This is a genomic window from Flavobacterium sp. I3-2, assembly GCF_013389595.1.
Classification (GTDB): domain Bacteria; phylum Bacteroidota; class Bacteroidia; order Flavobacteriales; family Flavobacteriaceae; genus Flavobacterium.
The window spans coordinates 461,371-519,041 of the sequence record NZ_CP058306.1 but is presented as its reverse complement, the minus strand read 5'-3'; the positions used below and the strand labels follow the sequence as shown (position 1 = coordinate 519,041).

General features: G+C 34.7%; 43 protein-coding genes, 8 tRNA genes and 9 rRNA genes (2 of these 60 only partly in view). 42 read left to right on the top strand and 18 right to left on the bottom strand.

Features of this window, described 5'->3' with window-relative positions:
* The 4 genes from HW119_RS02530 to HW119_RS02515 form a co-directional block, all read right to left on the bottom strand.
* Positions 1–546: the 5' end (the start) of a DUF5686 family protein gene (locus HW119_RS02530; RefSeq protein ID WP_177761105.1), read on the bottom strand. It extends 1,944 nt beyond the left edge of the window; only the first 546 of its 2,490 coding nucleotides appear in the window; the start codon lies at positions 544–546; its stop codon lies off the left edge, out of view.
* A 51-nt stretch (positions 547–597) separates the two neighbouring features.
* Positions 598–1,575 carry a pyruvate dehydrogenase complex E1 component subunit beta gene (locus tag HW119_RS02525; protein WP_177761104.1) on the bottom strand — a complete coding sequence of 326 codons (978 nt, stop codon included), beginning with the start codon at positions 1,573–1,575 and terminating at the stop codon, positions 598–600.
* A gap of 111 nt (positions 1,576–1,686) precedes the next feature.
* Entirely contained in the window at positions 1,687–2,472 is a 786-nt protein-coding gene (locus HW119_RS02520) for a hypothetical protein (RefSeq protein ID WP_177761103.1), read from the bottom strand.
* Positions 2,473–2,483: 11 nt separating this feature from the next.
* Positions 2,484–3,086, bottom strand: coding sequence for a hypothetical protein (locus tag HW119_RS02515; protein ID WP_177761102.1), 603 nt, complete (start codon positions 3,084–3,086; stop codon positions 2,484–2,486).
* 236 nt (positions 3,087–3,322) lie between these two features.
* Between HW119_RS02515 and HW119_RS02510 the strand changes: the two genes are divergently transcribed.
* From HW119_RS02510 to HW119_RS02470, 9 genes are all read left to right on the top strand, one after another.
* Positions 3,323–4,069, top strand: a complete 747-nt coding sequence (locus HW119_RS02510) for an electron transfer flavoprotein subunit beta/FixA family protein (RefSeq protein WP_177761101.1) — start codon at positions 3,323–3,325, stop codon at positions 4,067–4,069.
* A gap of 40 nt (positions 4,070–4,109) precedes the next feature.
* Positions 4,110–5,078: an electron transfer flavoprotein subunit alpha/FixB family protein gene (locus HW119_RS02505; RefSeq protein WP_177761100.1), complete on the top strand. Its 969-nt coding sequence runs from the start codon at positions 4,110–4,112 to the stop codon at positions 5,076–5,078.
* A gap of 88 nt (positions 5,079–5,166) precedes the next feature.
* Positions 5,167–5,805 carry a bifunctional nuclease family protein gene (locus HW119_RS02500; protein WP_177761099.1) on the top strand — a complete coding sequence of 213 codons (639 nt, stop codon included), beginning with the start codon at positions 5,167–5,169 and terminating at the stop codon, positions 5,803–5,805.
* An 11-nt stretch (positions 5,806–5,816) separates the two neighbouring features.
* A complete protein-coding gene (locus HW119_RS02495; RefSeq protein WP_177761098.1) occupies positions 5,817–6,641 on the top strand; it encodes a thymidylate synthase in 825 nt (274 codons plus the stop codon).
* A 1-nt stretch (position 6,642) separates the two neighbouring features.
* Positions 6,643–7,143 (top strand): dihydrofolate reductase, encoded by a 501-nt coding sequence (locus tag HW119_RS02490; RefSeq protein ID WP_177761097.1) that lies wholly within the window; start codon positions 6,643–6,645, stop codon positions 7,141–7,143.
* Positions 7,136–7,921, top strand: a complete 786-nt coding sequence (locus tag HW119_RS02485; RefSeq protein ID WP_177761096.1) for a hypothetical protein — start codon at positions 7,136–7,138, stop codon at positions 7,919–7,921. Before HW119_RS02490 ends, HW119_RS02485 begins: the two co-directional genes overlap by 8 nt.
* Positions 7,922–8,536, top strand: a complete 615-nt coding sequence (locus HW119_RS02480) for a deoxynucleoside kinase (protein ID WP_177761095.1) — start codon at positions 7,922–7,924, stop codon at positions 8,534–8,536. It begins immediately after the preceding gene.
* A gap of 4 nt (positions 8,537–8,540) precedes the next feature.
* Positions 8,541–9,671, top strand: coding sequence for an acyloxyacyl hydrolase (locus HW119_RS02475; protein ID WP_177761094.1), 1,131 nt, complete (start codon positions 8,541–8,543; stop codon positions 9,669–9,671).
* A 4-nt stretch (positions 9,672–9,675) separates the two neighbouring features.
* Positions 9,676–10,407: a GIN domain-containing protein gene (locus HW119_RS02470; protein ID WP_177761093.1), complete on the top strand. Its 732-nt coding sequence runs from the start codon at positions 9,676–9,678 to the stop codon at positions 10,405–10,407.
* 53 nt (positions 10,408–10,460) lie between these two features.
* Here the strand turns inward: HW119_RS02470 and gldA are convergent, their stop codons facing one another.
* Positions 10,461–11,363, bottom strand: coding sequence for a gliding motility-associated ABC transporter ATP-binding subunit GldA (gene gldA, locus HW119_RS02465; RefSeq protein WP_177766505.1), 903 nt, complete (start codon positions 11,361–11,363; stop codon positions 10,461–10,463).
* Between the two features lie 164 nt (positions 11,364–11,527).
* On the opposite strand from gldA, the gene HW119_RS02460 reads away from it, so the two are divergent.
* From HW119_RS02460 to queA, 11 genes are all read left to right on the top strand, one after another.
* The gene (locus tag HW119_RS02460; protein WP_177761092.1) at positions 11,528–12,613 is read left to right on the top strand and encodes a bifunctional 3-deoxy-7-phosphoheptulonate synthase/chorismate mutase type II; all 1,086 of its coding nucleotides are present in this window, start codon (positions 11,528–11,530) and stop codon (positions 12,611–12,613) included.
* A gap of 62 nt (positions 12,614–12,675) precedes the next feature.
* The gene (rsgA, locus tag HW119_RS02455; protein ID WP_177761091.1) at positions 12,676–13,641 is read left to right on the top strand and encodes a ribosome small subunit-dependent GTPase A; all 966 of its coding nucleotides are present in this window, start codon (positions 12,676–12,678) and stop codon (positions 13,639–13,641) included.
* Positions 13,641–14,093 (top strand): D-aminoacyl-tRNA deacylase, encoded by a 453-nt coding sequence (dtd, locus tag HW119_RS02450; RefSeq protein WP_177761090.1) that lies wholly within the window; start codon positions 13,641–13,643, stop codon positions 14,091–14,093. The genes rsgA and dtd overlap by 1 nt, the downstream gene beginning before the upstream one ends.
* 31 nt (positions 14,094–14,124) lie before the next feature.
* Positions 14,125–16,035: a DUF3857 domain-containing protein gene (locus tag HW119_RS02445; RefSeq protein WP_177761089.1), complete on the top strand. Its 1,911-nt coding sequence runs from the start codon at positions 14,125–14,127 to the stop codon at positions 16,033–16,035.
* Between the two features lie 2 nt (positions 16,036–16,037).
* Complete coding sequence (locus HW119_RS02440) at positions 16,038–17,942, top strand: DUF3857 domain-containing protein (RefSeq protein WP_177761088.1); 1,905 nt, start codon at positions 16,038–16,040, stop codon at positions 17,940–17,942.
* Positions 17,943–18,047: 105 nt separating this feature from the next.
* Entirely contained in the window at positions 18,048–18,245 is a 198-nt protein-coding gene (locus tag HW119_RS02435; protein ID WP_177761087.1) for a hypothetical protein, read from the top strand.
* Positions 18,246–18,421: 176 nt separating this feature from the next.
* On the top strand, positions 18,422–18,616 hold the full coding sequence (locus HW119_RS02430) for a hypothetical protein (protein ID WP_177761086.1): 195 nt from the start codon (positions 18,422–18,424) through the stop codon (positions 18,614–18,616).
* Position 18,617: 1 nt separating this feature from the next.
* The gene (locus HW119_RS02425) at positions 18,618–18,944 is read left to right on the top strand and encodes a nucleotide pyrophosphohydrolase (RefSeq protein WP_177761085.1); all 327 of its coding nucleotides are present in this window, start codon (positions 18,618–18,620) and stop codon (positions 18,942–18,944) included.
* A 5-nt stretch (positions 18,945–18,949) separates the two neighbouring features.
* Positions 18,950–20,176 carry a 3-phosphoshikimate 1-carboxyvinyltransferase gene (locus HW119_RS02420; RefSeq protein WP_177761084.1) on the top strand — a complete coding sequence of 409 codons (1,227 nt, stop codon included), beginning with the start codon at positions 18,950–18,952 and terminating at the stop codon, positions 20,174–20,176.
* A gap of 60 nt (positions 20,177–20,236) precedes the next feature.
* Entirely contained in the window at positions 20,237–20,953 is a 717-nt protein-coding gene (locus HW119_RS02415) for a carbonic anhydrase family protein (RefSeq protein ID WP_177761083.1), read from the top strand.
* Positions 20,954–21,108: 155 nt separating this feature from the next.
* Positions 21,109–22,158 (top strand): tRNA preQ1(34) S-adenosylmethionine ribosyltransferase-isomerase QueA, encoded by a 1,050-nt coding sequence (gene queA, locus HW119_RS02410; RefSeq protein ID WP_177761082.1) that lies wholly within the window; start codon positions 21,109–21,111, stop codon positions 22,156–22,158.
* A 57-nt stretch (positions 22,159–22,215) separates the two neighbouring features.
* Here queA and HW119_RS02405 read toward each other — a convergent pair whose 3' ends face one another.
* A complete protein-coding gene (locus HW119_RS02405) occupies positions 22,216–22,947 on the bottom strand; it encodes an SIMPL domain-containing protein (protein WP_177761081.1) in 732 nt (243 codons plus the stop codon).
* Between the two features lie 956 nt (positions 22,948–23,903).
* On the opposite strand from HW119_RS02405, the gene HW119_RS02400 reads away from it, so the two are divergent.
* From HW119_RS02400 to rrf (HW119_RS02320), 17 genes are all read left to right on the top strand, one after another.
* Positions 23,904–25,419: ribosomal RNA gene (locus HW119_RS02400) — 16S ribosomal RNA — on the top strand.
* 59 nt (positions 25,420–25,478) lie between these two features.
* A tRNA-Ile gene (locus HW119_RS02395) sits at positions 25,479–25,552 on the top strand.
* 121 nt (positions 25,553–25,673) lie between these two features.
* Positions 25,674–25,750: transfer RNA gene (locus tag HW119_RS02390), tRNA-Ala, on the top strand.
* 227 nt (positions 25,751–25,977) lie between these two features.
* Positions 25,978–28,861 (top strand): 23S ribosomal RNA (locus HW119_RS02385).
* Positions 28,862–29,002: 141 nt separating this feature from the next.
* Positions 29,003–29,114, top strand: a 5S ribosomal RNA gene (gene rrf / locus HW119_RS02380).
* Positions 29,115–29,151: 37 nt separating this feature from the next.
* Positions 29,152–29,226 (top strand) — tRNA-Val (locus tag HW119_RS02375).
* 210 nt (positions 29,227–29,436) lie between these two features.
* Positions 29,437–30,952 (top strand): 16S ribosomal RNA (locus tag HW119_RS02370).
* 59 nt (positions 30,953–31,011) lie between these two features.
* A tRNA-Ile gene (locus tag HW119_RS02365) sits at positions 31,012–31,085 on the top strand.
* A 121-nt stretch (positions 31,086–31,206) separates the two neighbouring features.
* Positions 31,207–31,283: transfer RNA gene (locus HW119_RS02360), tRNA-Ala, on the top strand.
* 227 nt (positions 31,284–31,510) lie between these two features.
* Positions 31,511–34,394 (top strand): 23S ribosomal RNA (locus tag HW119_RS02355).
* Between the two features lie 141 nt (positions 34,395–34,535).
* Positions 34,536–34,647: ribosomal RNA gene (gene rrf / locus HW119_RS02350) — 5S ribosomal RNA — on the top strand.
* A 37-nt stretch (positions 34,648–34,684) separates the two neighbouring features.
* A tRNA-Val gene (locus HW119_RS02345) sits at positions 34,685–34,759 on the top strand.
* Positions 34,760–34,969: 210 nt separating this feature from the next.
* A 16S ribosomal RNA gene (locus tag HW119_RS02340) occupies positions 34,970–36,485 on the top strand.
* A 59-nt stretch (positions 36,486–36,544) separates the two neighbouring features.
* Positions 36,545–36,618, top strand: a tRNA-Ile gene (locus tag HW119_RS02335).
* A 121-nt stretch (positions 36,619–36,739) separates the two neighbouring features.
* Positions 36,740–36,816, top strand: a tRNA-Ala gene (locus HW119_RS02330).
* A 227-nt stretch (positions 36,817–37,043) separates the two neighbouring features.
* Positions 37,044–39,927, top strand: a 23S ribosomal RNA gene (locus HW119_RS02325).
* 141 nt (positions 39,928–40,068) lie between these two features.
* Positions 40,069–40,180, top strand: a 5S ribosomal RNA gene (gene rrf, locus HW119_RS02320).
* Together the 16S, 23S and 5S rRNA genes with 8 tRNA genes alongside form the textbook arrangement of a ribosomal RNA operon.
* A gap of 223 nt (positions 40,181–40,403) precedes the next feature.
* On the opposite strand, the gene HW119_RS02315 is transcribed toward rrf (HW119_RS02320), so the two are convergent.
* The 4 genes from HW119_RS02315 to HW119_RS02305 all read right to left on the bottom strand — a co-directional run bounded on the left by HW119_RS02315 (position 40,404) and on the right by HW119_RS02305 (position 43,984).
* The gene (locus tag HW119_RS02315; RefSeq protein WP_177761080.1) at positions 40,404–40,892 is read right to left on the bottom strand and encodes a hypothetical protein; all 489 of its coding nucleotides are present in this window, start codon (positions 40,890–40,892) and stop codon (positions 40,404–40,406) included.
* Positions 40,893–40,896: 4 nt separating this feature from the next.
* Positions 40,897–41,301, bottom strand: a complete 405-nt coding sequence (locus HW119_RS02310) for a hypothetical protein (protein ID WP_177761079.1) — start codon at positions 41,299–41,301, stop codon at positions 40,897–40,899.
* A gap of 284 nt (positions 41,302–41,585) precedes the next feature.
* Positions 41,586–41,717 carry a hypothetical protein gene (locus HW119_RS16840; RefSeq protein ID WP_410503984.1) on the bottom strand — a complete coding sequence of 44 codons (132 nt, stop codon included), beginning with the start codon at positions 41,715–41,717 and terminating at the stop codon, positions 41,586–41,588.
* A 371-nt stretch (positions 41,718–42,088) separates the two neighbouring features.
* Complete coding sequence (locus HW119_RS02305; RefSeq protein ID WP_177761078.1) at positions 42,089–43,984, bottom strand: acetate--CoA ligase; 1,896 nt, start codon at positions 43,982–43,984, stop codon at positions 42,089–42,091.
* 215 nt (positions 43,985–44,199) lie between these two features.
* On the opposite strand from HW119_RS02305, the gene HW119_RS02300 reads away from it, so the two are divergent.
* Complete coding sequence (locus HW119_RS02300; protein WP_177761077.1) at positions 44,200–45,093, top strand: hypothetical protein; 894 nt, start codon at positions 44,200–44,202, stop codon at positions 45,091–45,093.
* A gap of 40 nt (positions 45,094–45,133) precedes the next feature.
* Here HW119_RS02300 and HW119_RS02295 read toward each other — a convergent pair whose 3' ends face one another.
* The 4 genes from HW119_RS02295 to HW119_RS02280 form a co-directional block, all read right to left on the bottom strand.
* Positions 45,134–45,979, bottom strand: a complete 846-nt coding sequence (locus tag HW119_RS02295) for a tetratricopeptide repeat protein (RefSeq protein ID WP_177761076.1) — start codon at positions 45,977–45,979, stop codon at positions 45,134–45,136.
* Between the two features lie 52 nt (positions 45,980–46,031).
* Positions 46,032–47,018: a hypothetical protein gene (locus tag HW119_RS02290; RefSeq protein ID WP_177761075.1), complete on the bottom strand. Its 987-nt coding sequence runs from the start codon at positions 47,016–47,018 to the stop codon at positions 46,032–46,034.
* Positions 47,019–47,251: 233 nt separating this feature from the next.
* Positions 47,252–48,655 (bottom strand): dihydrolipoyl dehydrogenase, encoded by a 1,404-nt coding sequence (gene lpdA / locus HW119_RS02285; RefSeq protein WP_177761074.1) that lies wholly within the window; start codon positions 48,653–48,655, stop codon positions 47,252–47,254.
* 125 nt (positions 48,656–48,780) lie between these two features.
* Positions 48,781–49,242 (bottom strand): Lrp/AsnC family transcriptional regulator, encoded by a 462-nt coding sequence (locus HW119_RS02280; protein ID WP_177761073.1) that lies wholly within the window; start codon positions 49,240–49,242, stop codon positions 48,781–48,783.
* Positions 49,243–49,413: 171 nt separating this feature from the next.
* Here HW119_RS02280 and HW119_RS02275 point away from each other — a divergent pair, with 171 nt between their 5' ends.
* The 4 genes from HW119_RS02275 to HW119_RS02260 all read left to right on the top strand — a co-directional run bounded on the left by HW119_RS02275 (position 49,414) and on the right by HW119_RS02260 (position 52,228).
* Entirely contained in the window at positions 49,414–50,610 is a 1,197-nt protein-coding gene (locus HW119_RS02275; RefSeq protein WP_177761072.1) for an aminotransferase class I/II-fold pyridoxal phosphate-dependent enzyme, read from the top strand.
* A 214-nt stretch (positions 50,611–50,824) separates the two neighbouring features.
* Positions 50,825–51,232: a hypothetical protein gene (locus HW119_RS02270; protein WP_177761071.1), complete on the top strand. Its 408-nt coding sequence runs from the start codon at positions 50,825–50,827 to the stop codon at positions 51,230–51,232.
* On the top strand, positions 51,198–51,821 hold the full coding sequence (locus HW119_RS02265; RefSeq protein WP_177761070.1) for a hypothetical protein: 624 nt from the start codon (positions 51,198–51,200) through the stop codon (positions 51,819–51,821). Before HW119_RS02270 ends, HW119_RS02265 begins: the two co-directional genes overlap by 35 nt.
* Before the next feature lie 122 nt (positions 51,822–51,943).
* Positions 51,944–52,228, top strand: a complete 285-nt coding sequence (locus HW119_RS02260; protein ID WP_177761069.1) for a hypothetical protein — start codon at positions 51,944–51,946, stop codon at positions 52,226–52,228.
* 48 nt (positions 52,229–52,276) lie between these two features.
* Here the strand turns inward: HW119_RS02260 and HW119_RS02255 are convergent, their stop codons facing one another.
* The 4 genes from HW119_RS02255 to gldJ all read right to left on the bottom strand — a co-directional run.
* Entirely contained in the window at positions 52,277–53,323 is a 1,047-nt protein-coding gene (locus tag HW119_RS02255; RefSeq protein WP_177761068.1) for a fatty acid desaturase, read from the bottom strand.
* Between the two features lie 155 nt (positions 53,324–53,478).
* Positions 53,479–55,224, bottom strand: coding sequence for a mechanosensitive ion channel family protein (locus HW119_RS16705; RefSeq protein WP_177761067.1), 1,746 nt, complete (start codon positions 55,222–55,224; stop codon positions 53,479–53,481).
* 38 nt (positions 55,225–55,262) lie between these two features.
* Positions 55,263–56,540, bottom strand: coding sequence for a UDP-N-acetylmuramoyl-tripeptide--D-alanyl-D-alanine ligase (locus tag HW119_RS02245; protein ID WP_177761066.1), 1,278 nt, complete (start codon positions 56,538–56,540; stop codon positions 55,263–55,265).
* Positions 56,541–56,598: 58 nt separating this feature from the next.
* Positions 56,599–57,671: the 3' portion of a gliding motility lipoprotein GldJ gene (gene gldJ, locus HW119_RS02240; RefSeq protein ID WP_255497953.1), read on the bottom strand. 493 nt of this gene lie beyond the right edge of the window; the window shows 1,073 of its 1,566 coding nt (coding positions 494–1,566); the start codon falls outside the window, past its right edge — the gene reads right to left on this strand; the stop codon is at positions 56,599–56,601.

Genomic DNA, 57,671 nt, shown 5'->3' with positions numbered 1-57,671 from the left:
AATTGATGATGTATCCACATGATTAAAAATAAATTCCATACCATTGAAAATGCGTTTTTTCATAAAAGCACTATCAATAGAATTCATGTCAAATTCTACTTTTTCGTATTTGGAATATTGATATTGGTCAAATTTATAAAGCCCGTTTTTGCGTTTGTTTGCCCAAATTTTACGTAAAATATCTAATGCAGGATTATCTTTTTTGGATGTTTTTCCTACATAAATCTTCATTTCTTCAAGCGTATTATCTTCTTCAAGTTGGATGTTTAAATTCAGATTTGTAGCTGATTTTAAAGGAATGAACTTGTCTGCAAAACCAATATAAGAAATTACTAATGTGTCAAATTTAGAATCTGATTCTAAATAAAACTTACCTAATTCATTTGTTATTATTCCTTCGGATGAATTTTTGAAATACACACTTACGTATGCAAGTGGTTGATTGTTATTGTCTTTTACGATTCCTCCAACTTTCGTTTGTGCATAAAACGATAGCGGAATTAAAAAGAATAATATTAGTAAAAGTGCGTGTTTAAGTGGTTTCATAAAAAAATACTCCAACGTTTAGTTGGAGTATCAAATATATTAGTTTTTTTTCTATTTGTAAGCAACTTTTTTAACTGCTTTTATTACATCTTGTGAATTTGGTAACCATTCTTTTAATAATACTGGAGAGAATGGAGCAGGAGTATCTGCTGTTGTAATTCTTTGTATTGGAGCATCTAAGAAATCAAAAGCTCTTTCTTGTACGGTGTAAGTGATTTCAGATGAAACTGATGCAAATGGCCAAGCTTCTTCTAAGATTACTAAACGATTTGTTTTCTTAACAGAATTGATAATACAATCAAAATCCAATGGACGAACCGTTCTTAAATCAATTACTTCACACGAAATACCTTCTTTTTGTAATTCTTCAGTAGCGATTAAAGCTTCTTTGATGATTTTTCCAAATGATACAATCGTAACATCTGTTCCAGCACGTTTGATGTCTGCAACTCCTAATGGAATTGTGTATTCACCTTCAGGAATTTCTCCTTTGTCACCATACATTTGTTCAGACTCCATAAAGATTACAGGATCGTTATCACGAATTGCCGATTTTAATAAACCTTTTGCATCATAAGGTGTAGAAGGAACTACCACTTTTAAACCAGGTGTATTTGCATACCAGTTTTCAAAAGCTTGAGAGTGAGTTGCCGCTAATTGCCCTGCAGATGCAGTTGGTCCACGGAAAACCATTGGCATGTTAAATTGTCCGCCAGACATTTGACGCATTTTAGCTGCGTTATTTATAATTTGATCGATTCCAACAAGTGAAAAGTTGAATGTCATGAATTCTACAATCGGACGTAAACCGTTCATTGCAGAACCAACCGCAATACCAGCAAAACCTAATTCTGCAATTGGTGTATCGATTACACGTTTTGGTCCAAATTCATCTAACATTCCTTTTGAAGCTTTATAAGCACCGTTATATTCAGCAACTTCTTCTCCCATTAAGTAAATGGTTTCATCGCGACGCATTTCTTCGCTCATCGCTTCGCAAATAGCTTCTCTAAATTGTATAGTTCTCATATTGTATTATCGTAATTAATAGGAACACAAAAATATAAAAATATAATTTGTTTGGCTTGTTTTTGAGAATAAATTATAATTATGGTTTTGGTTGATTTTTAAATATTGATTTTATTTAATTCCTTCGTAAATAAAATTATTACCGTTCCATTTATAAATCAAATTTTTAGAAGTAACAATTCCTTTTTCATTAATTAACGGAATCTTTAAAGTGTTGTTTTTTAATGTAATTAATTCAACGGGACGTTCTGGTCTATCAACAACACTAAAAAAATCAAATTCGCAATGTATAGAAGATAATTCTTGTTTTTTAGTTTTGAAAACCTTTGTTAGATCTAAATTGTTGTTTTTGATTTTATAAGCAAAAATGCTTTGAGTAACTAAACTTGTAGATAAAATTGAATTATTAATGGTTAGATAAATCGTTTCATTTTTATTTGTTTTAACTGAATAAATTTTAGAAATGAAAGATTGCGCATCATCTTCAGCAACAATTAAATTGCTTATTGTTTTTTTATCTCCTTTATATTGTATGATTTGGTCAAAGAAGCGCATGGTTCCACCGGAGTTATTGTTCCAGCTGTAAATTCTGAATTTTTTATCTGTTGAAGTTGCAATGTAAATTCCTGTTGCTTCTTTCAGTTTGGTAAAATCATAATTCAAACTTTCGGGATTTTCGTTTATGATTTTGTAAAAATTTTCTCTAACAGTTGAAGCATATTCAGGATTTTCGTCTAGCTTTTTAAAATCAGAAATTAATTGTTGTTCTAAAGTAGATAAATTATTTGTTTGTTGAATAATTTCTGATGGAAACAAATCAAAAGGTAACGAAGCATTACTTTGATTACTAGCTAATAAAACAAAACTTAATAGTTGAATTTTTTTACTTATTGTCATTTTTTGAAATTTTAATATCCTAATTGTTTTAATTCTTTTTTGATGTCTTCTGCATTTTTGTATTTCGAAATATAATCAGAATCATCGAGAAAACCTTCAAAATTATTTTTAGAGAAAATATCTAATTTAGGATTATTTAAAGATTTCATTTTTTTTGGAATTTTATTTGAATTAAAATTATCGTAAAAATATACGGTATAGTCTGTGCCATCATATAAATATTGTAATCGATGCGTATTTGAGGTTAATATAATCAATTCCTTTTCAGAATCTTCATCTGCATTTGCAAAAAAGACACTTAAAATTTCGGTATCCACATTGTCATCTTCAAATTCATCAATCAAAATTTTTTTGTATGATGAACCGTCGGGAATTAAAATAAAACTTTGAATACGATTGTGCGAATAAGTTCCGTATTCAGACGTATCAGTAATTACGGTATCATAAAATAAAATAACGGCATTTTTAAAGCCCCAAAAATTTGCTTTGATGGGCTGATGTGCAATTGCATGAGCTTTTGGTTTAAACTCTAATGCTATCTTTTCTAAGTTTGTATTTTGAGAAAAGCTCTTGAAAGAAAGCATGGTTAAGAAAAATATTAATCGAATTTTCATATCCAGTTTTTACATAAAGATATTATTAATTTCAAAATTCTCATTTATGACATTGTTAATTTTTTTTAGATATTTTCAATATAATTGATTTTGGTCTTTTTAAATTGGATAAAAATTAAATTTATTTTAGAAATTTGTATTTTGTGCTAAAAAATATTATGCACGCATACTATTTATTTAAATAATTTTTTTATCTTCGTTTTTATTAAAACATTAATCTAAAAAACTTACAATAAATGAAAATATTAGTTTGCATCAGCCACGTGCCTGATACTACTTCGAAAATTAATTTTACGAATGGTGATACTGAGTTTGATACGAATGGAGTTCAGTTTGTAATTAATCCAAATGATGAGTTTGGTTTAACACGCGCTATTTGGTTTAAAGAAAAACAAGGTGCTCATGTAACAGTTGTAAATGTTGGTGGCGCAGATACTGAAGCTACTATCCGTAAAGCTTTAGCAATTGGAGCTGATGAAGCTATTCGTGTAAACGCAAATCCTACAGACGGATTTTTCGTTGCAAAACAATTAGCTGAAGTAGTTAAAAATGGTGGATACGATTTAGTAATTGCAGGTAAAGAATCTTTAGATTATAATGGAGGAATGGTTCCAGGAATGTTAGCTACAATTTTAGGATATAATTTTGTGAATTCTTGCGTTGGAATCGAAGTTGAAGGAAATACAGCAAAAGTAACGAGAGAAATTGACGGTGGTAAAGAAATTTTATCAGCAGGGTTACCTTTAGTTATTGGAGGTCAAAAAGGAATTGTTGAGGAAAAAGATTTACGTATTCCAAATATGCGTGGAATTATGACAGCTCGTACAAAAGCTTTAAACGTTGTTGAACCAGCAGGTGTTGAAGCTTTAACTAAAGTTGTTAAATACGAAAGTCCAGCTCCAAAATCTGCTTGTAAAATCATTAGCGCAGATAATTTAGATGAGTTAGTAAACTTATTACATAACGAAGCTAAAGTAATCTAATTCACTTCAATTTATTTATTCATTACAAAATTAAAAGAGTATGTCAGTTTTAATATATGCTGAATCAGCAGAAGGAAAATTTAAAAAAGTTGCATTAGAATTAGCTTCTTATGCAAAAAAAGTTGCAGAATCTTTAGGAACAACTGTAACTGCTGTAACAATCAATACATCTGATGTTTCTGAATTAGGAAACTACGGAGTTGATAAAGTTTTAAAAGTATCTAACGATAAATTAAATAAATTCAGTGCTAAAGCTTATGCTGATGTAATCAAACAAGCGGCACAAAAAGAAGGAGCTAAAGTTGTTGTTTTATCGTCAACTACAGATTCTTTATATTTAGCACCAATTGTAGCTGTTAATTTAGAAGCAGGATTTGCTTCTAACGTAATAGCTTTACCAATTTCTACATCTCCTTTCCAAGTGAAAAGAAACGCTTTCTCTACAAAAGGATTCAATGTTACAGAAATCGCTTCAGACGTAAAAGTATTAGCTTTAGCTAAAAACTCTTTCGGATTAGTTGAAGCTTCAGGAGCTGCTGCTGCAGAAGATTTCGCTCCAGCTTTAAACGATGCTGATTTTGCTATCGTTGTAGAAAGTGTTGAAAAGGTAACAGGAAAAGTAACTATTGCTGATGCTGAAATCGTTGTTTCTGCAGGTCGTGGATTAAAAGGTCCAGAAAACTGGGGAATGATTGAAGAATTGGCTTCTGTTTTAGGAGCTGCAACTGCTTGTTCTAAACCAGTTTCTGATTTAGATTGGAGACCTCACTCTGAGCACGTTGGACAAACAGGAAAACCAGTTGCTGCCAATTTATATATTGCAGTTGGTATTTCTGGAGCTATTCAGCACATTGCTGGAATCAACTCTTCTAAAGTAAAAGTGGTTATTAATACAGACCCAGAAGCGCCTTTCTTTAAAGTTGCAGATTACGGAGTTGTTGGTGATGCTTTCCAAGTAGTACCTGCATTAATCGAGAAATTAAAAGAGTTCAAAGCTAAAAACGCTTAGTTCTTTTCAAAAAAATAAAAACCCATTTGGGCTATTAAAATAAAGTAGTATCTTTGTTTTAATAGCCCTTTTTTTGGTTAGGAAATATATGAGTTTAGTAAAATTAGTTATAAAGGGAATTTCGTACAGTCATACGCAAAATGGTGCTTATGCACTGATTTTAAACGAAGTTGACGGCGATAGAAAACTTCCGATTGTTATCGGAGCTTTTGAAGCACAATCAATTGCAATTGCTATCGAGAAAGAATTAAAACCTCCAAGACCGTTAACGCACGATTTGTTCAAAAATTTTGCAGACCGTTTTGATATTGTTATCAATCAAGTAATCATCCACAAATTAGTTGATGGTGTTTTCTTCTCAAGTATTATTTGTGAACGCGATGGAATTGAAGAAATTATCGATGCCAGAACATCAGATGCAATTTCGTTGGCAATTCGTTTTCAAGCTCCAATTTTTACTTATAAAAACATCCTAGATAAAGCAGGAATTTTCTTGAATGATGGTGTTGTGGACGGAAATGAAAATGAAGACGAATCAGAAGATATTGACGATGTTTTAGAAGAAATATTCACGAATATCGAAGCTCCTAAAATGACTGAGAAGGTAAACGAATATGCTCATTTTTCACTTAAAGAATTGAATGAATTGTTAGAAAATGCAATTGCAAACGAAGATTACGAAAAAGCTGCTCGTTTACGTGATGAAATTTCTAGAAAATCAGAATAATAAGAAAACTTATGAAGCAATATTTAGATTTAGTTAAGCATGTTATTGAAACAGGTGTTCAAAAAGGTGACCGAACAGGTACCGGAACTAAAAGCGTTTTTGGTTATCAAATGCGTTTTGATTTAAACGAAGGCTTTCCGATGGTTACCACTAAAAAAGTGCATTTAAAATCAATCATTCACGAATTGTTATGGTTTTTAAAAGGCGAAACTAATATTGCGTATTTGAAAGAAAACGGTGTTCGCATCTGGGACGAATGGGCAGATGAGAATGGTGATTTAGGTCCGGTTTACGGATATCAATGGCGTAATTGGAATGGTGAAGAAATTGACCAAATTACCGAATTGATTGAAACGTTGAAAACTAATCCAAATAGTAGAAGAATGTTAATCTCTGCTTGGAATCCAAGCGTTTTGCCAGATACTTCTATTTCGTTTGCAGAAAACGTTGCAAATAATAAAGCTGCTTTACCTCCTTGTCATGCTTTTTTTCAATTCTATGTTGCCGACGGAAAATTATCTTGTCAGTTGTATCAACGAAGCGCCGATATTTTCTTAGGAGTTCCGTTTAATATTGCATCTTATGCGTTGTTTACGATGATGGTTGCTCAAGTTTGTGGATTAGGATATGGCGATTTTATTCACACTTTTGGTGATGCTCATATTTATAACAATCATATCGAACAGTTAGAATTGCAATTATCTCGCGAACCGAAACCGCTACCAACAATGAAGTTAAATCCAGAAGTGAAAAATATTTTCGATTTTACTTTTGAAGATTTTACTTTAGAAAATTACGAACCGCATCCTGCCATTAAAGGACAAGTTTCAGTTTAATATGAAAATAATTCTTGTTGCTGCTGTTGCTGAAAATAATGCGTTAGGAAAAGATAATGCAATGATTTGGCATTTGCCTGATGATTTTAAACATTTTAAAAGTTTAACAACAGGACATTTTATTTTAATGGGAAGAAAAACGTTTGAGACCTTTCCGAAACCATTACCAAATCGTACACATTTGATTATTTCTAGAAATACAGATTATCAAGTTCCAGAAAATTGTTTTGTTTTTCAATCGATTGATGAAGCTATTCATTTCGCGAAAAATCAAAATCAAGATAAACTTTTTGTAATTGGTGGCGGAGAAATCTACAAACAAACGATTGATTTAGCTACCGAACTTTCGATTACCGAAGTCAAAGAATCATTTGAAGCTGATGCTTTTTTTCCTGAAATTGATAAAATGATTTGGAAATCTGTTGAGGTTATTCATCACGAAATTGACGAAAAGCATAAACATGCTTTCGATATAATTACTTATAAACATTACGATGCGTAAATTTTTCTTCATCTTATTTTTGAGTTTTACGAGTTTAATTCAAGCTCAAGATTTAGATGTCGAATTATTACAAAGTTTAGCAAATCAAAATGCCATTCAATTTGCTTCATACGACCATTTAGGCGAATTTTATCTGGTAAAGAATAATCAAATAACCAAACAAAAAAAAGATAAAAAGTATAATTATAGTAATTTACTTTACGGCGAAATATCTTCTATAGATATTCGAAATCCATTTCAGATTCTTGTTTTTTATAGAGATTTTCAAAGTTTTGTGGTTTTAGATAATCAATTAAACGAAATTTTAAATGTAAATTTCAGCATTCAGTTTCCAGAGTTGGATGTAATTTCGGTAAGTGCATCAAACAAAAATTTCTATTGGGTTTTAGACGGAATTTCAAGACGTATTTTTCTTTTTGATGCTGGTCAAAATTCTTTAAAAGCTGTTTCTGTGCCATTTGAAAATAAATTTAGCGATTGGAATTCAAACGCGAATTCGTTTTTTATTGAATCAAACCATATTATTTATACGTATGATATTTACGGAAAAGTTTCTCAAATGCCTTTTTCTACCGAATTTGAAAAAATAGATTTGATTTCACCTTCTGCATTTATCAGTCAAACGAATCAAGATTTGTTTTATCTTAATCTCGTTTCAAATCAAAACTTAAAAATAAATCTGCCAAATAATAACATCGTTTCATTTGAAATAAATAATGAAATTTTGACTATTTTTACAGATACAGATATTAATATTTACAAATTAAAAACACCATAAATGCAAGTTGCTATCGCAGGGAATATCGGAGCAGGAAAAACAACTTTAACCCGATTACTTTCAAAACATTTTAAATGGGAACCGCATTTCGAAGATGTAGTTGACAATCCGTATTTAGATGATTTCTATCATTCGATGGATCGTTGGTCATTTAACTTACAAATTTATTTCTTAAATAGCCGTTTTCGTCAGGTTTTGAAGATGAAAGAAAGCGGAAAAAATACCATTCAAGATCGTACGATTTATGAAGATGCGCACATTTTCGCTCCAAATTTACATGCCATGGGTTTGATGGGAAATAGAGATTACGAAAATTATAAATCGCTTTTTGAACTGATGGAACAATTGGTTGGAGCACCAGATTTATTGATTTATTTAAGAAGTTCGATTCCGAATTTAGTTGGTCAAATTCACAAACGCGGACGTGATTATGAAAATACCATTTCTATCGATTATTTAAATCGTTTGAATGAACGTTACGAAGCTTGGATTCAAACGTACAACAAAGGAAAGTTGTTAATTATCGATGTTGATAATATTAATTTTGTTGATAATCCTGAAGATTTAGGAAATATCATCAATAGAATTGATGCTGAAATCAACGGTTTATTCTAAAAATATGCTGTGCTTAAAAATATTCTTTTCAAGTAATTTGAGAAGTGTTTTTAAGCACTTTTTTTTTGCAATTCTTTTTTTTACTTCGACAGTTCATGCACAAAATTTTGACGATTGGTTTGTAGAAGGTAATTATTATACAGGTTCTATAATTCCACATAGCCAACAAATTTCGCATTTGATTACTGCAAAACCAGAAGGTTTTTTTTTAAGTTTTAATCGAAAAACGGTAGGTGATAAACCTTGGGAAAGTTTTTATAATTTCCCCGATTATGGATTTACTTTACATTATCAAAACAATCACAATCCTGAATTAGGTAATTTATATGGTGCTTTTGCACATTTAAATTTTTATTTTTTTAATCGCAATCTACAATTTCGAGTAGCACAAGGAATTGCTTATGCAACCAATCCGTACGATAGAGAAACTAATTTTAGAAATTTAGCTTACGGAACTAAATTTATGCCTTCGACTTATTTGGCTTTAAATTTTAATAAGCAAAATCTTTGGAATGGTTTGGGTTTTCAAGCTGGGCTAGTTTTTTTACATCATTCCAATGCAACATTAAAGTCACCGAATATCAGTACAAATACTTTAGGATTGCAAATTGGTTTAAATTATTCGTTCAATCATCAAGAACCAAATCGACGTTTTAGTTCACAAGTTGATAATTTTGATACAAGAATTAAATATGTAATTAGTTTTAAGACTGGTGTAAATGAAGGACACGTAATTGGAATGGGGCAAAAACCTTTTTATCACATTAATGCTTATGCAGAAAAGCGATTAAATAGAACGGGTTCACTTCAATTAGGTGCTGAATTGTTTTTGTCCGAAACTCTAAAAGAAATAATTCCACTTTTAGCAAATTCTTTTCCTGAATCAAATATTTCTTTAAATACAGATTATAAACGAATTGGTGTTTTTACTGGATACGAAATGTATATAAATAAATTGAGTATTGAAGGTCAAATGGGTGTTTATGTATATGATCAATATAAAGTTAATGGAAGTTTGTATCAACGTTTAGGTTTGAAATACAATGTTACAGAACGCATTTTTGGGTCGATGAGTTTGAAAACACATTCGGCAAAAGCAGAAGCTTTAGAATTTGGTGTTGGTTTTAAATTATAGATGTATGAAGCATTTCCTTTTTATATTGCTTGTTGTTACTACTTTTTCTTCTTGTACAAAAGAAGGAAGTTGTTTTTCTGATTCAGGAAATTCGGTTTCAAAAACATTGAGTTTGTCAGCATTTGATGTGATTGATATTCCGAAAGGTTTTACAGTGGAAATTATCGAATCTAACGAATCAAAAATCGAAATTGATTCTAAAGAAAGTTACTTGGCAAATTTAGATTTCCAGATTCAAAATAATCAACTGACCATAACCAATTCGATGAGTTGTTCAATGCTTCATAGTTACGAAATTGCTAAAGTTCGCATTTATACACCAACATTAAAAAAAATAATTTCGCGTACGCAATTAAAAGTTTCTTCTGTCGGAATATTAAGATTTCCTGAATTGACAATTATTACAAGTAGTGATGAAGGAGCTTCTTCAAAGGTAGATTTACAAATTGAAAATAATGTTTTGCGAGTTGAAGATAATCAAGTTGGCTATTTTAAAATTTCTGGTAAAACGATTTGGTTAGATATTGCTTTTTATGGAGGAAGCGGTCGCTTAGAAGCGCAGAATTTAGAAGCTTTTGATTGTACTTTTTTTCAACGCAGTAACAACGATATTTTGGTTAAAGCAGAGAATAAATTATCAGGTACTATTTACGCAACTGGAAATGTTATTGTTTTTAATAAACCAAATGAAGTTGACGTTACCGAAAAATATAAAGGTAAGTTGATTTATAAATAAGTTTTTTGATTTCTTAATTCAAAATAAAAGCCCAGAATAACTGAGCTTTATATTTATTTTTGAGTTGTTTTTTCACGGAATAACGTTTCTAAATCTTTATTTTTTAATTGAACAGATAAGGTTCTAAGTCCGTTTTCTTGAGCAAAATCAAAAATCGCTGGTCGCATATCTTCATCTGCTTTGAAAACCAATTCCCACTGATTGTCGTGAATGTTTTTGAACGTAACCAAATTCTTAAGTTTAGCTACAAATTGTTCTTCAATTTTAAAATCGAATTCTACTTCAATTACTTGTTCATTTTCTGATGAAAAAGTTTGATGTAATAAACGGTCGTCAACAATTTTACCTTTATTGATGATAATCACGCGATCACAAATCGCTTCAACTTCTTGCATAATATGCGTAGAAAGAAAAACGGTTTTGTCCTTTCCGATGTTCTTGATCAATTCACGAATCTCAACCAATTGATTTGGATCTAAACCTGTGGTTGGCTCATCTAAAATCAAAACATCCGGATTGTGTAAAAGTGCCGTTGCCAATCCAACACGTTGACGATAACCTTTAGAAAGCTGACCGATTTTCTTTTTCGATTCTGGAGTTAATCCCGTAAGTTCAATTACATCATCAATTCTGCTTTTTTTTACGTTGTAAACATCGGCATTGAATTCTAAATATTCTTTTACGTATAAATCTAAATACAATGGATTATGTTCAGGCAAATAACCAATTGATTTTTCAACTTGATGCGGTTGTGTATTTACATCGAAACCGTTTACCAAAGCTGAACCTGAATCTGCTTCAATATAAGTAGTTAATATTTTCATTAAGGTTGATTTTCCGGCACCATTCGGACCTAAAAATCCAACAATTTCTCCTTTCTTTATTGAAAAAGAAACTGCATCTAAAGCTTTTTGCTCCCCGTAAATTTTCGAAATATTTTTAACTTCTATCGACATCGCTTGTTTTAATTTTAAATCCAAAGATAATAATTCTGTCTTTACAACTTAATATGAATGATGTAAAAAACTTACATAAGCACTACAATTTTATTCGTAAATTTGAATGTTGGAAATCGATGTATTTATTGCAAGAATTTCCTATATAAAAATAAATAAGATACATGACAAATTCTTCAGAATTAAAAACTTGGTTAAACGATTTTCAATTAACACATCCGTTGGTAATTGCAGGTCCGTGTAGTGCCGAAACCGAAGAACAAGTTTTAAAAATAGCACACGAATTAAAAGATGCTGACGTAAATATTTTGCGTGCCGGAATCTGGAAACCAAGAACGCGTCCAGGTGGATTTGAAGGCGTTGGAGAAATTGGTTTAAAATGGTTGAAACGTGCCAAAGACGAAACAGGTTTGTTAATTGCTACGGAAGTAGCAACGGCAAATCACGTGAAATTAGCTTTGGAATATGACGTAGATGTTCTTTGGATTGGTGCGCGTACCACTGCAAATCCGTTTGCGGTGCAAGAAATTGCAGACGCGCTTCAAAATACAGATAAAATAGTTTTGGTTAAAAATCCAGTGAATCCAGATTTATCTTTATGGTTGGGCGGAATTGAACGTTTATACAATGCCGGAATTAAAAAATTAGGCGTGATTCATCGTGGATTTTCTTCTTACGAAAAAACCAAATATAGAAACATTCCCGAATGGCAAATTCCAATTGATTTGAGGAATCGTTTTCCTGATTTGCCTTTGATTTGTGATCCGTCCCATATTACCGGAAACAGAAATATGATTCAGGAAGTTTCGCAACAAGCATTGAATTTGAATTACGACGGTTTGATTATTGAAACGCATATCGATCCGGATAACGCTTGGAGTGATGCCGCACAGCAAGTAACTCCAGATACATTAAAACAAATTTGTAAAGATTTAGTTGTTCGCAAAAAGAATGACGAATCTGATAATTACAATACCGAATTAGATAATTTACGTTTAAATATTGATGATTTAGACGATAAATTAATCGAAATTTTATCGCAACGAATGCGTTTAGTAGATGAAATCGGGACGTTGAAAAAAGAACATAATGTTTCGGTTTTACAAAATGACCGTTGGCAATCTATCGAAAATCGGGTAAAATCGGTTTGTTTAGAAAAAGGTTTAACAAAAGATTTTACTGAACAGTTATTTAAATTGGTACATCAAGAAAGTATTTCGCATCAAAATAAAATCATCAATAAATCGTAATTTTTAATGACAGATTTTCATATAAACTTTCATATTCCTATCAATAACAATATCTTTGCGCTATGAAAGGAATAGTTTACAAATCTACAGGAAGTTGGTACACGGTAAAAACCGAGTCGGGCGAATTTTTAGAATGCCGAATCAAAGGTAAATTCAGAATGAAAGGGATTAAAAGTACCAATCCTATTGCTGTAGGTGATTATGTTGATTACGATTTAGACGAAACTGCTGATGTTACAACGGGTGTGATAACGAATATTCGCGACCGTAAGAATTATATTGTTCGTAAATCGGTAAACCTTTCCAAGCAATTGCATATTATCGCTTCGAACATTGACCGATTATTTATTTTGGTAACGATTAATAATCCTGTTACAACAACCAGTTTTATTGACCGTTTGTTAGTTACCGCAGAAGCTTACGGAATTGAAGCTGTTTTGGTTTTCAATAAAGTCGATACATTTGACGAGGCTACTTTAGACGAACAATTGTTTTTACAACATGTTTACACCGAAATTGGTTATCAATGTTTACGCGTTTCTGCTGCAGAAGGTAAAGGTTTAGATAAACTGAAAGATTTAATGCGTGATAAAGTTTCGATGTTTACCGGACATTCTGGTGTAGGGAAATCAACTTTAGTAAATGCATTAGAACCTTCGTTAAATTTAAAAACAAAACAAATTTCTGACCAACACCAACAAGGACAACATACTACAACTTTTGCAGAAATGTTCGATTTGTCTTTTGGTGCCAGAATTATAGATACACCAGGAATTCGTGGTTTTGGAATTGTTGAAATGGAAAAGCAAGAAATAGGAGATTATTTTCCTGAGTTTTTTGCTTTAAAAGATAAATGTAAATTCAATAACTGTTTACATAAAGAAGAACCACATTGTGCGATTAAAGAAGCATTAGATAACGATGAAATTTTTTGGTCGCGTTACAAAAGTTATACGCAAATTTTAGAAGGTGATGAAGAACATTATCGTTCAGATATTTATGCAGACGGACGTAATCAAGAAGAATAATGAAAATAGTTATACAACGTGCATTAGAAGCTTCGGTTACTATTAACAAAGAAAAAGTTGCTGAAATTAATCAAGGTTTGGTTGTTTTACTTGGGATTGAAGATACCGATACCGATGATGATTTTAAATGGTTATCGAGTAAAATTGTGAATCTTCGTATTTTTAACGATGAAAACGACGTAATGAATTGTTCTGTTAAAGAGGTAAATGCCGATATTATTTTGGTTTCGCAGTTTACACTTCATGCATCAACAAAAAAAGGAAACAGACCTTCGTACATAAAAGCATCAAAACCTGATTTTGCAATTCCGATGTATGAAAAATGCATTCAACAATTAGAAATTGATTTAGGTAAAAAAATTCAAACCGGACAATTTGGCGCCGATATGAAAGTTGCTTTAATCAACGACGGACCAGTTACTATTGTGATTGATTCAAAGAATAGAGAATAAAGTTTTATATTTGTGTAAACCAAAATCATTTATGCAAAATAAACTTTTTATAATATTGGGATTTGTGTTTGCAAGTCCCTTTTTTTGTTTTTCTCAAGGAAACTTAAATTTTTCTTTAGATTCTATTTCTAAAGAATTTATCAAAGATTCTGATATTATAACTGTAGACAAAAAAGTTGAGATCGATATAATTGATCAAAATATAAGTAAAGAAAAACTTTCTGAAACTTTTTTAATTTTGAATAAAAATGGATTAAATCAAATTAAAAATGGTACAGATTACGATAATCTTACTAAAATTGATTCCATATATATTAAAATTTATAATGAAGATGGTCAGTTTGTAAAAACAATATATCAGCAAAATTTTATAGATATAAGCCTTTTTGATGGTTATTCCTTATATAATGATAATCGTGCAAAGGTTGTAAAACTTGATTATACTAAATATCCTTTCTTTGCTAAAATTGAATATTTTAAAACAAATGAATTCACCATTTTTATAAATCCTTATTTTGCTTTAGAACGTGAGAAACATAAGGTTTTAAATACCGAATTTTCTATATCATATCCAAAAGGTTTTAATCTAAAAACTTTTGAAATTAATTTAACAGAATATGGAATCGAAAAAAAAGTAGAAAATAATAAAATTACATATTCAGGTAAGAATTTAATTGCTCCAGAATTTGAAGATATGAATTTTCGATATTTAGATTTACTTCCAGAGGTTAGATTCTCAATAGATAAATTTTCATTGTCAAAAATTAAAGGTGAAGCTAAAAATTGGAATGAGTTTGCAATATGGTACAATTCTAATTTTTTAGAAGGTATAGATGAATTGCCAAAAACGACTGTAACTAAAATTAGGACTTTAACTCAAAATGCAAATTCAGAAGTTGAAAAAGTTAGAATCGTTTTTGAATATGTACAAAAAAACACACGTTATGTTTCTATTCAAACTGGAATAGGTGGATGGAAACCTTTTTCTGCAACAGAAGTAGATAAGGTAAAATACGGAGATTGTAAAGCTTTAACGAATTATACAAAAGCTTTATTAAAAGCTATCGGGATTACTAGTTATTACACGGTTTTATTTGCTTCTGAAAAAATTAAAGATATTAACGAAGAAATAATTGGAATGCAAGGAAATCACGTCATTTTGAGTTATCCTCATCAAGACGGCTTTATTTTTTTAGAAAGTACAGATCAAAATGTTCCTTTTGGATATTTAAGTTCAATGACAGATAATCGTAAAGTTTTGTTGATTTCTGAAGATGGAACTCAAATAGTAAAAACACAATCTTTTAAACAAGAAGATAATCGTATTGATGCTAATTTTACAATTGATTTGTCTAATGTAAATGAGGTAATAACAAATGCTGAGATTAATTATAATGGGGTGTTCTATAACGATATATTTAGTTTAAATACCCAAAATAAAAATCAAGTCACTGATTTTATACAAAATCAATTTGCGGTTTTTAAAGACTTAAAAGTTTTGGATTCGCAGTTTGAAAACGACAAAAATAATATTTCTTATAAAGAGAAAGTGACGCTGATTTCAAGTTTTACTGGGTCTAAAGCAGGAAGTGATTTTCTGATTAGTGTTAATCCATTTTTCAAAACGATAATTGTTCCTAAAAATGTGAAAAACAGAACATCGGGTTTTCAAATTCCTAGAAATAAAAAAATTTCAATTACAACTAAATATATTTTGCCAGATAATTTAAAGATTTCTTTTCTTCCTGAATCAGAAAAAATAGATTCGATTTTTGGTGAATATCAAATTGAATTTATTCAAAATGGCACAGAATTATTAGTTAAATTACATTATGTTGAAAATGTTGGAAATTATTCAAAAGAAGAATTTCAACGATTTAGAAATTTTGCTTCTCAAGTTGAAAAAAGTGATAATTCTAAATTTATCTTAACCCAGCAATAGCGATGAAAAAAATATTATTTATTTTGTTTTTGGTTTGTCAAAATTTATTTGCACAAGATTCTAAATCTGTCGATAAAAGTTTTTTTGACGATAAAAATTACCAAAAATATTTAGGAGAAGATGCCGTAATAGAATACGAAGTAGGATATTCTTATTTTCTATACAGAAAAGATTATATACTTTTAATAAATGAAGTTTCTACAAGAATAAAAATTCTTAATACAGATGGGTTTGATTATGCGACTGTTCAAATTCCATTGTATCGAAATCGGTATAACAAAGAATCTGTCATCGTCTCAGATGCTTTTACATATAATTTTGAAGATGGAAAAGTAAAAAAAACTGAATTTGATTATAATAATCAATTCTTAGAACATTCTATCGGAAATCATTGGTATGCTAGTTTTACCATGCCTAACGTGAAAGTTGGAAGTGTTATTGAATTTAAGACAACAGTCATTTCTCCTTATCTAGAAGATGCTCCGGTTTGGTTTTTTCAAAAAGAAATTCCAGTAAAATATAGTAAATTTACTTTTGAAGCCCCCTTCGGAATTCAATATATTCAATATATAAACGGAGCTGAGAAAATCAAAAGTTATGAGAAAAAAGGGGAACATATCTTTTATGCAAATGATGTACCTCCATTGAAAAATGAGGGTTTTGTTTCTAATATAAATAATTACCGTGCTTCAGTTGTTCATTATTTAAGTGGTTATAGAGATAATAACTTTAAAATAAAAGAATTTGCAGGTAATTGGAATGATGTTTCTAAAATTGTAAATGAAAATGGTAAATTTATTGAAGTTTTAAAGAAAAGCTATTTTGCTAAATTTAAAACGGACCAATTGCTTAAAGATAAAACTTTTGAAACCGATAAAGATAAGATTATTGAAATTTTAAATTTTGTTCAAAAAAATATTGAATGGAATAACATAATAAGTATTTTACCTGATAATGATTTAAATAAAGTTTATGATTTAAAAAAAGGAAATTCAGTTGAGTTGAATTTAATTTTAGTTGCGATGTTGAGATATGCAGGATTCAAAGCAAATCCGATTATTTTAGCAACTAAACAAAAAGGCATATCTTACTTAGTGCATCCAGATGCTTTTAATAATGTAATCGCTGGAGTTGAACTAAATAATGAAACGATTTTATTAGATGCAACCAATAAATTTTCTACGATTAATATAATTCCTTTAGATAATACAAATTGGAATGGAAGATTGATTGAAGAGAATTTTAATTCTAAAGAAATTGTTTTGGAACCAAAAATCGAATCTAAGAGAAATGTTACTTCGTATTTAAATTTTGATTTGCAAAATAATACTATAAATGCAAAGATTCATGATGTATATTCAAATTATGAAGCTTTTGTTTTACGCAATAAGTATAAAAATTTTACTGACGATAAAATTAAAGAATTTTTACAAGGTCAATATGAAGTTGAAATTGATACTTTAAGTATTTCTAATTTCAACAATAACAACAGTAATGTTATAAAATATTATAAGCTTAAAAAGGAAAATGCTTTCGATGTTTTAGCAGATAAAATTTATTTTAGCCCAGCTTTTATTTTTGAAATATCTTCAAATATTTTTAGACAAGAAGATAGAAATTATCCAATTGATTTTTTATTTCCAACTCAAAATTCATATAGCTTTACTTATACTATACCTGAAGGATATCAGGTTGAATCATTGCCCGAAAATAAAAAAATGGTTTTAAAATCAAAAGTATTTGGAGTAAATTGGAATTTCACTCACGATTCAAAACGTATTCTTTTTAAATGGAATATCGAATTTAATAAAGCAATCGTTGATCCAGAAGAATATTTGAACATAAAAAAAGTTTTTGAAGAAATGGTTAAATTTATGGATGAAAAAGTAGTTCTAAAGAAAATTTGATTTTTATTTAATTTTTGAGTAATTAAAGTATTTTTTGATTCAAAAAATAGAGAATAAGTTTGTTAGATAATATTCTTATATTTAAGGAATTTTAAATTCTGATTCATGAAAGAAAAATTGTCTTATATACTAGCAGGATTAATAATATATTCAATTCTTGGAATAGTTATCAGTTATTTTTCATTTTCAATGATTAATTGGATTTTTATTCTTTTTTGGACATTATCCATGACACTTGCAGATTTTTTTATTTTAAGAAATTTTACAAAGTGGCTTTCAAAAAAACAAAACAAACATGCTTAAAAAACTTATTTTATATACAGCAATTTACGCGCTAATTACTTTTTTGCTTTCAAACGATTGGGATTGTATTCTCGATCCGGATAGTTATTGTCTAGTAAACGTTTTAGCAAAATATCTTATCTTTATGCTTTTAATAATCATATTTGATAAATTCATCAAAAAGAAAATATTTAAAAATGAAAAGTAAACCGCTTCATTTATTATTAGCCTTATTGGTTTATGGATTTTTTTACGGAATAATATTATATTATTTCGGTGAAGGAATTCCAATGCAAATTTTTTGGTCACAAGTTTTTATCTTCGGATTTTTGATGGCTTTGGCAGAAGTTTTTGTGTTTGATAAAATGAGAAAAAGAAGAAAAAAGAAATAAAATGAATTTACAAAACGCACAGTTAGACGTTGATAATTGGATAAAAGAACACGGGGTTCGTTATTTTAACGAATTAACAAACATGGCACAACTTACAGAAGAAGTAGGTGAAGTTGCCAGAATTATTGCACGTCGTTACGGAGAACAATCTGAAAAAGAAAGCGATAAAAACAAAGATTTAGGAGAAGAATTAGCCGATGTTGTTTTTGTTGTACTTTGTTTAGCAAATCAAACTGGAGTTGACTTGCAAGCAGCTTTCGATAAAAAAATGGATTTAAAAACCAAACGTGACCACGACCGTCACCACAACAACGAAAAATTAAAATAAAAAATATGAACATACGATTGCATGCTGAATCATTTAAACCGAATAAAACAATCGTTTTATCTGGAAGTAAATCAGAAACCAATCGTATGTTTTTACTCCAAGCGCTTTTTCCTGAAATTAAAATCGAGAATATCTCAAATTCCGATGATAGTTTAGCAATGGAAAAAGCTTTAAAATTTCCTTCAGATATTGTCGATGTGCATCATGCCGGAACAGCGATGCGATTTCTTACCGCTTTTTTTGCAACTCAAGAAAATCGTGAAGTTGTTTTTACGGGTTCATCACGAATGCAAGAAAGACCGATTCATATTTTAGTCGATGCATTACGAAGTTTAGGTGCCGATATTCAATACGAAAACAAAGAAGGGTTTCCTCCTTTAAAAATCAAAGGCAAAAAACTACAATCAAATAAAATTGCAATTCCTGCAAACATCAGCAGTCAATACATTTCGGCATTATTACTAATTGCTCCTAAATTAGAAAACGGCTTGTCACTTGAGTTAATCGGTGAACAAACTTCCCTTCCTTATATTAAAATGACTTTGGCTCTTTTAAATGAAATAGGAATCGAAACCACTTTCGTAGGAAATCGAATTAAAGTTTATCCAAAGCAAAAAGTAAAAACAAAAACAGTAACTGTAGAATCAGATTGGTCGTCAGCTTCTTATTTTTTTGAATTGATAGCTTTTTCTGAAGTTGGAACGTCATTAAAAATTCAAAAATTAAAATCAGATTCATTACAAGCAGATCGAGCTGTCGTTGAAATTTTTGAACAATTCGGAGTTGAAACGGAATTTCTTCCTAATAACGAAATTCAAATTACTAAAGTAAATACAAACTATCCTACAGAAATTCGTTTAAATTTAATTGAATGTCCTGATATTGCTCAAACCATTGCAGTTACTTGTTTTGGATTAGGAATACAAGCGCATTTAACCGGACTTCATACATTGAAAATTAAAGAAACAGATCGTTTAGTTGCATTGAAAAACGAATTAGAAAAATTCGGTGCAACTGTTGAAATCACAAACGATTCACTTTCTCTACATAAAAGAAATTTACAAACCCTTTTACCAGTAAATGTTTTGGTAAAAACCTATCAAGATCACAGAATGGCAATGGCTTTTGCACCGTTGGGTTTATTTACACCGATAGAAATCGAAAATGCTGAAGTAGTTTCTAAATCATATCCAAAATATTGGGAAGATGTTTTTTCTTTGTTTTTAAGTTAAAATCTAGTCTGTTTTTCTAAATAAATACTTACATTTAAAAAAACTAAAATCAGACGAATTATGAAAAAATATATTTTATCCTTAGCTGTTTTATTTGCTTTAGCATCTTGTAATAAAACGGTTATTGATGACGAAGAAATCATTCCAACACACGTTTTAACGAAAGAAGAGCAAGAAAAATTAACTCCAGATGAAGTTATTGCCGATTTAAAAGCCGGAAATAAAGATTTTGTTGAAGATAATTTAACTGTTCGTAATTCAACAAAATTAGTTCGTGAAGCCGCTTTGGGTCAATATCCAGAAGCTGTGGTACTTTCATGTTTAGATTCTCGTGTTCCAGTTGAAGATATTTTTCATAAAGCAATTGGCGAAATTTTCGTAGCTCGAGTTGCCGGAAATATTGTAAATCATGATATTCTAGGAAGTTTAGAATATGCTTGTAAAGTTTCGGGGTCAAAATTGGTTGTGGTTTTAGGACATGAATATTGCGGAGCAATCAAATCGAGTATCGACGGTGTGAAATTAGGAAACATCACAACATTACTCGAAAAAATTGACCCAGCAATAATTGCAGCGAAGCAAAATTTTTCTGGCGATGCTACAGCTAAAAATCCAAAATTTGTTGATGAAGTTTGTAAGTTCAACGTTTTTAATTCAATAGAAGAAATCCGTCGCGATAGTCCAATCTTAAAAGAAATGGAAGCTAACAAGGAAATTAAAATCGTAGGTGCAGTTTATGATATGAAAACAGGTGAAGTAAAATTTTTAGATTATTAATATTTTTACACCTGATTTTGTTATGTTTTTGAACGAAGTTTTAAAATAAATCGCTTTTTACTTGACAACGCCTATTTCGAAGTCGTATATTTGCAGGCTTGAAGTTTTTAAATCAAAAGCTTTAAAATACAAATCAATATAAAAGCAACAATAATATGAAGTTATCTAATTTCAACTTTAACTTACCGGAAGAGTTGTTGGCTGAATTTCCAGCTGAAAACAGAGATGAATCTCGTTTAATGGTTGTAAACCGTAAATTAGGAACAATCGAACACAAATTATTTAAAGATGTGATTGATTATTTCGAAGAAGGAGACGTAATGGTTTTAAATAATACCAAAGTTTTTCCTGCTCGTTTATACGGAAACAAAGAAAAAACAGGTGCTCGTATCGAAGTTTTCTTGTTAAGAGAATTAAATGCAGAACAACGTTTATGGGATGTTTTAGTTGATCCGGCTCGTAAAATTCGTATCGGAAATAAATTATATTTCGGTGACGATGATTCATTAGTAGCTGAGGTAATTGACAATACAACTTCACGTGGTAGAACCTTACGTTTCTTATATGATGGTTCATACGAAGAATTCAGAAATAAATTGACAGAACTTGGAGAAACTCCAATTCCGAAATACATCAACCGCGAAGTAACTCCAGAAGACGAAGAGCGTTATCAAACGATTTATGCTACAGAAGAAGGAGCTGTTGCTGCGCCAACTGCAGGTTTACACTTCTCTAAACATTTATTAAAACGTTTAGAAATTAAAGGTGTTGAATTCGCAAAAGTGACTTTACATATAGGTTTAGGAACATTCAATCCGGTTGAGGTTGAAGATTTATCTAAGCACAAAATGGATTCTGAAGAATTAATTATTTCTGAAGAAGCTTGTGATATTGTAAACAAAGCCAAAGAGTGTAAAAGTAAAATTTGTGCTGTCGGAACAACTTCAATGCGTGCTTTAGAAAGTTCGGTTTCATCAAACAGAACTTTAAATCCGTACACAGGTTGGACAAATAAATTCATTTTCCCGCCGTATGATTTCAGTATTGCTGATTGTATGATTACAAATTTCCACATGCCAAAATCTACCTTATTAATGATGATTTCTGCATTCTGTGGTCACGATTTAATGATGGAAGCTTATAAAGAAGCAGTTAAAGAAGGATATAAATTCTATTCTTACGGAGATGCGATGTTAATCATCTAATTTCATTATGTTATAAAGTATAAAAAAAACTCATCTAAATCAGATGAGTTTTTTACTTTAATCTATTTTGTAAACCAATTTAATGGTAATGGTTGCTGTTTTGTTTTTTGAACTTGTGTTAAATGAACCGCCCCAAGAATATTCTTCCGATGAATTTTGTGCAACAATTTGAAAAACGCCCATTTCAGATTTCTTTAAATCGCCTAAACTACTACCTGCGTTTTCTGCAATTTTCTCAGCTCTAAGTTTTGCATCTTTTGTGGCTTCTGCAACCATTTCAAGTTTTAATTCAGAAAGTTTTGTGTAGTAATATTCAGGTGCATTCGAATAAAGCTCAACGCCCGAATTTATTAATTCAGTAACTTCTCTCGAAACATTTTCGACCTTAGCAACTTCTTTACTTTCTACTTGTACGCTTTGTGTTAAGTTGTAGCCAGTAAAAGTTTCAGTTCGTGTGTTGTAATTTGAATCCGTTATTGTTGTAAACTCTTTATTAATAGAAACAGACGAGAAAATAATTTCAGATTCTTTAATGCCTTTACCAACCAGATAATTTTTTATCGCAGTTCTGTCGCTTTCTAATTCGGAATAAGCTTCTTTTAGATTATAATTTTTCTTAGAAAAACTACTGTTCCAAACAATCAAATCCGAAACAAAATCTTTAGAACCTAATCCAGTTACGCTAATCGTGTCTGCGGCGTTGTTTCTATTTTTAAATGCGTTGCTAAGTAAAAATGTCGAAATGATAATCGAAATACCAATAATTGCAGTTGTTATGTAATTTTTCATGTTTTTTTATGTCAAATATAATCAATATTGGCGTTCCCTCGCTCTTTTTTAAAGAGTTGTTTTATTTTAAGTTTAGTGCAAACCGCTCAGTCGGGCTTTCCGCTAAATCTTTTTTTTATTCTTTGTTATTGTCATTCTGACGATAGGAGGAATCTCTAGCTTTTATTGTTATTACCAATTAATATGAAATAAAAAAAAGGATACCGCTTCAATCCCTAACGCAATCCAAGTTGTAAAGTTTAAAGTTTGAAAAAATATCCTGCAAGGTTTTCAAAACCTTGTAGGTCTAAATTTGAATTTGTGATTTTTTTGTCATTCCGACGACTGGAGGAATCTTTCTTTAACTCCGACAGCGTTTAAAACGCTGTCGGAGTTTTTTATTTTCTATGAGTATTTTTTAAACCTTAAATTAAGTTTCATCCGTGCATCTGTGGTAAAATTAAATTTTATATTGTAATTCCGACGACTGGAGAAATCTTTCTCAATATTAATGTCTCAATACTCACTGCTAAATATCAGTTTTAAATCATTCAATCCCAGTTAACTAAAAAATAATCAAAAAATAACTTTCAAAAAGCTTGTTTGGCATAGAAAGAAGGCGGTATATTTGCACCGTTGAAAAACAGAAGTTCATTCAAATCACGAAAAACAAATTTAAAAATTAACAAAAATAAATTTGGAAGATAAGGGTTAAAGGTTGTACTTTTGCAATCCGATTCTGAAACAAGAAGCGGCGCAAAAGTTCTTTAAATGTTGAAAATCTTTCAAAAATATTATCAAAATAAATTTGCGAGATTCAAAAAGAGTTTCTACTTTTGCAACCGCTTAGAAGATGAGCGAACAAAGAGAAAATAAGTTCATAGACATATTGGATTAACAGAGAATTAAAGAGTAAGATTAATCTTTTAGAGATAAAAGATGATCTTGAACGAACATCAAAAAATATTAAAAATTATACGATGAAGAGTTTGATCCTGGCTCAGGATGAACGCTAGCGGCAGGCCTAACACATGCAAGTCGAGGGGTAGGCATCTTCGGATGTTGAGACCGGCGCACGGGTGCGTAACGCGTATGCAATCTACCTTTTACTAAGGGATAGCCCAGAGAAATTTGGATTAATACCTTATGGTATTACGAATTGGCATCGATTTGTAATTAAAGATTTATTGGTAAAAGATGAGCATGCGTCCCATTAGTTAGTTGGTAAGGTAACGGCTTACCAAGACGATGATGGGTAGGGGTCCTGAGAGGGAGATCCCCCACACTGGTACTGAGACACGGACCAGACTCCTACGGGAGGCAGCAGTGAGGAATATTGGTCAATGGAGGCAACTCTGAACCAGCCATGCCGCGTGCAGGATGACGGTCCTATGGATTGTAAACTGCTTTTGTACAGGAAGAAAAAGTACCACGTGTGGTATATTGACGGTACTGTAAGAATAAGGATCGGCTAACTCCGTGCCAGCAGCCGCGGTAATACGGAGGATCCAAGCGTTATCCGGAATCATTGGGTTTAAAGGGTCCGTAGGCGGCTTTATAAGTCAGTGGTGAAAGTTTGCAGCTTAACTGTAAAATTGCCATTGATACTGTAGAGCTTGAATTTTTGTGAAGTAACTAGAATATGTAGTGTAGCGGTGAAATGCTTAGATATTACATGGAATACCAATTGCGAAGGCAGGTTACTAACAAACAATTGACGCTGATGGACGAAAGCGTGGGTAGCGAACAGGATTAGATACCCTGGTAGTCCACGCCGTAAACGATGGATACTAGTTGTTTGGCTGCAAGGCTGAGTGACTAAGCGAAAGTGATAAGTATCCCACCTGGGGAGTACGAACGCAAGTTTGAAACTCAAAGGAATTGACGGGGGCCCGCACAAGCGGTGGAGCATGTGGTTTAATTCGATGATACGCGAGGAACCTTACCAGGGCTTAAATGTAGATTGACGTATTTGGAAACAGATATTTCTTCGGACAATTTACAAGGTGCTGCATGGTTGTCGTCAGCTCGTGCCGTGAGGTGTCAGGTTAAGTCCTATAACGAGCGCAACCCCTGTTGTTAGTTGCCAGCGAGTCATGTCGGGAACTCTAGCAAGACTGCCAGTGTAAACTGTGAGGAAGGTGGGGATGACGTCAAATCATCACGGCCCTTACGTCCTGGGCCACACACGTGCTACAATGGCCGGTACAGAGAGCAGCCACTGGGTGACCAGGAGCGAATCTATAAAGCCGGTCACAGTTCGGATTGGAGTCTGCAACTCGACTCCATGAAGCTGGAATCGCTAGTAATCGGATATCAGCCATGATCCGGTGAATACGTTCCCGGGCCTTGTACACACCGCCCGTCAAGCCATGGAAGCTGGGGGTGCCTGAAGTCGGTGACCGCAAGGAGCTGCCTAGGGTAAAACTGGTAACTAGGGCTAAGTCGTAACAAGGTAGCCGTACCGGAAGGTGCGGCTGGAACACCTCCTTTCTAGAGATGGTTCAAGTCTCTTACTCTTTACTGTTGATTCAAAAAAAAATAAAATACAGAGTCTCGTAGCTCAGCTGGTTAGAGTACTACACTGATAATGTAGGGGTCGGCAGTTCGAGTCTGCCCGGGACTACAATTTTAATTACGAATTAGAAATTACGAATTAAAAGTATTTTATTACAAAGGAAATTTTAGAAGTTGAGAGGTTATGAATTATAACATTCGTAATTCGTAATTCACAATTAATAAAAATTGGGGGATTAGCTCAGCTGGCTAGAGCGCCTGCCTTGCACGCAGGAGGTCATCGGTTCGACTCCGATATTCTCCACCAGATGGTATCAAGATGATAGTATCAAGAATTAAGATCAAGTCTTAATGCTTTATACAAAAATCTTAATACTAATAAAAGTTCATTGACATATTGAGATACAAATTAAAAAGTAGAAAAATATTAGAAATAATATAAGCACAAAATTAGTCGAAAGACGAAAGTCAAAAAGTTAAAAGTCTTCTGACTTTAGACCTTAAGACTTTCAACTTGAAGACTGAAATAGAGCACAATAAGCAAAATAAGGGCGTATGGGGAATGCCTAGGCTCTCAGAGGCGAAGAAGGACGTGATAAGCTGCGAAAAGCTACGGGGATTGGCACACACGAATAGATCCGTAGATATCCGAATGGGGCAACCCACTATGTTGAAGACATAGTACATCGATAGATGAGCAAACCCGCTGAACTGAAACATCTAAGTAGGCGGAGGAGAAGAAAACAAAAGTGATTCCGTAAGTAGTGGCGAGCGAACGCGGATTAGCCCAAACCAATGTTGTTTCGGCAATATTGGGGTTGTAGGACCACGATATTTTAAGCAAAGCGAATTAGAATAACCTGGAAAGGTTAACCGTAGAGGGTGATAGTCCCGTATAGGTAAGCGATGTATTAGATAGTGGTATCCTGAGTAGGTCGGGGCACGTGAAACCTTGATTGAAACTGGCGGGACCATCCGCTAAGGCTAAATACTCCTGAGAGACCGATAGTGAACCAGTACCGTGAGGGAAAGGTGAAAAGAACCGTGAATAACGGAGTGAAATAGAACCTGAAACCATACGCTTACAAGCGGTCGGAGCCCATTCGTTGGGTGACGGCGTGCCTTTTGCATAATGAGCCTACGAGTTACCGTTGCTGGCGAGGATAAGTGATTCAGTCACGGATCCGAAGCGAAAGCGAGTCTGAATAGGGCGCATGAGTCAGTAATGGTAGACGCGAAACCGTGTGATCTACCCATGGACAGGTTGAAGCTGTGGTAACACACCGTGGAGGACCGAACCCGTTGACGTTGAAAAGTCTTGGGATGATCTGTGGGTAGGGGTGAAAGGCCAATCAAACTCGGAAATAGCTCGTACTCCCCGAAATGCATTTAGGTGCAGCGCTTATAGAGTTTATTAGAGGTAGAGCTACTGATTGGATGCGGGGGTTTCACCACCTACCAATTCCTGACAAACTCCGAATGCTAATAAATGCTTATAAGCAGTGAGGGCATGGGTGCTAAGGTCCATGTCCGAGAGGGAAAGAACCCAGACCATCAGCTAAGGTCCCCAAATGTATGCTAAGTTGAAAAAACGCGGTTTGTTTGCATAGACAGCTAGGATGTTGGCTTGGAAGCAGCCATTCATTTAAAGAGTGCGTAACAGCTCACTAGTCGAGCGAACGAGCATGGATAATAATCGGGCATAAGTATACTACCGAAGCTATGGATTTGACATTTAGTTGTCAAGTGGTAGGGGAGCATTCTAAACTGGGTAGAAGGTGATAGGCGACTATTGCTGGACTGTTTAGAAAAGAAAATGTAGGCATAAGTAACGATAATGCGGGCGAGAAACCCGCACACCGAAAGACTAAGGTTTCCTGAGCTATGCTAATCAGCTTAGGGTTAGTCGGGACCTAAGGCACACCCGAAGGGGGACGTCGATGGCCAACGGGTTAATATTCCCGTACTTGTTATAGTTGTGATGGAATGACGGAGTGATGAAAGCACCGCGAACTGACGGAATAGTTCGTTGAAGTACCTACCTATATCTTTAATAGTAAAATGCGTTAAGGATGGGGAAATACGATAGTACTGAGCGCCTTCGGGCAATTAGATAGTGTGCCTAAGGGCTTCCAAGAAAAGTTTCTAAACCTAGATTATAACAACCCGTACCGTAAACCGACACAGGTAGTCGAGGAGAGAATCCTAAGGTGCTCGAGAGATTCATGGCTAAGGAATTAGGCAAAATAGACCTGTAACTTCGGGAGAAAGGTCGCCAGCAGCAATGCTGGCCGCAGTGAAAAGGTCCAGGCGACTGTTTATCAAAAACACAGGGCTCTGCCAAATCGTAAGATGAAGTATAGGGCCTGACACCTGCCCGGTGCTGGAAGGTTAAGAGGAGATGTTATCTTCGGAGAAGCATTGAATTGAAGCCCCAGTAAACGGCGGCCGTAACTATAACGGTCCTAAGGTAGCGAAATTCCTTGTCGGGTAAGTTCCGACCTGCACGAATGGTGTAACGATCTGGACACTGTCTCAGCCATGAGCTCGGTGAAATTGTAGTATCGGTGAAGATGCCGATTACCCGCAGTGGGACGAAAAGACCCTGTGCACCTTTACTATAGCTTAGTATTGTTCTTGGATAAGTGATGTGTAGGATAGGTGGGAGACTTCGATCCTGCGTCGCCAGGCGTAGGTTAGTCATTGTTGAAATACCACCCTTTGCTTATTTGAGATCTAACTCGTGATACATGAGGACATTGCTTGGTGGGTAGTTTGACTGGGGTGGTCGCCTCCAAAAGAGTAACGGAGGCTTCTAAAGGTTCCCTCAGCACGCTTGGTAACCGTGCGTAGAGTGCAATGGTATAAGGGAGCTTGACTGAGAGACATACAGGTCGATCAGGTACGAAAGTAGAGCATAGTGATCCGGTGGTTCCGTATGGAAGGGCCATCGCTCAAAGGATAAAAGGTACGCCGGGGATAACAGGCTGATCTCCCCCAAGAGCTCATATCGACGGGGGGGTTTGGCACCTCGATGTCGGCTCGTCACATCCTGGGGCTGGAGAAGGTCCCAAGGGTTGGGCTGTTCGCCCATTAAAGTGGCACGCGAGCTGGGTTCAGAACGTCGTGAGACAGTTCGGTCTCTATCTACTGTGGGCGTTAGAAATTTGAGTGGATCTGATTCTAGTACGAGAGGACCGAATTGGACTAACCTCTGGTGTATCAGTTGTGCCGCCAGGTGCATCGCTGAGTAGCTACGTTGGGAAGGGATAAGCGCTGAAAGCATATAAGCGCGAAACCCACCACAAGATGAGATTTCTTTAAAGGGTCGTAGAAGATGACTACGTTGATAGGCTACAGATGTAAAGGCAGTAATGTCATAGTCGAGTAGTACTAATAGCCCGTAAGCTTATGTGCTCTAAGGAGTTGCTTATAAAGTATAGTATTAAGATTTGAGTATTAAGTATGAAGACTAAAGAAAGAATCCTCTACGAAAAAAAATGAAAAGTATCGGAAATATGTTAACAAAATATTGTTAGAGAAACCTAGCAAACCGATTTAAGGTGGTTATTGCGTCGGGGCTCACCTCTTCCCATTTCGAACAGAGAAGTTAAGCCCGATTGCGCAGATGGTACTGCATTTTAATGTGGGAGAGTATGTCGCTGCCTTTTTTTTGAAAGTCTCAATGAAAGTTGAGACTTTTTTATCGGGCGATTAGCTCAGTTGGTTCAGAGCACCTCGTTTACACCGAGGGGGTCGGGGGTTCGAATCCCTCATCGCCCACAAATACTCAGAAATCTTTCAAAAATATTTATAAAATAAATTTGCGAGATTCAAAAAGAGTTTCTACTTTTGCAACCGCTTAGAAGATGAGCGAACAAAGAGAAAATAAGTTCATAGACATATTGGATTAACAGAGAATTAAAGAGTAAGATTAATCTTTTAGAGATAAAAGATGATCTTGAACGAACATCAAAAAATATTAAAAATTATACGATGAAGAGTTTGATCCTGGCTCAGGATGAACGCTAGCGGCAGGCCTAACACATGCAAGTCGAGGGGTAGGCATCTTCGGATGTTGAGACCGGCGCACGGGTGCGTAACGCGTATGCAATCTACCTTTTACTAAGGGATAGCCCAGAGAAATTTGGATTAATACCTTATGGTATTACGAATTGGCATCGATTTGTAATTAAAGATTTATTGGTAAAAGATGAGCATGCGTCCCATTAGTTAGTTGGTAAGGTAACGGCTTACCAAGACGATGATGGGTAGGGGTCCTGAGAGGGAGATCCCCCACACTGGTACTGAGACACGGACCAGACTCCTACGGGAGGCAGCAGTGAGGAATATTGGTCAATGGAGGCAACTCTGAACCAGCCATGCCGCGTGCAGGATGACGGTCCTATGGATTGTAAACTGCTTTTGTACAGGAAGAAAAAGTACCACGTGTGGTATATTGACGGTACTGTAAGAATAAGGATCGGCTAACTCCGTGCCAGCAGCCGCGGTAATACGGAGGATCCAAGCGTTATCCGGAATCATTGGGTTTAAAGGGTCCGTAGGCGGCTTTATAAGTCAGTGGTGAAAGTTTGCAGCTTAACTGTAAAATTGCCATTGATACTGTAGAGCTTGAATTTTTGTGAAGTAACTAGAATATGTAGTGTAGCGGTGAAATGCTTAGATATTACATGGAATACCAATTGCGAAGGCAGGTTACTAACAAACAATTGACGCTGATGGACGAAAGCGTGGGTAGCGAACAGGATTAGATACCCTGGTAGTCCACGCCGTAAACGATGGATACTAGTTGTTTGGCTGCAAGGCTGAGTGACTAAGCGAAAGTGATAAGTATCCCACCTGGGGAGTACGAACGCAAGTTTGAAACTCAAAGGAATTGACGGGGGCCCGCACAAGCGGTGGAGCATGTGGTTTAATTCGATGATACGCGAGGAACCTTACCAGGGCTTAAATGTAGATTGACGTATTTGGAAACAGATATTTCTTCGGACAATTTACAAGGTGCTGCATGGTTGTCGTCAGCTCGTGCCGTGAGGTGTCAGGTTAAGTCCTATAACGAGCGCAACCCCTGTTGTTAGTTGCCAGCGAGTCATGTCGGGAACTCTAGCAAGACTGCCAGTGTAAACTGTGAGGAAGGTGGGGATGACGTCAAATCATCACGGCCCTTACGTCCTGGGCCACACACGTGCTACAATGGCCGGTACAGAGAGCAGCCACTGGGTGACCAGGAGCGAATCTATAAAGCCGGTCACAGTTCGGATTGGAGTCTGCAACTCGACTCCATGAAGCTGGAATCGCTAGTAATCGGATATCAGCCATGATCCGGTGAATACGTTCCCGGGCCTTGTACACACCGCCCGTCAAGCCATGGAAGCTGGGGGTGCCTGAAGTCGGTGACCGCAAGGAGCTGCCTAGGGTAAAACTGGTAACTAGGGCTAAGTCGTAACAAGGTAGCCGTACCGGAAGGTGCGGCTGGAACACCTCCTTTCTAGAGATGGTTCAAGTCTCTTACTCTTTACTGTTGATTCAAAAAAAAATAAAATACAGAGTCTCGTAGCTCAGCTGGTTAGAGTACTACACTGATAATGTAGGGGTCGGCAGTTCGAGTCTGCCCGGGACTACAATTTTAATTACGAATTAGAAATTACGAATTAAAAGTATTTTATTACAAAGGAAATTTTAGAAGTTGAGAGGTTATGAATTATAACATTCGTAATTCGTAATTCACAATTAATAAAAATTGGGGGATTAGCTCAGCTGGCTAGAGCGCCTGCCTTGCACGCAGGAGGTCATCGGTTCGACTCCGATATTCTCCACCAGATGGTATCAAGATGATAGTATCAAGAATTAAGATCAAGTCTTAATGCTTTATACAAAAATCTTAATACTAATAAAAGTTCATTGACATATTGAGATACAAATTAAAAAGTAGAAAAATATTAGAAATAATATAAGCACAAAATTAGTCGAAAGACGAAAGTCAAAAAGTTAAAAGTCTTCTGACTTTAGACCTTAAGACTTTCAACTTGAAGACTGAAATAGAGCACAATAAGCAAAATAAGGGCGTATGGGGAATGCCTAGGCTCTCAGAGGCGAAGAAGGACGTGATAAGCTGCGAAAAGCTACGGGGATTGGCACACACGAATAGATCCGTAGATATCCGAATGGGGCAACCCACTATGTTGAAGACATAGTACATCGATAGATGAGCAAACCCGCTGAACTGAAACATCTAAGTAGGCGGAGGAGAAGAAAACAAAAGTGATTCCGTAAGTAGTGGCGAGCGAACGCGGATTAGCCCAAACCAATGTTGTTTCGGCAATATTGGGGTTGTAGGACCACGATATTTTAAGCAAAGCGAATTAGAATAACCTGGAAAGGTTAACCGTAGAGGGTGATAGTCCCGTATAGGTAAGCGATGTATTAGATAGTGGTATCCTGAGTAGGTCGGGGCACGTGAAACCTTGATTGAAACTGGCGGGACCATCCGCTAAGGCTAAATACTCCTGAGAGACCGATAGTGAACCAGTACCGTGAGGGAAAGGTGAAAAGAACCGTGAATAACGGAGTGAAATAGAACCTGAAACCATACGCTTACAAGCGGTCGGAGCCCATTCGTTGGGTGACGGCGTGCCTTTTGCATAATGAGCCTACGAGTTACCGTTGCTGGCGAGGATAAGTGATTCAGTCACGGATCCGAAGCGAAAGCGAGTCTGAATAGGGCGCATGAGTCAGTAATGGTAGACGCGAAACCGTGTGATCTACCCATGGACAGGTTGAAGCTGTGGTAACACACCGTGGAGGACCGAACCCGTTGACGTTGAAAAGTCTTGGGATGATCTGTGGGTAGGGGTGAAAGGCCAATCAAACTCGGAAATAGCTCGTACTCCCCGAAATGCATTTAGGTGCAGCGCTTATAGAGTTTATTAGAGGTAGAGCTACTGATTGGATGCGGGGGTTTCACCACCTACCAATTCCTGACAAACTCCGAATGCTAATAAATGCTTATAAGCAGTGAGGGCATGGGTGCTAAGGTCCATGTCCGAGAGGGAAAGAACCCAGACCATCAGCTAAGGTCCCCAAATGTATGCTAAGTTGAAAAAACGCGGTTTGTTTGCATAGACAGCTAGGATGTTGGCTTGGAAGCAGCCATTCATTTAAAGAGTGCGTAACAGCTCACTAGTCGAGCGAACGAGCATGGATAATAATCGGGCATAAGTATACTACCGAAGCTATGGATTTGACATTTAGTTGTCAAGTGGTAGGGGAGCATTCTAAACTGGGTAGAAGGTGATAGGCGACTATTGCTGGACTGTTTAGAAAAGAAAATGTAGGCATAAGTAACGATAATGCGGGCGAGAAACCCGCACACCGAAAGACTAAGGTTTCCTGAGCTATGCTAATCAGCTTAGGGTTAGTCGGGACCTAAGGCACACCCGAAGGGGGACGTCGATGGCCAACGGGTTAATATTCCCGTACTTGTTATAGTTGTGATGGAATGACGGAGTGATGAAAGCACCGCGAACTGACGGAATAGTTCGTTGAAGTACCTACCTATATCTTTAATAGTAAAATGCGTTAAGGATGGGGAAATACGATAGTACTGAGCGCCTTCGGGCAATTAGATAGTGTGCCTAAGGGCTTCCAAGAAAAGTTTCTAAACCTAGATTATAACAACCCGTACCGTAAACCGACACAGGTAGTCGAGGAGAGAATCCTAAGGTGCTCGAGAGATTCATGGCTAAGGAATTAGGCAAAATAGACCTGTAACTTCGGGAGAAAGGTCGCCAGCAGCAATGCTGGCCGCAGTGAAAAGGTCCAGGCGACTGTTTATCAAAAACACAGGGCTCTGCCAAATCGTAAGATGAAGTATAGGGCCTGACACCTGCCCGGTGCTGGAAGGTTAAGAGGAGATGTTATCTTCGGAGAAGCATTGAATTGAAGCCCCAGTAAACGGCGGCCGTAACTATAACGGTCCTAAGGTAGCGAAATTCCTTGTCGGGTAAGTTCCGACCTGCACGAATGGTGTAACGATCTGGACACTGTCTCAGCCATGAGCTCGGTGAAATTGTAGTATCGGTGAAGATGCCGATTACCCGCAGTGGGACGAAAAGACCCTGTGCACCTTTACTATAGCTTAGTATTGTTCTTGGATAAGTGATGTGTAGGATAGGTGGGAGACTTCGATCCTGCGTCGCCAGGCGTAGGTTAGTCATTGTTGAAATACCACCCTTTGCTTATTTGAGATCTAACTCGTGATACATGAGGACATTGCTTGGTGGGTAGTTTGACTGGGGTGGTCGCCTCCAAAAGAGTAACGGAGGCTTCTAAAGGTTCCCTCAGCACGCTTGGTAACCGTGCGTAGAGTGCAATGGTATAAGGGAGCTTGACTGAGAGACATACAGGTCGATCAGGTACGAAAGTAGAGCATAGTGATCCGGTGGTTCCGTATGGAAGGGCCATCGCTCAAAGGATAAAAGGTACGCCGGGGATAACAGGCTGATCTCCCCCAAGAGCTCATATCGACGGGGGGGTTTGGCACCTCGATGTCGGCTCGTCACATCCTGGGGCTGGAGAAGGTCCCAAGGGTTGGGCTGTTCGCCCATTAAAGTGGCACGCGAGCTGGGTTCAGAACGTCGTGAGACAGTTCGGTCTCTATCTACTGTGGGCGTTAGAAATTTGAGTGGATCTGATTCTAGTACGAGAGGACCGAATTGGACTAACCTCTGGTGTATCAGTTGTGCCGCCAGGTGCATCGCTGAGTAGCTACGTTGGGAAGGGATAAGCGCTGAAAGCATATAAGCGCGAAACCCACCACAAGATGAGATTTCTTTAAAGGGTCGTAGAAGATGACTACGTTGATAGGCTACAGATGTAAAGGCAGTAATGTCATAGTCGAGTAGTACTAATAGCCCGTAAGCTTATGTGCTCTAAGGAGTTGCTTATAAAGTATAGTATTAAGATTTGAGTATTAAGTATGAAGACTAAAGAAAGAATCCTCTACGAAAAAAAATGAAAAGTATCGGAAATATGTTAACAAAATATTGTTAGAGAAACCTAGCAAACCGATTTAAGGTGGTTATTGCGTCGGGGCTCACCTCTTCCCATTTCGAACAGAGAAGTTAAGCCCGATTGCGCAGATGGTACTGCATTTTAATGTGGGAGAGTATGTCGCTGCCTTTTTTTTGAAAGTCTCAATGAAAGTTGAGACTTTTTTATCGGGCGATTAGCTCAGTTGGTTCAGAGCACCTCGTTTACACCGAGGGGGTCGGGGGTTCGAATCCCTCATCGCCCACAAATACTCAGAAATCTTTCAAAAATATTTATAAAATAAATTTGCGAGATTCAAAAAGAGTTTCTACTTTTGCAACCGCTTAGAAGATGAGCGAACAAAGAGAAAATAAGTTCATAGACATATTGGATTAACAGAGAATTAAAGAGTAAGATTAATCTTTTAGAGATAAAAGATGATCTTGAACGAACATCAAAAAATATTAAAAATTATACGATGAAGAGTTTGATCCTGGCTCAGGATGAACGCTAGCGGCAGGCCTAACACATGCAAGTCGAGGGGTAGGCATCTTCGGATGTTGAGACCGGCGCACGGGTGCGTAACGCGTATGCAATCTACCTTTTACTAAGGGATAGCCCAGAGAAATTTGGATTAATACCTTATGGTATTACGAATTGGCATCGATTTGTAATTAAAGATTTATTGGTAAAAGATGAGCATGCGTCCCATTAGTTAGTTGGTAAGGTAACGGCTTACCAAGACGATGATGGGTAGGGGTCCTGAGAGGGAGATCCCCCACACTGGTACTGAGACACGGACCAGACTCCTACGGGAGGCAGCAGTGAGGAATATTGGTCAATGGAGGCAACTCTGAACCAGCCATGCCGCGTGCAGGATGACGGTCCTATGGATTGTAAACTGCTTTTGTACAGGAAGAAAAAGTACCACGTGTGGTATATTGACGGTACTGTAAGAATAAGGATCGGCTAACTCCGTGCCAGCAGCCGCGGTAATACGGAGGATCCAAGCGTTATCCGGAATCATTGGGTTTAAAGGGTCCGTAGGCGGCTTTATAAGTCAGTGGTGAAAGTTTGCAGCTTAACTGTAAAATTGCCATTGATACTGTAGAGCTTGAATTTTTGTGAAGTAACTAGAATATGTAGTGTAGCGGTGAAATGCTTAGATATTACATGGAATACCAATTGCGAAGGCAGGTTACTAACAAACAATTGACGCTGATGGACGAAAGCGTGGGTAGCGAACAGGATTAGATACCCTGGTAGTCCACGCCGTAAACGATGGATACTAGTTGTTTGGCTGCAAGGCTGAGTGACTAAGCGAAAGTGATAAGTATCCCACCTGGGGAGTACGAACGCAAGTTTGAAACTCAAAGGAATTGACGGGGGCCCGCACAAGCGGTGGAGCATGTGGTTTAATTCGATGATACGCGAGGAACCTTACCAGGGCTTAAATGTAGATTGACGTATTTGGAAACAGATATTTCTTCGGACAATTTACAAGGTGCTGCATGGTTGTCGTCAGCTCGTGCCGTGAGGTGTCAGGTTAAGTCCTATAACGAGCGCAACCCCTGTTGTTAGTTGCCAGCGAGTCATGTCGGGAACTCTAGCAAGACTGCCAGTGTAAACTGTGAGGAAGGTGGGGATGACGTCAAATCATCACGGCCCTTACGTCCTGGGCCACACACGTGCTACAATGGCCGGTACAGAGAGCAGCCACTGGGTGACCAGGAGCGAATCTATAAAGCCGGTCACAGTTCGGATTGGAGTCTGCAACTCGACTCCATGAAGCTGGAATCGCTAGTAATCGGATATCAGCCATGATCCGGTGAATACGTTCCCGGGCCTTGTACACACCGCCCGTCAAGCCATGGAAGCTGGGGGTGCCTGAAGTCGGTGACCGCAAGGAGCTGCCTAGGGTAAAACTGGTAACTAGGGCTAAGTCGTAACAAGGTAGCCGTACCGGAAGGTGCGGCTGGAACACCTCCTTTCTAGAGATGGTTCAAGTCTCTTACTCTTTACTGTTGATTCAAAAAAAAATAAAATACAGAGTCTCGTAGCTCAGCTGGTTAGAGTACTACACTGATAATGTAGGGGTCGGCAGTTCGAGTCTGCCCGGGACTACAATTTTAATTACGAATTAGAAATTACGAATTAAAAGTATTTTATTACAAAGGAAATTTTAGAAGTTGAGAGGTTATGAATTATAACATTCGTAATTCGTAATTCACAATTAATAAAAATTGGGGGATTAGCTCAGCTGGCTAGAGCGCCTGCCTTGCACGCAGGAGGTCATCGGTTCGACTCCGATATTCTCCACCAGATGGTATCAAGATGATAGTATCAAGAATTAAGATCAAGTCTTAATGCTTTATACAAAAATCTTAATACTAATAAAAGTTCATTGACATATTGAGATACAAATTAAAAAGTAGAAAAATATTAGAAATAATATAAGCACAAAATTAGTCGAAAGACGAAAGTCAAAAAGTTAAAAGTCTTCTGACTTTAGACCTTAAGACTTTCAACTTGAAGACTGAAATAGAGCACAATAAGCAAAATAAGGGCGTATGGGGAATGCCTAGGCTCTCAGAGGCGAAGAAGGACGTGATAAGCTGCGAAAAGCTACGGGGATTGGCACACACGAATAGATCCGTAGATATCCGAATGGGGCAACCCACTATGTTGAAGACATAGTACATCGATAGATGAGCAAACCCGCTGAACTGAAACATCTAAGTAGGCGGAGGAGAAGAAAACAAAAGTGATTCCGTAAGTAGTGGCGAGCGAACGCGGATTAGCCCAAACCAATGTTGTTTCGGCAATATTGGGGTTGTAGGACCACGATATTTTAAGCAAAGCGAATTAGAATAACCTGGAAAGGTTAACCGTAGAGGGTGATAGTCCCGTATAGGTAAGCGATGTATTAGATAGTGGTATCCTGAGTAGGTCGGGGCACGTGAAACCTTGATTGAAACTGGCGGGACCATCCGCTAAGGCTAAATACTCCTGAGAGACCGATAGTGAACCAGTACCGTGAGGGAAAGGTGAAAAGAACCGTGAATAACGGAGTGAAATAGAACCTGAAACCATACGCTTACAAGCGGTCGGAGCCCATTCGTTGGGTGACGGCGTGCCTTTTGCATAATGAGCCTACGAGTTACCGTTGCTGGCGAGGATAAGTGATTCAGTCACGGATCCGAAGCGAAAGCGAGTCTGAATAGGGCGCATGAGTCAGTAATGGTAGACGCGAAACCGTGTGATCTACCCATGGACAGGTTGAAGCTGTGGTAACACACCGTGGAGGACCGAACCCGTTGACGTTGAAAAGTCTTGGGATGATCTGTGGGTAGGGGTGAAAGGCCAATCAAACTCGGAAATAGCTCGTACTCCCCGAAATGCATTTAGGTGCAGCGCTTATAGAGTTTATTAGAGGTAGAGCTACTGATTGGATGCGGGGGTTTCACCACCTACCAATTCCTGACAAACTCCGAATGCTAATAAATGCTTATAAGCAGTGAGGGCATGGGTGCTAAGGTCCATGTCCGAGAGGGAAAGAACCCAGACCATCAGCTAAGGTCCCCAAATGTATGCTAAGTTGAAAAAACGCGGTTTGTTTGCATAGACAGCTAGGATGTTGGCTTGGAAGCAGCCATTCATTTAAAGAGTGCGTAACAGCTCACTAGTCGAGCGAACGAGCATGGATAATAATCGGGCATAAGTATACTACCGAAGCTATGGATTTGACATTTAGTTGTCAAGTGGTAGGGGAGCATTCTAAACTGGGTAGAAGGTGATAGGCGACTATTGCTGGACTGTTTAGAAAAGAAAATGTAGGCATAAGTAACGATAATGCGGGCGAGAAACCCGCACACCGAAAGACTAAGGTTTCCTGAGCTATGCTAATCAGCTTAGGGTTAGTCGGGACCTAAGGCACACCCGAAGGGGGACGTCGATGGCCAACGGGTTAATATTCCCGTACTTGTTATAGTTGTGATGGAATGACGGAGTGATGAAAGCACCGCGAACTGACGGAATAGTTCGTTGAAGTACCTACCTATATCTTTAATAGTAAAATGCGTTAAGGATGGGGAAATACGATAGTACTGAGCGCCTTCGGGCAATTAGATAGTGTGCCTAAGGGCTTCCAAGAAAAGTTTCTAAACCTAGATTATAACAACCCGTACCGTAAACCGACACAGGTAGTCGAGGAGAGAATCCTAAGGTGCTCGAGAGATTCATGGCTAAGGAATTAGGCAAAATAGACCTGTAACTTCGGGAGAAAGGTCGCCAGCAGCAATGCTGGCCGCAGTGAAAAGGTCCAGGCGACTGTTTATCAAAAACACAGGGCTCTGCCAAATCGTAAGATGAAGTATAGGGCCTGACACCTGCCCGGTGCTGGAAGGTTAAGAGGAGATGTTATCTTCGGAGAAGCATTGAATTGAAGCCCCAGTAAACGGCGGCCGTAACTATAACGGTCCTAAGGTAGCGAAATTCCTTGTCGGGTAAGTTCCGACCTGCACGAATGGTGTAACGATCTGGACACTGTCTCAGCCATGAGCTCGGTGAAATTGTAGTATCGGTGAAGATGCCGATTACCCGCAGTGGGACGAAAAGACCCTGTGCACCTTTACTATAGCTTAGTATTGTTCTTGGATAAGTGATGTGTAGGATAGGTGGGAGACTTCGATCCTGCGTCGCCAGGCGTAGGTTAGTCATTGTTGAAATACCACCCTTTGCTTATTTGAGATCTAACTCGTGATACATGAGGACATTGCTTGGTGGGTAGTTTGACTGGGGTGGTCGCCTCCAAAAGAGTAACGGAGGCTTCTAAAGGTTCCCTCAGCACGCTTGGTAACCGTGCGTAGAGTGCAATGGTATAAGGGAGCTTGACTGAGAGACATACAGGTCGATCAGGTACGAAAGTAGAGCATAGTGATCCGGTGGTTCCGTATGGAAGGGCCATCGCTCAAAGGATAAAAGGTACGCCGGGGATAACAGGCTGATCTCCCCCAAGAGCTCATATCGACGGGGGGGTTTGGCACCTCGATGTCGGCTCGTCACATCCTGGGGCTGGAGAAGGTCCCAAGGGTTGGGCTGTTCGCCCATTAAAGTGGCACGCGAGCTGGGTTCAGAACGTCGTGAGACAGTTCGGTCTCTATCTACTGTGGGCGTTAGAAATTTGAGTGGATCTGATTCTAGTACGAGAGGACCGAATTGGACTAACCTCTGGTGTATCAGTTGTGCCGCCAGGTGCATCGCTGAGTAGCTACGTTGGGAAGGGATAAGCGCTGAAAGCATATAAGCGCGAAACCCACCACAAGATGAGATTTCTTTAAAGGGTCGTAGAAGATGACTACGTTGATAGGCTACAGATGTAAAGGCAGTAATGTCATAGTCGAGTAGTACTAATAGCCCGTAAGCTTATGTGCTCTAAGGAGTTGCTTATAAAGTATAGTATTAAGATTTGAGTATTAAGTATGAAGACTAAAGAAAGAATCCTCTACGAAAAAAAATGAAAAGTATCGGAAATATGTTAACAAAATATTGTTAGAGAAACCTAGCAAACCGATTTAAGGTGGTTATTGCGTCGGGGCTCACCTCTTCCCATTTCGAACAGAGAAGTTAAGCCCGATTGCGCAGATGGTACTGCATTTTAATGTGGGAGAGTATGTCGCTGCCTTTTTTTTTGAAAGTCCTTTACTGAAAAGTAAGGGACTTTTTTTTGTTTAATAAATGTTCTAAGTTATTAAACTATTTAAATTTAAATAGCAGTAGTGTTTTATAAAAAGGAGATGTCTTTATAGCCAGCTCTAATGTTAGGATGTATTAGTTTTATAAACCTTAAAAAAATGTAGTAATAATGGAGGATTACAGTGATAACACCTCTTTTGATGTATTACCAACCACTACAATCCTTCTATTTGAGATTTTTCATTATAAGTAAAATTAAATGAAAAATATAACTTTCCTTCTTTTGCATTGAATCCTTTAATGCTCTGAATACCTAATCTTAAATTATAATCTTTTTCTAAATTAGATAAATCAAAAAACCACTTATTTTTAGGATTATCTAAATCAATTACATATAACTTGTTTAATTTCAATACTTCTAATCCAAAACTTTGGATACTTAATTTTTTAGAAAACAAAAAAACAAACAAATATTTATTATCATATATTCTCTCATGTGAAACATCTTCTTGTTTAAATTCGTAAATAATTTGATCATTACTTCTTAACGATTTTTCTGATAATTCGAATATTTTCTGATCAATTTTTAATTTAATAGTATCCAATTCGTCATTATTTGAAAATTCATACTCATATAAAGATTTAAATTGAGAATAACTATTCAATGAAAAAATTAAAAGTAATATGGACAATATTTTTTTCATAATTCTATTTTTTTCTATAAAATGACGAAACTGTTCCTATCGAGGTCATAACTCCGTATACTCCTCTACCTTGTAACTGACTTTCTGTATTTATTTCCCAGGAAGCTCCTCTTGTAGAACCATTTTTTGAGAAAAAATAATTAAGTCCTTTAGCATTTTTTAACAAAAATGTAGCATAATGCGATGTATCACCTTCTTGATTTCTTTTATTAATTACTTTGTACTTCAGATTTTCAAATTCCTTACTTAAAGACAAATTACCATCCATATGCGCAAATCTTCCAATATCACCAAATCTAGGGCTATTTGTCTGTCCAAAATTCTCTAATAACATTTTATCAGCAATATTTGGATAAGGAATAATACCTGTACCACTTCTATTTATATTAAGGCTTACAGAACCCGACATACCAATAGAGAATGAAGTTCCCCAACAATTTGAATTTCCTTGTCTAGCAGTATTATTTAAATATTTATTAATTGAAGAAATAGTTTCATCAACACTCTCAATACCTAATGTCTCTAATTGTGTTCCTCCTTTAATTTCTATATTACCGTTTTCGACATTATAATTAGTATAACCACCGTTAGTTTAATTATTAACATCAATAGTATAAACAATTGGACTGTTCTCTAAAACTGTTAATTCTGGTAATTTTTCAGGTAATGCTATAGATTTATATTCTTCATAGGCTAACCTTGATTCCTCATTTTTTGATCTATAATTTCTCCCTCCATCTCCGTAGGGTCAGTAAACATAATCGGGTTATTACTTACATATTGATAAGGCGTCATCGTCTGTTCCGCCAGCGGATCCACACTGATAAATGTACTAAAAATAGCATAATACTAGCTTATCATATAATCATAAGTTTGATTTTGATGACTTATACGCTGTTTATTTACTGGAAGCTTGTAGTTTATACTTTATTCTAGAATAATGTAAAATATTATAAATATAACAGATGCTGTGATGTTTTTGACAAATACGTTTTGCAAAAGGGATGGTAGCTTTGTTTAAGCTCCTTTACAAATGTTGAATTTGTAAAAAGCGAGTGCGGACAGCCCGACCTGTAACAGAGTGGAAGGATTGCCCTAGTTCTTTTTTTTATATTTAATGATTTTTTATAAGAAAGAGTTTAACTGAAAACCGTCAATTAAACTCTTTGATTATATGGTTGCTTTTAAATATTATTTTATTTGAACGAGCCTATTTTATAATTTTCAAGTACTTCAATCAGATGTGAAATACTTGTTTCGTCTTCGATTGTAGAAGGAATTTGATAATTTTTTCCATCAACAATATCTCGTAAAAGTTTTCGTAACGTTTTTCCCGAACGTGTTTTTGGTAATTTATCTACCACGATTATATTTTTCAGTGCTGCCACTGCTCCAATTTTGTTTCGTACCAATTGAATAATTTCGTGTTGTAATTGAAAATGTTCGATTTCAGAGTTGTTTTTTAGAATGACAAAACCTAATGGAATCTGACCTTTCAAGGCGTCTTCGATTCCGATAACAGCACATTCGGCAACTTCAGGATGTTGCGAAACAACTTCTTCCATTTCTGAAGTAGAAAGGCGATGACCTGCTACATTGATAACATCATCAACACGACCTGTAACCCAAACGTTTCCGTCTTCGTCTTGATATCCGCCGTCCCCAGTAAAATAATAACCTGGATATTGGGTTAGATAGGATTCTTTGAATCGGTTTTCATTTTGCCATAATCCTGCTAATGTTCCTGGAGGCAATGGAAGTTTAGCAACAATAAATCCTTCTTTATTAGGACCTAATTCTTCACCAGATTCATTAAAAATTTGAATGTTGTATCCGATTACCGCTTTTCCTGCTGATCCAGGTTTGTAAGGTTGTAATTCGACTCCAGCCATATTTGCTAACATCGGCCACCCTGTTTCTGTTTGCCAACAATGATCAATTACTGGAATGTTTATATGCGATTTGTACCAATCGATTGAAGCAATATCGCTACGTTCGCCTGCTAAAAATTGTAGCTTTAAAGATGATAAATCATATTTTTTAATAAAATCTCCATTTGGGTCTTCTTTCTTTATTGCTCTTAGTGCAGTTGGCGCTGTAAACATGACATTGACTTTATGCTCGTTTATTACTCTCCAAAAAGTAGAAGCATCAGGTGTTCTGACTGGCTTTCCTTCAAATACAATTGTTGTAGTTCTGTTCAAAAGTGGCGCATAAACAATATAACTATGCCCAACTACCCAACCAACATCTGAAGCAGCCCAAAAAACATCACCCGGATTTACATCATAAATTTGTTTCATTGAGTTTTTAAGTACCGTGACATATCCACCAGTATCTCTCACAATTCCTTTTGGTTTTCCGGTAGTTCCTGACGTATAAAGAATATACAATGGATGCGTCGATTTTACAACTTCACAAGCTGCTTCTTCAGAACCATAAACTAGCGCATCATAATCTATGTCGTATTTTTTGAATGGAATACGAGCACCTAATTTTCTGTTGAAAACAATTACATGCTCAGGTTTGTGACTTGCTAATTCAATTGCTTCGTCAACAAAAGGTTTGTAAGCGATTAAACGATCAATTTCAATTCCGGATGAAGCCGTGATGATAATTTTTGGTTTACAATCGTCAATACGAGTTGCTAATTCAGCTGGAGCAAAACCACCAAAAACAACAGAATGAATTGCTCCAATTCTTGCGCAAGCTAACATTGCGAAAACGGCTTTTGATATCATGGGCATGTAGATGATAACTGTATCACCTTTTTGTACACCCAATGATTTTAATCCGCCTGCGAGTTTTGCAACTTCAGATTTAACTTCGTTATACGTGAATTTTTTTATTTGCTGTGTGACTGGCGAATCGTAAATCAAAGCAATTTCATCTCCAAATCCGTCTTCAATATGTTTATCTAAACATAAATAGCATGCATTCAATTCACCATCGGCAAACCATTGCGGATATCCATTTTCGTTATTTGATAAAATCGTAGTTGGGTCACTGAACCATTTGATATTTTGTGCTTGTTTTTTCCAAAAATTTTCTGGATTTGAAATACTTTCCGAATAAAATTCTTTGAATGTCATTGTTGCTAGTGTTGTTAGTAAGTTAGGTATTATTATGTTTTGTTTTATAAAGTCTAAATATGCGTATAATTATAATTTTACACAAAGATTTAGTTGTTTTTTTATTTCTTTTTAACTCTATATTTAACTTTATCTGAATTACTAATTTTAAAAATTTTATTATATTCTAATTCTTGATTAGACTCAACACTTTTGTATTTTTGAAAAAAAAACTAATGAAATTTTTTAAATTTTATATTTTACAACTTTTGGTTGTAATTTTCTTATTTGCGGGATGTAAAGAAAAAGCTCAAGTTGATATAAAAAATCTTGGTGATTTTAATATTGTAAATGTTTTAAGCGAAAATAAATACACTGAAATAAAATCAAATAATAAAAAATCAAATATAACTGACATTGCTTCCGAAGATAATTATGCTTTTTATTCTTATTTGTCTTTGCGACCAAATCGAACGTACACTTTTTTACTTGGAAATCAATATATGTTTGGAACGTATGAATTTAAACACGACGAATTGATTTTATCACCACACGAAGGAGCGAAAATTAATCTAAAAATAGTTGATACAACCGAACATGGTGTTCAATTATATGGTGATTTCAAAGATTTTAAAAGTGATTTTTTGGTGATTGTTGATGGAAAATCTTCTTTTTATTTGAATTTAAGACCTGAAATTTCGGTTGATCAAGTTGCTTATGATTATCGTTCTAAAGAATTAAATAAATGGCGTATAAAACCTACTGCGCCAGAATCTATTTATGAAATCAAAGTACGTTTGTTGAATAACCTAAATTATATAGCTTCGTATATGTATGCAAATCAAATGGCGCAAAAAGAAGTCATCAATATTGGTGGTATTCGCTCTCCATTTTTACATGCTGCTAACGGTGTTTTTTTATACGAATGGAAAGAAGTTGATAATTATTGGAAATTGATTTTTTATGATGAGAAGGATGCCAAACAAGCATATTTAATGCTGAAATATAATTTTGACAAACATTATGATGTCCCTCAAACAAATGACTGGTTGTATTTGAACGAATACCTAATTCGCGAATTAATCAAAAATGTAGAAAGCTCTATTTTGGTTGAACCTGAAAAAAAATAGTTTTTCTGTAGAGATTAAAAAAACACATAAGAAACTTCTTTTATTTCTTCTGTTCTAGAAGCCTACGAAGTTCTTTAACATCTGTACCGAAGTTTATATCATCTTCAAGTTGCGTTTTTTGTACCCAATTATTAAAGTTTTTTAAATCATTTTTACGATAATATTCACCTGCAATGTTAAAAGCATTTTCAGAATTGTAGGTTGTTTCAGTTATATTTTTTAGGATGTAATCGTACGTTTCAATTGCATCTTTTAATTGATTATTATGTAATTGTGCATAAAGAATTTCTTTATTAATATATGCGTCATTTGGTTTTAGTTTATTTGTGTTTTTTAGCACTTCTAAAGCTTCAGAATATCTTTTTAAACAATTCAAAGAAAAGGCATAATCCGCATTTATATGTGGTAAATTAGCATCTATTTTATATGCTTGTTCTAGATATGAAATCGCTTTTGAGCATTCGCCCCAAGCATTATAAGTATATCCAATGTTATACAATTCTTGTGTAGAATTAATATTGTTTTTTGAATAATATTTTAACCAATCTGGAGTTTCAGGAATTTCTAATTTATTCAAATATGATTGAGGAAGTATTGCAACTAAGCTATTATTAGGTTCAAGTCTATATTTCATTGAAGAATTTTCAACTTTTTGCGTAGATAGTTTATCACCATTTTCTATTTTGAAAGTTCCGGAAAAAACCAATGTTAAACCAGCATGAGGATCAATATAGATGAAACCATACGGATGATAACCTAGTGAATCTGCTGGAAAAGCAATCCATTTATCTTCGCTTCGAATGTAGTTTGTATCGAAATTTAATTTTTCTTGCGCTTGTATAAATACTGAACATAAGAAGATGAATAAAAGTGTCGTTTTTTTCATTTATAGAAATAGTGATTAAAATAAATTTATTCCAAAATATACAAAATATTTTTTACTTTTCTCTAAAGTTTACATGTTGCGTTGCAGTAAAAAAATCTTTAAAAACTTTATTCAATTCGTTATGTTCTTGCGAAGCTTTTAATCCTATATTCAAATAAATATCCAATATTTGATGTGAAAGTTGTTTGACAATTTCACTCCCGTATTGATGAATTTCTAAAGCTAAAGAATCTAAATTAGAAGGTTCAGTTTTTAATATTTCTTCTAATCTTGAAACTAAAAATGGTATTTTTTTATTAATTTCAGATGTTGTTTGTTGTAATTTTGAAATTGAAAGCTTATTCTTGATTTCAACTTTTGACAATTCTAAATAATGCATTGCCATACCCAAATAATTGACAATAAATGTTAGATCAGTAAAAATCTGAAATGGAATTTTATCTAAATTAGATGACGAATAGAACGTATTATAAACAAAGCTAAAATCTTCAGAAACATATTGGTTTGAAATTTCGAATGAATGTGTTTGAGTTTCTTTCATTCCCATGGAACTCCAATCTTCAATAATCTTAACAAACTCTTTCGAAATAATAAATGATTTGAATTGTTCTTGACCATTTTGATCCAAAATAGGAATTCCATCTTTTGTTATTTTCGCATTAAACGTAAAATGAGTTAAATAAATAGAACCTGTTGCGTATTTCCAACTTCCGTTGATTAAGTACTTATCTCCATGTTTTTCTGCCGAACCACCTATCATTCCACTTCCTCCAAAACATATATTTGCTTTTTTGAATATAGTTTTTGCAACCTCTGGTTTTAGATTTCTAGTAAAGTAATTTGCACCTGCACATAAAGTAACCATCCAAGCTAAACTTCCGTTTTTTTGAGCTAACTTTTGAAGTTCACCAAGTCCTTTTTGTAAATCATAGCCTAATCCACCGTATGATTTAGGAACCCATATTAATAAAATATTACTGTCTTGAATTTCATTTATTTCTTGATTAGAAAAAACATTTGAATTGTTTAGCGTAGTCATTGTTGTTTGTTGTAAAGTTTGCTAAGATAATTAAATTGAATTGCAAATTTTGACTGTTTTTGAGAATGTTCTTTTGCAATAGGGATGGAAGCTTTGTTTGAGCTCTTTTACAAATGTTAAATTTGTAAAAAGCGAGTGCGTACAGCCCGACCTGTAACGCAGTGGAAGGGATTGCCATAAATAAAGCGCTTCCGAATAAACGAAAGCGCTTTTATATGCGTGTTTAAAATGAATTAAACGTGTAATGCTCTATTTTCTGTTGCAGCTAAAGCAGCTTCTTTGATTGCTTCTGCAAATGTTGGGTGTGCGTGAGACATACGAGTGATGTCTTCTGCAGATGCTCTGAATTCCATTGCAACAACAGCTTCAGCGATTAAGTCTGCAGCACGAGCTCCAACGATGTGGAATCCTAAGATTTCGTCTGTTGCTTTGTCTGCTAAGATTTTTACAAATCCGTCTGTGTCAGCAGAAGCACGTGCACGTCCTAATGCTTTGAATGGGAATTGCCCCACTTTGTATTCTTTACCTTCAGCTTTTAATTGCTCTTCTGTTTTTCCTACAGCTGCAACTTCTGGCCAAGTGTAAACTACTCCTGGAATTAAGTTATAATCGATATGAGGTTTTTGACCTGCTAATTGCTCAGCAACTAAAACACCTTCTTCTTCAGCTTTATGAGCTAACATAGCACCGCAAACCACATCACCTATAGCGTAGATGTTAGAAGCTGTAGTTTGTAAATGATTGTTTACTTCTACTTGACCTCTTTCTGTTAATTTAACACCAGCTTTTTCTGCGTTTAATCCGTCTGTGTATGGACGACGACCAACAGAAACTAAAGAATAATCTCCTTCTAAAGTGATGATTTCTCCTTTAGCATTTTCAGCTTTAACGATAACTACATCTCCGTTACGCTCAACACCTTGAACTTTGTGAGAAGTGTAGAATTTCATTCCAGCTTTTTTAAGAACTTTAGTAATTTCTTTAGAAACAGCTCCGTCCATTGTTGGTAAAACGCGGTCTGCGAATTCAACTACAGAAACTTGTGCTCCTAAACGTAAATAAACTTGTCCCAATTCTAATCCGATAACTCCACCACCAATGATGATTAAGTGTTTAGGAACTTCTTTTAATTTTAAAGCTTCAGTTGAAGTGATGATTCTTTCTTTATCGATAGAAATAAATGGTAAAGATGATGGTTTAGAACCTGTAGCGATAATGGTATTTTTAGCTTCGATAGTTTCTCTAGTTCCATCATTTTTAGTTACTAAAACTGTCGTTGCACTTTCGAATGAACCAACTCCCTCAAATACGGTAATGTTATTTTTGTCCATTAAAAATTTAACTCCACCAGAAGTTTGATCAACAACTGCTTGTTTACGAGCAATCATTTTTTCTAAGTTAACTTTAACTTCTCCTGAAACCTCAATTCCGTGATCTGCGAAATGTTGTAACTCTTCGAAGTGGTGAGATGATGCTAATAAAGCTTTAGAAGGAATACACCCTACATTTAAACAAGTACCACCTAAAGTTGGATATTTTTCAATAATAGCAGTTTTCATCCCTAATTGTGCGCAACGAATTGCCGCGACATATCCACCAGGACCAGAACCAATTACAACTACGTCAAATGAGCTCATAATATTTTTATTTATGTTGTGTTTAAAAATTTAAATCATACAAAATTACAATAATAAAATAGTTTGATAAAGTTTTTATATGAAGAAATAAAAAAAAGTGATTGAAAAACAATCACTTTAAAATTTTACAATAATTTGTATTGGGTTGAGTTTTTAATTTCTCCAATTGTGAATAAACTGTGAGAACTTAAAACTTCGTCCATACTAGTTAATTTAGCTAACATGAATTCTCTGTAAGCTTCCATGTCCTTTACACCAATTTTTAGAATATAATCATAATCACCACTGATGTTATAACATTCTAAAACTTCTGGTAAGTCATTAATTTTTTTCTCAAATTGAATAATAGCTTCTTTTGAATGTGTCTTTATTTTTATCATTGACAAAACAACAAAACCTCTATTAACTTGATTTCGGTCTACAATCGCAACATATTTAGAAATTACATTGGTCTTTTCTAATTTTTTTACACGTTCATAAACTGCTGTTGTTGATAAACCAAGAACTAACGCTAGTTCTCTAGTCGTCTGTTTGCAATCTTCTTGCAAAAGTTCGATAAGCTTGTAATCGATTGAATCTAATTTCATCCGTTTCTTTTTTTGATTATTTAATAAGTTAAGTTGGTTTATTAATAAGTGGATCAATTATTAATTATACAAATTTTACGGAAAAATTTTTGAAATTCCAAAAAAAAACTTTCTTATTTCATAAATTTTAAGTTTTTTTGCATTAAATAACAAATCTAAAAAACTATTTTTATGTTTAACCCTGCAGATAAAATCCAAGATTTACAATACTTTGGAGAATTCGGAGGCGTAAATCCTTCAATTTCTGACTCATCTACTTATACGTTCTTATCGGCAAAGACTATGTTCGATACTTTTGAAGGTAATACAGACGGATGTTATTTATATTCGCGCCATTCTTCACCGAGTAATTTGTATCTTTCTGAAGCTTTAGCAGCAATGGAAAATACAGAGGCTGCTCATGTAACCGCTTCTGGAATGGGAGCTATTACAGCCGTAATTATGCAATTTTGTAAAAATGGTGACCATGTTGTTTCTAGTAGAACAATTTACGGTGGAACTTACGCATTCTTAAAAAATTACGCACCTCAATTCGGAATCGCAACTACTTTTGTTGATATTACTAAAATTGATGTGATTTTAAATGCAATTACAGAAAATACTAAAATCATTTATTTAGAAACAGTTTCTAATCCATTATTAGAAGTTGCAGACGTAAGAAAAATATCTGAAATCGCACATGAACGCGGAATCAAAGTTGTGGTTGATAATACGTTTTCACCACTTTCTATCACGCCAAGTTTATTAGGTGCCGATGTTACCATTCACAGTTTAACCAAATACATCAACGGAAGTAGCGATACAGTTGGAGGTGTTATTTGCGGAACGCGCGATTTTATCAATGCGTTAAAAGATGTAAATTCAGGTTCATGTATGTTGTTGGGTGCAACGATGGATAGCTTACGTGCATCGAGCATACTTAAAAACTTACGTACGTTACACATTCGTATGAAACAACATTCGTTCAACGGATTGTATTTAGCTGGTCGCTTTGAAGAATTAGGTATTAAAACGGTTTATCCAGGTTTACCTTCACACCCAAGTCATTCGTTGTTTAAAACCATGTACAATGAACATTATGGATTTGGTGGAATGATTACTATCGATGCAGGTTCTTTAGAAAAAGCAAATGCTTTAATGGAATTAATGCAAGAGCGTAACTTAGGATATTTAGCTGTAAGTTTAGGTTTCTACAAAACATTATTCAGCGCGCCAGGTTCATCTACAAGTTCAGAAATTCCGATGGATGAGCAAAAAGAAATGGGCTTATCTGAAGGTTTGGTTCGTATTTCAATCGGACTTGACGAAAACATCGAAAGAACGTACCAAAGCATGGTTGCTTGTATGAAAGAAGTTGGTGTTTTATAAACCAATTTCATTTTAAATATAAAGAGTTTTGAAGCCTCGGTTTCAAAACTTTTTTCTTTTTAGGGCAATCCTTCCACTGCGTTTCAGGTCGGGCTGTCCGCACTCGCTTTTCACAAATTAAAAATTTGCAAAAGAGCTCAAACATAACTACCATCCCTTTTGCAAGGTTTTGCTGTAGTGATAATATTTGTATATTTATAAATAAATCATTTTTATGAAATATCTGTTGTTATCACTTTTGTTTGTTTTCTTTGTTTCATGCAATTTAAAGCTTCGAGATTCAAATGCTCATCTACCAGGAATTTATGTTTATGAATTAGGTAGTGGACTTTATCATACTTTAGAAATTTATGATGATTTTACATTTCAACAATGCATTTATTCTGAAAAAGATGGAGAATTATTACATGAGAACAAAGGTGAAATGTATGTAGAAAAAACTGACATTAAATTCGAAAATTGGTTAGAATGTTATTATGAAGAACAACCACGTAATTATTATTCAGGTAAACCTTATGTAACTAATCTAATAGGTTCATATTGGTTAAAATATACAGATAGCGAAGAAATTCAAATAGTAATTTTTGATGTTACAAATTATATTTTTAAGAAAGAAATTTAAATTACAGATGAAGATATTGTACTTATTTATATTTATGAATTTGACTTTTTTGTGTTATTCTCAAACAAATAATAATTTTATTGAAGAGTTTAGAAGTTTAAAAGAAAACAAGACACTAAAACAAGAAAAAGAACTTTTAGTTAGAATTAACCATCCTGATTATTCCGAAAAAATATTATATTTATTTTATGAAAGTAATCAATGGAAGGGGAAATATTATTTTTATCACGCTGGGGATGGATTAATAGTTACTGAACTTAAATTTAATTTAAATAAAAAAAATGATTTGTCATCTGATTTAAGTTGTGGTGATATATTTTGGAATTTATTAAAATCTAAAAATGTATTTTCTTTGCCAAATGATTCTGAAATTTTTATAAAAGAAAAAGTAAATAACTATCAGGATCTTCATTACAATAAGATTTATTTATATGTAAAAGAGAATAGTTTAGAGAATAATCTCTCCTTTTCAAATTTTGAAGCGAATGTTGAAAATTTTGCTCAATTGGAAGAATTTAAAATATATGAAGAAATTCTTGATTTAATTCAGAATGAGTTTCAAGTAAATTTCCGTTCAGCATGGAATTAATAAATAGAAAATTGATTGTCTTCAGCCTATTTTTGTTGCCATTTTGTTCATTTACTCAATCTAAACAAATCGAAATTTCCGTTGATAATTTTTATCGAATTTATTTTGAGGCAGACAAAATAATGCCAACATATGATTCTCAAAGAAGTATTGATTTTTGGGGTAAAGCATTTTCTGAAAAACAACTTTTAGATAAATTTACTGTTTGTTTAGAAGTTTCGTATTGTGATTTTGAGTTGCAATCAAATCCTAAAATTACCGAGCAACGTTCAGAATACGTTTTATCTCGCTTTGAAAATGATTATCAAATTAATCGAAAAGAAATAAATGTATCTTTTGTTGTTGATGATTATTGTGATAAAAATGTATTGCTAATTACTACTTATGTTATTTTGTTGGTGAAATAGTTTTAAAAATCATAAAAATCCCTCAAACAAAACGTTTGAGGGATTTTTCTATGATTTTATTTCGTGGTATCTATTAGCTCTTTTAAAAGTTCCTAAATCGTTAAAACGAATACCGTTGGCTTTCATGACTTCGTGTGCTTTTTTACGAGCAATGTGCCTGATGTAAAACGTTTCGTTTACTACAAAATGGTGAATCGCATGCGTCCAACCAAAGAAAAAACAAAACAATTGAAATGGAAAAGTCCACCAAACGTTTAAAACTTGCGTTTGTTCAATTACGTTTCCTTTTTCAACATCTCCAAAATAATGTAAGTTTGAAGTGATGAAGTGTAAACAGAACTGACGTAATAAATTCGGTAAAAGAATAATATAAATCAACGGATTTGTATAATCTATAATCGAAGTTAAAAATTCAGGAAATACAATTTGAGTCGCAAAATTAGCGTTTAAAAATTGCACCAATAAATCAGCTGTAAAAATATATAAAATGACATGAGAAATGATGGTTAGCGGAATCAATCCTAAAAAACCATACAATTTGATTTTATGTGCCGTTTCGTATTTCAGGTTACCGTTTTTTACTTCTCTTTTGATATCGCCAAATAAACTATAAAGACGTAATAAATTCCCTACAACTAAATCAGGTGTAAAAAGCAAACGTTTCAAACTCCATTTTTCACCATTGGTAACGCCGCGTTCTTCGATGTCATGCAAAGTTCCAGAGAAACGATGATGATGATAATGCAAAGTTCTTCTGAACCACGGATTTAGTGTTAACGGTCGTAAAATCCAAACACCAAATAACATTATGTTGTGAACAAATTTATTTTCTTTGAAATACATATAATGAATTAAATCGTGTTCCAATTCATGTAAAACGCCAAATAAAAATGCATTTACTAAGATTAAAATCCAAGCAGGTACAATATCCACATACCATAAATATCCCATCAGAAGTGATAAGCCGGCAGCTAAGAAAAAGATAGCAAAACCTATGGCATTTTGTTCTTTAAGAATCGGGTAGCGTAATTTTAAATTTGCATAAGATTCAGAAATTTCTCTACGTATTAAACTGGTTCGTTGTTTATGCGTCACAATTGTATAATTTAAATCTTCTGCAATTTACTGATTTATTAGCTATTCGAATACCGAATTTAATTAGTTAACTTTTTTTTAGATAATTCTAAATAAATTAAGCTATCTAAAATTTATTGCTAATTTTTTGCTTAATAATTTTGGTTTACTATGATTTATTTGTTTTCTATAATATCAACAAACTGAACGGATTTTAGAGAAATGTCATTCTCTTTAAATGTATTATGTATGTTTTTGATTAAATCAGATTTTATTTGATACATTTTATCTGGTTCAAAAGTTATCGCATTGATTTCATAAGTGGCATTATTATCATTCAAACTCATCTGAAAAACATAAGCAGGAATTTTTCTTGTGATTCCATTTGTTTTGTAAGCAGCTTCAATTAATGTTTTTGTAATTAAGTCTTCGTCATATAAATATCGAACGTTTATTATTGTTGAGATTGTTAGTCCGTTTTCTTTACCAATTGATGAATAATTTACGGTTGCACCAGTTAAAATGGTCGAATTAGGAATGGTAATATCTTCGTTATTTATTGTTTTCAAACGCGTAACTAAAGCATTTTTTTCAATTACAATTCCGGTAATGTTTCCGACTTTTATCCAATCTTTTAATTGAAACGGACGCATGTATGTGATAACAATTCCGGCAACAGCATTTGAAATTGCCGATGAAGAGCCTATTGAAATCAAAATACCTAAGAAGACCGAAATACCTTGAAATGATTTTGTTTCTGCACCTGGTAAATATGGAAAAATAATTATCAGTAAAAATACCAAGGTTATGAATTTCAATATTAGATAGGTAGGTTTTGACCATTCTTTATAAAAACCATTAATTTTGATTGAACCTTTTCCGATTTCCAAAGCAAAATATCTCATTAATTTCAAAAGATAATTTCCTAATATGATGATGAAAATTATTTTGATAAGTTTTGGAAAATAAGCTATTATTGAATCAATTAATGATTTTATTGGGTCTAAAATCATCTGTTGTATCTCATTTGCCCATCCTGTTGTTGCAGGAAATATTTTTAATGCAATTGGAAGTGTTGAAAATAAAAGGATAATAAAAATTATAATTTTTAGAGCAAAGAAAATCTTATTGATAAAAGATATTAATTGTTGCTTTTTGAATATTTGATGTTTTTTTATTGAAAGTCCATTTTCTAGAAGATTATCATTGGTTGTTATTTTATCTCGACCTTTGTTTACTAATTTATAAATCATTTTTAGAACAAAGCCAAAGGCAATTACAATCAATAAAAATTCACCAATACGAATCAAAATGAATTTAAAGCTATTTTGTTCGCGTTGTTGTTCAACTTTTTCAGCAATGATGTCTTTGAATTTTGTAGCAAGTTCATTTGCAGTAACGCCTTCCCAAAGTGCATCAATTTCGTTAATTCCTAAAATTATTTTTCCGTTATAAGTTATAATTTCGGTATTGAAATTGTTTTCAACTTTAAGTGAATCTTTATAAAAAAATGGAGATTCATATATTTCTTCAATTTTCTTTAGTGCTGAAGTTGCTCTTTCGGTTGCAGAATATTGCCCAACTCGCGAAAATATTTTAAATAAAGTGTCATTATTTAAAACAACTGGCGCACCTTGTGTTATCGCTTTTACGCGTTCGATTTCTGCTAATCTTTTTTTGATTTCAGTAGAATCAGTTGTTGGTTTTGAATTTTGTACTTCTTCTTCGGTAGTAAGTATTGATTTGATTTCTTTAGTAAGAATTTCAACACGTAACGAATCTTGAGTTCTGAGTTTTTTGAACTCTTTTAATTCGTTTTGAAGTTTTATGTAGTTTGAATCTATTTGGATGTCTTGTTGGGCAAAACATCCAAAAGAGATTAATAATGAGGTGATTATTAAATAAAATAAATTTTTTCTCACAGTACCTATTTTTGATTAAAGATACTATTTTTTTGAATTTAAATTAAATTTAATATTCGTTCTAATTCCATGCCTCTAGAACCTTTAATAAGTATAGTTTCATTAGCGATTGACTGACTTATTAGGTAGTTTTCTAAAGCTTCAAAATTTTCAAAAAACGCTGATTTGTCGTTTTTATTTTCGAAAAAATGCTTACCTATGAAATAAGTTTTTAAGTCTAAATTTTGTGCTAATTCAATGATTTTTTTATGTTCTGATTTGCTTTCATTTCCAAGTTCAAACATATCGCCCAAAAATAAAACTTTGTTGTTTTCATTTAGTTGAGCAAAATTTTCGATTGCCACAGTCATACTACTCGGATTTGCATTATAAGCATCAAGTAAGATTTTGTTTGAATCTTTTTCTATCCATTGCGAACGATTGTTAGATGGAAAATAAGATTCAATTGCTTCTTTTGTTTCTTGGTCACTTACATTAAAATAATTACCTATGGTTGCTGCAATTGCAATGTTGGTTAAATTATAAGTTCCAGTTAAATTAGATTTGATGATTGTTTCGTTAATTGTCAAAGTTGCCATTGGTTGAGCTTGTGTATTTGTAAAACAAACATCTGCAACAAGGTCATTAAATGAAAAACTATAAATTGGTAGATGCATTGTTTTATCAACTTGAATTGGATCATCAAGATTGATAAATGCCATTTTGTGACTGTTTTCTAGATAAGTATACATTTCACTTTTTCCTGCGATAACACCTTCAACTCCTCCAAATCCTTCTAGGTGAGCCCTTCCAAAATTGGTTATATAACCAAAGTCAGGTTCAGCAATTTTGCAAAGTAATTCGATTTCTTTTTGATGATTAGCACCCATTTCAACAATACCTAAGTCGGTATTTTCATCGAATGAAAGTAGTGTAAGTGGTACACCAATATGATTATTAAGATTTCCAATTGTAGCTTTTGTATTGTATTTTTTTGAAAGTACACTGTGAATTAATTCTTTAGAAGTAGTTTTGCCATTGCTTCCTGTTAAAGCTATAATTGGTAAACCTAATTGCTTTCTGTGGTAATTTGCAAGTAATTGTAAAGCATGTAAACTATCTTCGACAAGAAGCATTTTGTCTGTTTCAGTATAATAGGTTTTATTATCTAAAATAACATATCTAGCTCCATTGTTTAAAGCGTCTTTAGCGAATGTGTTTGCGTCAAAGTTTTCTCCTTTCAAAGCAACGAAAAGAGTATTTTCTTGAATGTTTCTAGTGTCTGTGCTAACACCGTTACATTCTAAAAAGCATTGGTATAATTCTTCAATTCTCATGATTCAAAAATAAAAAAAAGCCCTAAATAATTAGGGCTTTTTTGAAAATATTATTTTATTAACCGCGAGGTTTTTTCTTTTTGTTTGTTCCGCCAATTTTTGACATTGCATTACGGAACCCGATGAAATCTGTTGCTACAAATTGATCCATGTATCTTCTTGTTGCAGGATCTAACCAGTAAGCTCTATCTTTCCAAGATCCACCTTTGTAAACACGAGATTGATCACTTATTAAAGATGTTTTAGAAACTGCATCGTATTCTCCAATTACATTTCCATTTTGATCGTAAGAGAATGTGTTTTGAGGAGCGTTGTAATTTCCGTCTTTGTAAGCTATATCGTTATCGCTGTTAAAGTTCGTTCTTAAGAAAGTATCACTTTCACTAACTACAGTTTTTTCGATTTGACCAGGTAATGTTCTTGGACGTAATTTTCCGTTAGGTAAAGTATCGTAAACAATATTTGTTTGAACAATTTGTACAGTTCCATCAGGTCCAATTACGTTTTTCGTGTAAACATTTCCGCGGAAATAGTTGATGTCATTCTCTTCAGAATTTACCATCGGACGATAAACGTCAGCAACCCATTCAGCAACGTTACCAGCCATGTCATATAGTCCCCAATCGTTAGGAGGAAAAGCTTTAACAGGTGAAGTGTAACCGCCTTGGTCAGTTTTCCAACCTGCAATTCCACCGTAATCACCACGGTTTTGTTTGTAATTAGCTAAATGATCACCTTTAGTTTTTCTTGCAGATGTTCTTGTGTCTTCAGATCCCCAAGGATATTTTTTTCTACCTTTAACGTTGTTGTATTCTCTATCGTCGCGTCTTGCGCCTGCAGCATATTCCCACTCAGCTTCAGTTGGTAAACGGTATTCTGCACTAAACAATCCAAAAGATTGTGTTGCATAAACGTTTTTCTGACCATCTTTGGCTTTGTTTCTTACACCTTTATAAACGATTTCTTCATTACCACCATATGATTTACTCGGAGCGTTTAAATAAGCGTCAGTTGTGAAAACTTGCTCTCCGTACGCTTCTTTAGTCTTAGCATTTTTCTTAAGATAACCAGCTTTTTCTAAAGCGAACTCATTAACTCGATCCGTTCTCCATTTAGAAAAATCATTTGCCT

Coding starts and splice junctions, on each gene's coding strand:
- HW119_RS02260 (WP_177761069.1), top strand. CDS start 51,944: ATGCCAACATATGATTCTCAAAGAAGTATTGATTTTTGGGGTAAAGCA.
- HW119_RS02445 (WP_177761089.1), top strand. CDS start 14,125: ATGCAAAATAAACTTTTTATAATATTGGGATTTGTGTTTGCAAGTCCC.
- HW119_RS02405 (WP_177761081.1), bottom strand. CDS start 22,947: ATGAAAAATTACATAACAACTGCAATTATTGGTATTTCGATTATCATT.
- HW119_RS02510 (WP_177761101.1), top strand. CDS start 3,323: ATGAAAATATTAGTTTGCATCAGCCACGTGCCTGATACTACTTCGAAA.
- HW119_RS02520 (WP_177761103.1), bottom strand. CDS start 2,472: ATGACAATAAGTAAAAAAATTCAACTATTAAGTTTTGTTTTATTAGCT.
- HW119_RS02245 (WP_177761066.1), bottom strand. CDS start 56,540: ATGAGAATTGAAGAATTATACCAATGCTTTTTAGAATGTAACGGTGTT.
- dtd (WP_177761090.1), top strand. CDS start 13,641: ATGAAAATAGTTATACAACGTGCATTAGAAGCTTCGGTTACTATTAAC.
- HW119_RS02495 (WP_177761098.1), top strand. CDS start 5,817: ATGAAGCAATATTTAGATTTAGTTAAGCATGTTATTGAAACAGGTGTT.
- HW119_RS02305 (WP_177761078.1), bottom strand. CDS start 43,984: ATGACATTCAAAGAATTTTATTCGGAAAGTATTTCAAATCCAGAAAAT.
- HW119_RS02490 (WP_177761097.1), top strand. CDS start 6,643: ATGAAAATAATTCTTGTTGCTGCTGTTGCTGAAAATAATGCGTTAGGA.
- HW119_RS02265 (WP_177761070.1), top strand. CDS start 51,198: ATGTTACAAATTATATTTTTAAGAAAGAAATTTAAATTACAGATGAAG.
- rsgA (WP_177761091.1), top strand. CDS start 12,676: ATGAAAGGAATAGTTTACAAATCTACAGGAAGTTGGTACACGGTAAAA.
- HW119_RS02420 (WP_177761084.1), top strand. CDS start 18,950: ATGAACATACGATTGCATGCTGAATCATTTAAACCGAATAAAACAATC.
- HW119_RS02485 (WP_177761096.1), top strand. CDS start 7,136: ATGCGTAAATTTTTCTTCATCTTATTTTTGAGTTTTACGAGTTTAATT.
- HW119_RS02290 (WP_177761075.1), bottom strand. CDS start 47,018: ATGACTACGCTAAACAATTCAAATGTTTTTTCTAATCAAGAAATAAAT.
- lpdA (WP_177761074.1), bottom strand. CDS start 48,655: ATGAGCTCATTTGACGTAGTTGTAATTGGTTCTGGTCCTGGTGGATAT.
- HW119_RS02500 (WP_177761099.1), top strand. CDS start 5,167: ATGAGTTTAGTAAAATTAGTTATAAAGGGAATTTCGTACAGTCATACG.
- HW119_RS02460 (WP_177761092.1), top strand. CDS start 11,528: ATGACAAATTCTTCAGAATTAAAAACTTGGTTAAACGATTTTCAATTA.
- HW119_RS02280 (WP_177761073.1), bottom strand. CDS start 49,242: ATGAAATTAGATTCAATCGATTACAAGCTTATCGAACTTTTGCAAGAA.
- HW119_RS02440 (WP_177761088.1), top strand. CDS start 16,038: ATGAAAAAAATATTATTTATTTTGTTTTTGGTTTGTCAAAATTTATTT.
- HW119_RS02300 (WP_177761077.1), top strand. CDS start 44,200: ATGAAATTTTTTAAATTTTATATTTTACAACTTTTGGTTGTAATTTTC.
- HW119_RS02275 (WP_177761072.1), top strand. CDS start 49,414: ATGTTTAACCCTGCAGATAAAATCCAAGATTTACAATACTTTGGAGAA.
- HW119_RS02435 (WP_177761087.1), top strand. CDS start 18,048: ATGAAAGAAAAATTGTCTTATATACTAGCAGGATTAATAATATATTCA.
- queA (WP_177761082.1), top strand. CDS start 21,109: ATGAAGTTATCTAATTTCAACTTTAACTTACCGGAAGAGTTGTTGGCT.
- HW119_RS02295 (WP_177761076.1), bottom strand. CDS start 45,979: ATGAAAAAAACGACACTTTTATTCATCTTCTTATGTTCAGTATTTATA.
- HW119_RS02430 (WP_177761086.1), top strand. CDS start 18,422: ATGAAAAGTAAACCGCTTCATTTATTATTAGCCTTATTGGTTTATGGA.
- HW119_RS02425 (WP_177761085.1), top strand. CDS start 18,618: ATGAATTTACAAAACGCACAGTTAGACGTTGATAATTGGATAAAAGAA.
- HW119_RS02475 (WP_177761094.1), top strand. CDS start 8,541: ATGCTGTGCTTAAAAATATTCTTTTCAAGTAATTTGAGAAGTGTTTTT.
- HW119_RS02480 (WP_177761095.1), top strand. CDS start 7,922: ATGCAAGTTGCTATCGCAGGGAATATCGGAGCAGGAAAAACAACTTTA.
- HW119_RS02315 (WP_177761080.1), bottom strand. CDS start 40,892: ATGAAAAAAATATTGTCCATATTACTTTTAATTTTTTCATTGAATAGT.
- HW119_RS02270 (WP_177761071.1), top strand. CDS start 50,825: ATGAAATATCTGTTGTTATCACTTTTGTTTGTTTTCTTTGTTTCATGC.
- gldA (WP_177766505.1), bottom strand. CDS start 11,363: ATGTCGATAGAAGTTAAAAATATTTCGAAAATTTACGGGGAGCAAAAA.
- HW119_RS02310 (WP_177761079.1), bottom strand. CDS start 41,301: ATGTCGGGTTCTGTAAGCCTTAATATAAATAGAAGTGGTACAGGTATT.
- HW119_RS02470 (WP_177761093.1), top strand. CDS start 9,676: ATGAAGCATTTCCTTTTTATATTGCTTGTTGTTACTACTTTTTCTTCT.
- HW119_RS02505 (WP_177761100.1), top strand. CDS start 4,110: ATGTCAGTTTTAATATATGCTGAATCAGCAGAAGGAAAATTTAAAAAA.
- HW119_RS02525 (WP_177761104.1), bottom strand. CDS start 1,575: ATGAGAACTATACAATTTAGAGAAGCTATTTGCGAAGCGATGAGCGAA.
- HW119_RS02515 (WP_177761102.1), bottom strand. CDS start 3,086: ATGAAAATTCGATTAATATTTTTCTTAACCATGCTTTCTTTCAAGAGC.
- HW119_RS02415 (WP_177761083.1), top strand. CDS start 20,237: ATGAAAAAATATATTTTATCCTTAGCTGTTTTATTTGCTTTAGCATCT.